Consider the following 54,751-nt stretch of genomic DNA (forward strand, 5'->3'; position numbering starts at 1 on the left):
TCGGCGATCATGGCGTCGCCATCCTCTCGAAACGAGAAAATCTGGGATTCGCAACCGAAATCCACTCCGACACGGCCGCCCTGCACGATCTGGTCGCGGCCATGGTCGGCAGCGTGCCCGAGATCCACTGTTTGCGCGACCCGACTCGCGGAGGGCTGGCAACCACCTTGAACGAACTGGCGTTCCAGTCCGGCGTAGGCATGCAGATCCGCGAGACGTGCATACCGATCAAGTCAGAGGTGTCTGCGGCCTGCGAGCTGCTGGGACTCGACCCGCTTTACGTCGCCAACGAGGGCAAGCTGATCGCCATCTGTCCCGCCGACCACGCCGAGCGTCTGTTGGCGACGATGCGCGCCCACCCCTTGGGTTCGGAGTCCGCGATCATCGGCGCGGTCGTCGAGGACGACCTGCATTTCGTGCAGATGGAGACAGGATTCGGCGGAAGCAGAATCGTCGACTGGCTCGCGGGCGAGCAGCTGCCGCGCATCTGCTGAGTCCCATTTCGCGGAAGGCGGCTCGTACAGACCACGCCGCCGAAGGATGCGCCCCGGACACGGAGCGCTCCAAACGGGCTAGATATAACCCAATTTTTATATTATGGTCGCTCTGCCTTCGGGCATCACAGAACTCACATAAGAACGACGAGGAGAACCAGGAATGATCTCAAGATCGACCGCCATCGCGGCCGTCGCACTCCTGTGCGGCACCTTCAACCTCGCCCTGGCCGGAGAGATGGCGACCCCCGACGAGGCCAAAGCCCTGTCACAGAAGGCGCAAACCGCCGTCAACACGATGGGACAAGAAAAGGCGTTCGCCGCCTTCGCGGCGGAGGACGGAGGCTTCAAGGAGAAGGATCTCTACGTCTTCTGCATGGACATGGACGGCGTCATGCTCTCGCACGCCATGAAACCCGAACTGGTCGGCAAGAACCTGCTGGATTTCAACAAATACGGCGACACCTTGTTCAAGAACATGATCGAGGTTGCAAAGACCTCTGGCGAAGGTTGGGTCGACTACAAGTGGCCCTATCCGGGCTCGGATGAGATTCGCGAGAAGACCAGCTACGTCATGACCAACGACGGCGGCTTCTTCTGCGGTGTGGGCGCCTACAAATAACCGCCCTGACTGGAGAAAGGCCCAAAAAAACACCCGTCGAATCGACGGGTGTTTTCGAATGCAGGTCCCAGGCGCTCTCCCTCGGATGCGCCCGGAATCGCACGCTAGATCAAGACTCCGAAACCTCGAAGTCCTCGCTGACGGGCTCCTCCGACGCGACGCCGAGTGCGACCTCGGCCTCGGCAAGCTTGATGAGCGTCTCCCGTCCACGGTCGTCGGTCTGGCGGCAGAGTTCCACCAGCTGACGCTCCTGCGGCGACAGCGGATCCTTGTCGTCGAGGCACAACAGATAGGTTGGCGTTACAGTTCCGAGGGCGACCGACAACTCATGGGCCTCCTCTAGCCCCATCCGGCGAATTCCTTGCTCGTAGTTGCTGATGCGAGACTTGGAGAGGGAATTCGTACGACCGGAAAGGTCAGAGAGACTGAGCTTCTGCTCCTGCCGGGCCGCACGCAAACGTTGGCCAATTTGTTTTGTCAGGTCCATAGTAGGTAAGGTTTCAACAAGCCTTCTTTCGTTGGTTGTACACAGAGTTAGTACGATAGGCGACGGTTAAGTTCGCCCGCGCAAGCAGGCTACACACGTCCGATATGCGGGAACTTAGCCGTCGGTTTGCCGTCCGGCGTAAAACACGGAACGATGAATCCGTGTCCCCGGTGGTTGGCTTCAGAGATGACTTCCGAGATTCTCAGCCCAGAAAGGCATCTTCCCATTCGGCATCGCCGACGGTTTGGGGTTGCGGCTCCACGACCCGATCCGCAAAAGCCCGATCCAGCGTTTTGATAAAACACTTGGTCTGAGGTGACAGGAATTTCCCTCGGCGTTGCACGATGCCGTAGCTGCGTTTGGGGAAATACTGTCCGATGGGGATGACTCCCAGGTTTTCGTCACCTGTGAGACAGACGTCGGTCACGATCGAGATTCCTAGACCAAGCTCGACGTATTTCTTGATGACTTCCCAACCACCCGCCTCCATGGTGACTCGGTAGCCAAGATTGTGCTGCTTGAAGACGAGATCCACCATTCTCCAGGTGCTCAGGTGGCGTGGAGGCAGGATGAGCCCATAGGGCGTGATCTCATCGAGGGTAACGGACTTTTTTTCCGCGAGAGGATGGTTCTTGGGCGTGATCAGGGTCGGCTGATAGGTGACGAAGGGCCGATAGGTGATGTCGTCCGGGACCTCCAGCATGGAGCCCACAGCGAGATCCACCTCATCCGCCCGCAGCATCGCTAGACCATCGCGCCCGGTCACGTTGTGGAGCTTGAGTTCGATCCCCGGATACTGATCGACAAAGGCCTGCACGGGATCGGGCAGGATATAGAGAATGGTCGACTCACCGGCGGCGATGTTGAGCACCCCCTGATCCACGCGGCCACATTGGGTCGCGAAGGTCTCATGGAGCTTGTCCATACCCTCGACGAGCGGCTCCGCCATCTGGAACAGCAGATCGCCCTCCGGGGTCAGCTTGATCTTCGGTCCACGGCGCTCGAAGAGCACGGTTCCGAATTCACGCTCCAATGCCTGAATCTGCAGGGACACGGTCGGCTGACTGAGAAAGATCTTTTCCGCTGCGGCACTGACGCTGCCAGTACGCGCGGCATGACAGAACGCCCGCAGTTGTTTCAGGCGGTTCTGTTTGTAATGAATCTGAGATCCAGCTCCCACGGTCACACCCTACCCTTCGCCCAATAATGACGATTGATAGTATCCCAGCACAGACATTGATAACAGCAATACGCGCATAGATTCAAGAACAGGAGGCGAAAGTGCGACGTAGCGCACCGAAACGGCCATCAACGGAGCGGCTAACAGTCATCCAATCAGCCTTGATCCAACTGAAGCAGGATGTTGCGCGCAACCCGGCGTTGATCCGCATCCCCTTCCTCCAGGACCTCGTAGAGCACCTGACGGGCGGCAAACTCATTGTCCAGCTCCCTCAGCCGATTCGCGCGACGGATCTTCTCCTCGATCGAATTGACGGATCCGCCGGCGGACGGTGCGACAACGGGGGCGTTCTGGTCGCGGGACTCGCCTTCGGCGGCATCGATGAGGTCGAGCTCGGCCTCCATCTCATCCTCGCTCAGCGGATTCCAGCGCTCAGAGGACCCGGTCGCAACCGACTGAGCCGCAGCGCCAGCCGTCGACCCGGACGTCGTACCGGGCTTAGACGTGGGCACCGAGGGAGTCGTCAAGGCCCCACCCGAGTCCGGCCCTCTCCCCTCCTTCTCACGCTGACGCAACAGAATGCGCGAGGAGAAGACCCCGAGCTCGAACAGGAGCCACATGGGCACGGCCAGCAGGGTCTGGGAGATGATGTCGGGCGGCGTCAGTAGCATGCCGATGACGAAGACGCCGACGATCACGTAGGGCCGCTTGCTGGCAAGCGCATCGGGCGTCACGGCACCGATGGCCACCAAGAGGATGGTCGCGATGGGAATCTCGAACGCCAGACCGAAGGCGAAGAAGAGCGTCAGCACGAAATCCAGATAGGACGAGATGTCGGTCATCATCTCGACGCCGGCAGGCGTGGTCCCGGCCATGAAGGCGAAAACCAGCGGGAACACCACGAAATAGGCGAACGCCATGCCGACGTAGAAGAGCAGAATGCTCGAAATCAGCAGCGGTACGGCCAGACGCTTCTCGTGCTGATAGAGCCCGGGTGCGACAAAGGCCCAGAGCTGGTAGAGCAGATAGGGCATGGCGAGGAACACGGCCCCGACCAACGCCAGCTTGAACGGCGTGAGGAAGGGGGAGGCCACCTGAGTGGCGATCATGGTGTTTCCGACCGGAAGCTGCGCCAGCAGAGGAGCCGCGACGAAGGAATAAAGGTCGTTGGCGAAGGGGAACACCAACAGCACCACCAGACCGACCGCGATCGACATGCGGATCATGCGATCGCGCAATTCGACCAGATGGGAGAGGAAGGGCTGTTCAGCGCCCGGATCGTCGGGCTGCATCGCAGAGGGCATGGGTGTCGCTCTTTCGATTAGGAAACAGTGGACGCGAAACCGCCTGGAACGCGTTAGACGGAGGGCCGGGACAGCCGAAAGGAACGAACGGGGCGCCGTTCAGCAATCATCGCCGGATACGGCATTCCGTCGACCGCCGCCGGCAAGCCGCCTTCATCGCGGCACCGTAGGCATCGAAGGCGATACGCCGATCGATAACGCCGTGCTCCAAGACGCGCTCAGACGTGGGGTTTGTCCTCGGTCTTCGGCTTGGAGGAATCCGTCTGCGCCGAGGGCTCTGCACGCGGGGCGCTCTCTTCTGCGGATTCCTGCTGAGACATGGCGCTGCGGAAGCCCTTGACGGCACTGCCAAGATCCGAGCCGATGCCCTTCAATCGCTTGGTGCCGAACAGCAAGACCACGATCACCAGAATGATCAGAAGCTGCCAGATACTGATTCCACCCGCACCCATGCTTTATCTCCAGACCAGCCTGCAAACGGCTGGTCGATTGTCGTTCAGTGTAGATTGAGGCGGGTCGGTCGCGCCCGTCGGCGCATCCTGCGGGTTCGAGCACGCAGAGGCGACCCATACGCTCCGCAACCAATGCGTAATACTACTCTATTCGCGATTCGAACCGCCACAAGCATCCAAGTTTACTTGGTCCGGCTCGCCTTTTCCTCCAAGCCGGACAACCCGAAACGGCGATCCAACTCGGCCAGCACCGCTTCCGGCCTCAGTTGCTGGTGGGCCAAAAGTACCAAGGTGTGGAACCAGAGATCCGCGACCTCGTACACGATCTTATCCGGAACCCCATCCTTGGCCGCCATGACCGTTTCGGTCGCCTCCTCGCCCACCTTCTTGAGGATCGCGTCCAAGCCCTTGGCATAGAGCTTCGCGACATAGGATGAATCCGGGTCCGCAGCCTTGCGTTCTTCGAGGACCTCGGCCAGGCGCGTCAGGACATCTGTCATATCTGGGGATTCCGAATCAGGGATTGCGATAGATGGTATCCGGATCCTGGAGCACGGGCGAAATTTCTGCCCAGTCGCCGTTGGCATCCAGTTCGCGGAAAAAACAGTTATGGCGCCCGGTATGACAGGCGATCCCGCCTTTCTGTTCCACCTGCAGCAAAACGACGTCCCCGTCGCAATCGATACGAAGCGCGCGCACGCTCTGCTGGTGGCCGGATTCCTCTCCTTTGTGCCACAGACGCCCACGCGAGCGCGACCAATAGACCGCGTGACCGGTCTCGTGCGTCAGACGTAGCGCCTCGCGGTTCATCCAGGCCATCATCAGGATGACCCCGGTGCCCTCCTCCTGAGCGATGGCGGGAACCAGCCCGTCGGCGTCCCATTTGATGGCATCGAGCCAGGCATCAGTCATGGTCGTAGAAGCTCCTGATGGAATCGATCGCAGACGGGCTCAGCCGGCCTGACGGAGACGGTCGGCGAGCCGCTGACCCTCGGCGAAATCGAGCGTACCCTCGTAGATGGCACGCCCGGTGATGGCGGCGGTAATACCGCTCGATGCCGCCTCAGCGAGCGCTCGAATATCCTCGATGCCGGTGATGCCTCCCGAGGCGACCACCGGCGTCCGAATAGCCTCGGCCAGGGCGCGGGTCGCCTCGACATTGGGACCGCTCAGCATGCCGTCGCGCCCGATGTCCGTATAGACGATGGCCGAGACGCCGTCGTTCTCGAAACGTTTGGCCAATTCCTCGACCCGATAGGGCGTGATCTCGGCCCAGCCCTTGATGGCGACCTGACCGTCCTTGGCGTCCAGCCCGACCATCACATGCCCCGGGAAGGCGCGACAGGCGCGGGCGACGAACTCGGGCTCCTTCACCGCCTGGGTGCCGATGATGCAGAAAGACACGCCGGCACTGAGATAGGCCTCGATGGTCGCCTCGTCGCGAATGCCCCCGCCGACCTGGATCGGCAGATCCGGATAGGCGGCCGCGATGCCACGAATGGCCTCGCCGTTCACCGGTTCGCCGGCGAATGCGCCGTTGAGGTCGACCAGATGCAGCCGGCGCGCGCCCTCGCGCACCCAGCGCCCGGCCATCTCGACCGGATCGTCGGAAAAAATGGTCTCGTCGTCCATGCGGCCTTGGCGCAAGCGCACACAGCGCCCGTCCTTCAAATCGATAGCGGGGATCAACAGCACCGGATGGGTCTCTCGCGGTTCGTGAAAAAATCGGATCAGTATGGATGGGCCTACAAGGCCCCCTTGGTCGATGGGGTCATGCCCGCCATGCGCGGATCGGGCTCCACCGCCATGCGCAACGCGCGACCGAAGGCCTTGAAGATGGTCTCGGCCTGATGATGGGCGTTGGTCCCACGCAGATTGTCGACGTGCAACGTCATCCCAGCATGGTTGACCAGGCCGTGGAAAAACTCCCCGAAGAGATCGACATCGAAGGCACCGATCATGGCGCGACTGAAGTCGACCTCGTAGACCAGTCCGGGACGGCCCGAGAGATCGATCACCACGCGCGAGAGCGCCTCGTCCAGGGGCACGTAGGCATGACCGTAGCGACGGATCCCGCGCTTGTCGCCCAGCGCCTTGGCCAGGGCCTGACCGAGCGTGATGCCGATGTCCTCGACCGTATGATGCGCATCGATATGCAGATCGCCGACGGCCTGGATATCGAGATCGATCAGACCATGACGCGCGACCTGATCCAACATGTGGTCCAGGAAGGGAACCCCGGTCTGGAAACGCGAGCACCCGCTACCGTCGAGATCGATCTCGATCCGGATCTGGGTCTCCAAGGTATTGCGTTCGATCCGAGCCTGGCGGCTGGAGATTTCGGAAGCCATCGGTTGGTCGTCTGCGGCCTTAAAGCGGCATTAAACCACAGCCTGGCCGACGATCATAAGACCCGCGCCACCCAGACGCCCGTTTCGCGCGCCTATCCTCGCCAGACAGGGGCGGCTCAGGGCGAGATGAAATAGACATCGACCGAGACGCCGCGCGTCTGCCCTTCGGACACCGCGCCCCCGGCGAGCGGTCGGTCCTCGCCCAGCGTCTCCAGCTCGATCCGATCGGCCTCGCCCCCGAGGGCGACCAACTGATTGCGGACCGAGCGCACGGCGCTCTCCAGGGCGATCCGATCGCCCGATGCGGAACCAGCGCCATCGATTCGCCCCCGCAACGACAGCCGCAGACGCGGATTGCGGGCGAGGACATCCGCGAGCCGGGCGACGCGCTCGGAAACGCCGCTCGCCCGAATCGCTTCGAGATCGCCCCCCGACACAGTGACGAGCAGACCCTCCTCCGTGTAACGCGCCCGCAGGAAGGCAAGGTCCGCGTCCAATCGCGCCTGGTTCTCTTGGGTCTCGCTCAAGAGCGCGCGGGTCCGGTTCAGTCGATCCTGGTGGGCCTTGGCGATGGAGGTCAGTTCTTCGAGGATGAGTGCATGCTCGCGCTCGAAGGATTCGGCCTGCTGACGCCGCAGCGAAGCCACGTCCTCCTCCAGTCGCCGCAGTTTCCTCTGTATGTCGCCTGGAGCGACAAGCGTGCCATCCTCCGAGGGCGCAGCGGCGGACGTCGATGTCGCCTGCGCGACCGGCTCGGCGATCTCGGGCTGCGAGGACGCCTGGGGCCGAATCGCCTCGGCATCCATGCCAAGTCGGTCATCGACGCGATAGACGAGCAGCAATCCCGCAACGAAGGTCAGCAAGAGATAGCCGATCGCAAACAGGGTTCTCGATCTGGCCGGCCGATTGGTCATGGACATAGTGATTTCCGTCGACCCATGTGGGCGAATGGGGTTTCCACGCTGGCGCTCATTGGTCGGGGAGACAGACCCTGCCCTTGAGCACCGCGACACCGGTCGCAGTCAAAAGCCACAGCACGATGCCGGACAGCAGGGTGAGCATCCCGACCCCGAGATAGCGGTAAAAATCGACGCCAGTGCGCTCGAACATCACCAGACTGGCAACGCTGAAGGCCGCGAGCGGGAAGGAATAGGCCCACCAGGTCAGCGAGAAACTCAAGCGCAAAAAGCGCGGCGCCTGGGTGAACAGCAACAGGGTCAGAAAGAACGCCCCGAAATAGAGCACCCGAGCGAAGCTGTCCAGCCCCTCGACCAGTTGCATGTAGGCCACGAATCCAACCGATGGCGGCGCGATCAGGATGAACAGCGTCGGCATCAGACGCTCCTCGATCGGATGATGGAACAGCACCCGATTGAAGATGATGGTCAGCAAGACGATCCAGAACAGCATTCCGATGCTGAAGAAGAACCAGGAAACCTCGATGAATCCCAGGCCGACTCCGGCGATCGGAACCAGCGCATTTCCGACCACGGGGATGAACCAGGCTGGATTCATGTGGTGGACCTGAAAATGCTCGCGATGAATCCAAACGCTCATGATGTAGAGCGTGAAGGCCAGATGCAGCGAGGCGCCTGCCCCCCATAACGCGAAACTCACCGAGGGCTGACGGTCGAGAAAGGCCGCTGCGAGCAGCAGCAGGCTGATGGAGATGGTTGGAAAAAAATTGAGCTTGATGGGATGCCGCAACTCCTGGACGACGGCCTGGCTGCGCAGCAGCAGCTTGCCCAGATAGAAGGTCCCGAGCAGGACAAAGGCACTCGCGGCCAGGACGAGCAGTCCGTCGGCGAGCGGCCATTCGAGTCCCAGTATGACCTGGGCCTTCTCCCAACCGATGGTGAGCCCGGTCAATCCCATCACCATTGCGAAGAAGGCAATGGGGAAATGCTCCAGCCTCGAACGGCTGGCAATCTGCGCTGCCATGCTGACTCCGATGCGGCCGCCCTCCGCCTGAACGGCGCTCGATAGAGCCGACGCCGCCAGCGGTCCGAAACGGCTGGATGATGGACGAGAGTGTAATCCCGAGCAGGCGCGGCTTGCATGCGAATTCGAGGCCCCGGATCGGATCGCCAGAACCGACCCCAAGGATCGCGTCGAGGACTGGACGACCGAACGTTCCGTCTTTTAGGCTGCCCGTTTTCAAACCAGACACAGACACCCAGCCGGCTCGAATGCGGCCTTAAGCAGTCATTCGATCCAAGGAGCGGTTATGTTACTCAGCGTCATTCTACCACTGCTCTTCGTCCTCACCTTCGTCCCGGTCGTGGTCCTGCTCTACGGGATCACACGCTGGCAATCGGAAACAAACCTGTTGCGCAACCGTCTCGAAGGCACGCGATCCCAACTGCCCAGCAGGGTCTTCAACCCCGACGAACTGGAGGGCCTACCGCCACCCGTGCAGCGTTTCTTCGATACGGTGCTCATGCCCGGACAACCCTTGATCGCGGTCGCCGAGCTCGGCCACGCCGGCCAATTCAACATGGCCGAGCATGGCGAACGCTGGGCGCCATTCAGATCCAATCAGGTCGTCAGCACCCACCGTCCCGGATTCGACTGGGACGCCCGTATTCGCCGCGCACCCGGCGTCCAGGTCTTCGCGCACGACGCCTACATCGCTGGCGAGGGACTCGCGAAGGCCGCCGTCCTTGGACTGTTCAAGGTCAGCGAGCAAGGCGGCAGCGCTCGACTGGCTCAGGGCGAGCTCATGCGCTTCCTGGCCGAGGCGGCCTGGTACCCGACCAAGCTGCTGCCCAGTCAAGGCGTCACCTGGGAACCGATCGACGACGAATCGGCTCAGGCGACCCTGTCCGACGGCGACACCTGCGTGTCGCTCGTCTTCGAATTCGACGAAAACGGAATGATCCGTAGCGTGCGGGCCAAGGCACGTCATCGTTTCGCCCATGGAGACATGATCGAGACGCCCTGGGAAGGCCGCTTCTGGGACTATGAGACCCGCACCGGGATCCGTGTGCCGACACGTGCCGAGGCGGCCTGGATACTGCCCGAAGGTCGCCACGCCTACTGGCGCGGACAACTCACCGACGTTCTCTACAAGTTCGCACCCTAAACGCTCGCGACCGGGATGCCGCAGACGAAATCGCTGCGGCATCCCGGTCCGCGCTCACCCCTGCAGCTTGCGCTTGAGGATCTCGTTGACCTGGGCCGGATTGGCCTTGCCGCCGCTCTGCTTCATCGCCTGACCGACGAAGAAACCGAAGATCTTGTCCTTGCCCGAACGATACTGCTCCACCTGGGCCGGATTCGCCGCGATGATGGCATCGATCATGGCCTCGATGGCCCCCGTGTCCGTGATCTGTTTGAGGCCCTGGGCCTCGATCACCTGATCGGCGTCGCCGCCGCCGTTCCACATTCCCTCGAACACCTGCTTGGCCAGCTTGCCCGACACGGTACCGTCCTGGATGCGAGCGATCAGACCGGCCAGCATGGACGCGCTCACCGGGCTCGCGCCGAGCTCGACCTCGGTCTTGTTGAGGGCCGCCATCAGCTCCCCGCTGACCCAGTTCGCCGCCAGCTTGGGCTCGCCGCTGTCGCGCGCGACCGTCTCGAAATAGTCGGCCAGCTCGCGGCTCGCGGTCAGCAGATCCGCATCGTACTCGGACAGGCCATAGTCGGCCTGGAAACGTGCCCGCTTGGCGTCCGGCAGTTCTGGAAGATCCGCGATCGCCCGCGCCAAAAAGTCCGCGTCGATTTCGACCGGCAGCAGGTCCGGGTCGGGGAAATAGCGGTAATCGTTGGCCTCCTCCTTGGTCCGCATCGAGCGCGTCTCGTCCTTGGCCGCATCGTAGAGACGGGTCTCCTGGACCACGGTCCCACCCCCTTCGATCAGGTCGATCTGACGCTCGACCTCGAACTGGATCGCCTTCTCAAGGAAACGGAAGGAGTTGACGTTCTTGATCTCGGCACGGGTGCCGAATTCCTTCTGACCGACCGGACGCACCGAGACGTTGGCGTCCATGCGGAAGGAGCCTTCCTGCATGTTGCCGTCGCTGATGCCGATGTAACGCACGATCTGATGAATCTTCTTGGCGTAGGCCACCGCCTCCTGCGGCGAACGCATATCGGGCTCCGAGACGATCTCCAGCAGCGGCGTGCCGGCGCGGTTGAGATCGATGCCGGTGAAGCCCTGGAAATCCTCATGCAGCGACTTGCCCGCATCCTCTTCCAGATGGGCGCGGGTCACACCGATGGTCTTGACCGTGCCGTCGTCGAGGACGATCTCGACCTGCCCCTTGCCGACCACCGGCAACTCGTACTGACTGATCTGATAGCCCTTCGGCAGATCGGGATAGAAGTAATTCTTGCGCGCGAAGATGGAACGCGGCGCGATCTCGGCCTCGATCGACTTGCCGAAGCGCACGGCGAACGTCACCGCCTGCTCGTTGAGCACCGGCAGCACGCCCGGCAGCCCCAGATCGATGGCGCATGCCTGGGTGTTGGGTTCGGCACCGAAGGCGGTCGGCGCACCCGAAAAGATCTTGGATTGGGTCGCGAGCTGGGTATGGATCTCGAGACCGATGACGGTTTCCCATTGCATGGCTTGGCCTGCCTGAATATCAGAATTGAACCGCAAAGGCGCGAAGTGCGCCAAGACATGGAATCGAAAGGCCGAGAGGAAGCCGCCGGAGCGGCATTCATAGGGCGCGACAGGCTCGGCGATCGCACCCTACGCCAATTCGTCCTTACTCGAATCCTGTCGGCGCCGCCTGGTGCCAATGCGTCGCGTGCTGGTACTGGTGTGCGACGTTGAGCAACCGGGCCTCGTCGAAGTAGTTGCCGATGATCTGCAATCCGACCGGCATGCCGTCGACTGGCTCAACGGGAATGGACATCCCCGGCAGGCCCGCGAGGTTGGTGGCGATGGTGTAGATGTCGTTGAGATACATGGACACCGGATCGTCCATCTTGTCGCCGATGGGGAAGGCCGTGGTGGGGCTGGTGGGTCCCATGATGACATCGACCTGCTCGAAGGCGCGCTTGAAATCGTCGGCGATGAGATGACGGATCTTCTGGGCCTTGAGGTAATAGGCATCGTAGTAGCCGGCGGAGAGCACGTAGGCGCCGATCATGATGCGACGCTGAACCTCGGCCCCGAAGCCTTCGGCGCGACTGCGCTTGTAGAGGTCTTCGAGATCCTCCGGATTCTCGCAGCGGTGCCCGTAGCGAACCCCGTCGAAACGGGCCAGGTTGGACGAGCACTCGGCCGGCGCGACCACGTAATAGACCGGCACCGAGAGCGGGCTGTTGGGCAGGCTGATCTCGACGATCTCTGCACCGAGCCGCTCGTACTCCTTGATCGCATCCTGAATGGCCGCGCCGACGCGGGCGTCGAGTCCCTCGCCGAAGTATTCCTTGGGCAAGCCGATCCGCAACCCTTTGATGTCGTTGTCGAGCGCGTCGACATAGTCCGGCACCGGGACATCGGCGCTGGTGGAATCGCGGCTGTCGAAACCGGCCATCTCGTCGAGGATGAAGGCGGCGTCCGCAGCGGAGCGCGCCATGACGCCGGCCTGATCGAGCGAAGAGGCGAAGGCGATCATGCCCCAGCGCGAACAGCGCCCGTAGGTCGGCTTGATGCCGGTGATGCCGCACAGCGCCGCCGGCTGGCGGATGGAACCGCCGGTGTCGGTCCCGGTGGCAACGGCGCACAGACGCGCGGCGACGGCCGCCGCCGAGCCGCCCGAGGAGCCGCCGGGCACCTTGGTCTCGTCCCAGGGATTCTTGACCGGTCCGTAGAAGCTGGTCTCGTTGCTCGACCCCATGGCGAATTCGTCCATGTTGGTCTTGCCGAGCACCACGGCGCCGGCCGCCGCCAGCTTCTCGACGACGGTCGCGTCGTAGGGGGCGACGAAGTTGTCGAGCATGCGCGAGCCGCAGCTGGTCTTGATGCCCTGGGTGCAGAAAATGTCCTTGTGGGCGATCGGGATGCCGGTGAGCGGGCCGGCATCGCCGGCCTTCAGCATCTGGTCGGCGCGCTCGGCGGCGGCCAGGGCCGAGTCGGCCGCAACCGTCACATAGCTGTTCAGACGCGGATCGAGCCGTTCGATACGCTCCAGATAGTGCTTGGTCAGTTCGACGCTGGAGTAGGTGCGCAGCCGCAGGTCGGCGGCCAATTGGGCGATCGATTTGTTCTGCATTATTCGATGACCTTCGGAACCAGATAGAGTCCGTCTTCGGTGAGCGGCGCGATGGACTGGAAGTGATCGCGCTGGTTCGATTCGGTGGGTTGATCGGGCCGCAGCCGCTGTGCCATGTGCAATGGATGCGCCATGGGCTCGACATGGCTGGTGTCGATGGCGTCCATCTGGGCGACCAGATCCAGGATGTTGCTCAGATCCGATGCATAACGCTCGGTCTGCTCGGGCGCGATCGCCAGACGTGCCAGATGGGCGATCTTCTCGATGTCGGAACGGTCCAATGCCATTGCGATCCTGCCGTGTGCTGAAATCCGGTCAAAATAGCATAGGGTCGAGGAAGGCGAAAACTCACGCACTCACGCGCCGCACGCCACCAGCCATTCGGCATGGCGCGCGCCATCCTCCTTGCCGATCCTCAGCCGCGTTGTTAGATTAACGGCCCAATTGTCTTGCCGTTCCTGCATCTCGACTCCCAAGCTGGTCCCGGACGCCACCGTGGGCCTGGCGTCCGCCTCCAACTGGAAGGTTACTACCAGATGTTTTTCCGAAGCATTCGCGGAATGTTTGCCAACGATCTGTCGATCGACCTTGGAACCGCCAACACGCTCATCTATGTCCGAGGACAAGGGATCGTGCTGAACGAACCCTCGGTTGTCGCGGTTCGTCATGACAAGACCGGCGGCGGCAAGACCGTGCTGGCGGTCGGCGAGGAAGCCAAGCAGATGCTCGGCCGCACACCGCAGAACGTCACCGCGATCCGGCCCATGAAGGACGGCGTCATCGCCGACTTCACGGTCACCGAGAAGATGCTCCAATACTTCATTCACAAGGTCCACGAGTCGCGCATGCTCCAGCCGCGACCACGCGTACTCATCTGCGTACCTTGCGGATCGACCCAGGTGGAGCGACGCGCCATCAAGGAATCCGCCGCTGGAGCCGGCGCCCGCGAGGTCTATATCATCGAGGAGCCCATCTCGGCGGCGATCGGCGCCGGGCTGGCGGTTCACGAACCGCGCGGCTGCATGGTGATCGATATCGGCGGCGGTACCTCAGAGGTCGCGATCATCTCGCTCAACGGCATCGTCTATTCGGAATCGGTGCGCGTGGGCGGCGATACCTTCGATGACGCCATCATCAATTACGTCCGGCGCAACTACGGCACCCAGATCGGCGAGGTGACGGCGGAGCGCATCAAACACAGCATCGGCTCCGCCTTCCCCGGCAGCGAGGTGCTGGAGATCGACGTCAAGGGACGCAGCCTCGCCGAAGGGGTTCCGCGCAGCTTCACCCTCAACAGCAACGAGATCCTAGAGTCGCTCCAAGAACCCCTGTCGGTGGTGGTCGAGGCGGTGAAGATGGCGCTGGAACAGACGCCTCCAGAGCTCGGCGCAGACGTGGCGGAACGCGGCATCGTGCTCACCGGCGGCGGGGCACTGCTGCGCGATTTCGACCGACTCATCGAGGCAGAGACCGGACTGCCGGTCGTGGTGGCCGATGATCCCTTGACCTGTGTCGCGCGAGGCGGCGGACGGGCACTGGAACTGCTCGACTCCCAGGAAACCGGCCTATTCGCCACCGAGTGAGGACATGAGGGAGCCGGCACGGCCACCTAGAGCCAACCGTCGGCAGTCTCGCAAAATCCTTTACGCTCCGAGACCGAGTCGAGGAAGACCGTCATCAAACCCCTGTTCGCCAAAGGACCCTCTCCCACCTTCCGCGTCATCGCGGCAGTGCTGCTCGCCTTTGGACTGATCATTGCCGACCACCGCTATCACCGTCTCGACCAGATCCGCTCCACCGTCTCGGTCGCCATCCATCCGATGCTGATCGCAGCCAGCGAGCCGGCCAAACTGATCGAAACGGTCAAGGCTCTCCTGACGAGTGGCGGCGAGCTGCGCGGCATCATCGATGAACTGCATCGCGAGAATCTGGTGCTCAAGGCCCGGCTGCAGCAATTCGAGGCGCTGGAGGCCGAGAACTCGCGTCTGCGCGATCTGCTCGGTTCCTCGCTCGATGTCGGAGAGCGGGTACTGATTGCCGAAATCCGCTCGGTCGAACTGGCGCCCTACCGCCAGCAGGTCGTCGTCAACAAGGGCACCAGATCCGGGGTCTTCGTCGGACAACCGGTGCTGGATGCCAACGCCGTCATGGGCCAGGTCATCCAGGCCACGCCCTTCTCCTCGATCGTGCTCCTCATCACCGACGTGGACCACGCGCTCCCGGTAGAGATCAATCGCAACGGCCTGCGCACCATCGCGGCAGGCACCGGGCTGAGCGATGAGCTGGAACTGCTCTACATTCCCAAGAACGCCGACGTCAGAGTCGGCGATCTGCTCGTCACATCCGGCCTCGACGGCCGCTTCCCCGCCGGCTATCCGGTCGCGCGCGTCACCAAGGTCCGCCAGGATCCAGCGAACCCCTTCACGACCGTGATCGCCGCACCGACGGCCAAGATCGACCGCAGCCGCGAGGTCCTGCTGGTATGGACCCTCGACGACCGGACCCAGCCCAAGGCGCTGGCCGGCGAGCCGCCCAAGACACGAGGCGCCGAGTGACGCGCGCGAGGCGACCGCTCAGGCTCTGGCCCGTGGTCCTGAGCCTAGTTTTGGCCATGCTGCTGACCATCCTGCCGCTGCCCGAGTCGATCGGAGATTACCGCCCTCAATGGGTCACGCTGGCGATCATCTTCTGGTGCCTGAGCATGCCGCAACGCATCGGCGTCTTCTGGGCCTTCTCCGCCGGATTGACGCTGGATGTCCTCACCGGATCCCTGCTGGGCGAGCACGCCCTCGGTCTGTCCGTGGTCGCCTATCTCACCGGCATGCTGCGCTCGGGCATCCTGCTGTTTCCGCTCTGGCAGCAGGCATTCTTCATCTGGATTCTGCTGCTGGTCGAACGCCTGTTGTCGCTCTGGGTGATCGGCGCCACCGGCCAACCCATGCCGCCACTGAGCTATTGGAGCGCAACCTTCGGCAGTCTGCTGGTGTGGCCCTGGCTGTTCCTGGTGCTGCGCGTCACCGGGCGGCGCATCGGGTCGGATTGAGCCATGCTCGAAAGCAGCCTGGAGGACCGCAAGCGCGATCAGCGCATCGTCAAGGTACGGGCCATCGTCGCCGGGGCGCTGGTGATCCTCGGACTCGGAGTGACGCTGCTACGCCTGGCCCATCTACAGATCCAGCAGTACGAACACTTCTCGGTGCTGTCCAAAGGCAACCGGGTGAAGATCCTCCCGGTCCCACCGACGCGCGGCTTCATCTACGACGCCAAGGGGCTGCTGCTGGCCGACAACCACCCGAGCTTCTCGCTTGAGATCACGATCGAGAAGGTTCCCAACCTCCAGGAAACCATCGACGCGCTCGCGGAACTCATGCCCATCGACGCCAAGGATCGCGCCCGTTTCGAGCGCCTCAAGCGCCAACGGATGCGGTTTCAGGGCGTACCCATTCGACTCAACCTGAGTCCAGCCGAGGTCGCGCGCTTCGCCGTCGACGCCCACCGCTTCCCAGGCGTCGAGGTCCATGCGGAGCTGATACGCACCTACCCGCTCGCCGACCTGACGGCGCATCCGCTCGGCTATGTCGGGCGTATCAACGAGCGCGACCTGACCAGCATCGACGCTGGCAACTACGCCGGCACCAATTTCATCGGCAAGGGTGGGGTCGAGAAGGCGCACGAGGACGTGCTGCACGGACGCGTCGGTTATCAGCAGGTCGAGGTCAATGCGCGTGGACGTATCCTGCGCACGCTCGAAAGTACCCCGCCGGTACCCGGACAAGACCTGCTGCTCTATCTCGACATGGACCTGCAGCGGGCGGCAACCGAAGCGCTCGGCGCCTTCAAAGGCTCGGTGGTGGCCATCGATCCGCGCAACGGCGGCGTGCTGGCGTTGGTCAGCAACCCGAGCTACGACCCCAACCTCTTCGTGCAGGGAATCAGCCAGAAGGATTACGACGCACTGCTCTACGCCCCGGACAAGCCGCTCTACAATCGCGCGGTACGCGGTCAGTATCCACCCGGCTCGACGGTCAAGCCCTTCATTGGGCTCGGAGGGCTGGCGACCGGCATGACCTCGCCCGAAAAGACGACCTTTTGCCCCGGCTATTTCTCGCTCCCAGGTCAGAGCCACAAGTTTCGCTGCTGGCGACGTGGCGGGCACGGAAGCACCAACCTGCAGCTGGCGATCGTGCAATCCTGCGACGTCTATTTTTATGCGCTCGCCAACCATATGGGAATCCGACGACTGCACGATTTCCTGAGCGAGTTCGGCTTCGGGCAGCGCAGCGGCATCGACATCTCGGGCGAATTGCCCGGACTGCTGCCCTCGCCCGAGTGGAAGCAGCGGGTGCGCCAGAAGCCCTGGTATCCGGGCGAAACGCTCATCGTCGGCATCGGCCAGGGCGCCTTCCTGGCGACACCGGTTCAGCTTGCCGTCGCCACGGCCACCATGGCCAATCGCGGCCACTACATCGAGCCGCGTATGGCACGTGCCAAGCGTCTGCCAGGAGAGACGCGCGAGGATGAGTTTCCAGTGGTGTCGCGGCAGATCGATGCCGGAAAACCCAGCAACTGGGACGAACTCATCCAGGACATGAGCCTGGTGGTCGAGAGCGCCCGCGGCACAGCCAAACGCATCCGATCGAAGGATTACCGGATCGCGGGCAAAACCGGCACCGCGCAGGTCTTCAGCATCGGACAGAAGGAAACCTACCAGGGCTCGAAGGTGCCGGAGCACATGCGCGACCACGCTCTCTTCATCGCCTTCGCCCCGGTCGAGGATCCGCGCATCGCGGTGGCGGTGATGGTCGAGAACGGCGGACACGGGGGCTCCGTCGCCGGCCCCATCGCACGGCAGGTCATCGACGTTCTCTTAGGCGGCTCGCGCCTCACAGCCCCCGGAGGCGCCGAAGATGGGGATTAAACCCGTTTCGTCGCGACTGGGCGCCAATACCTCAACGCCAGACGCCCGGCTTTTCCAACGTCTGCACATCGATCTCACCCTATTGGTCGCCCTGCTGGCGCTCTGCGGCTTCGGCCTGGTCGTGCTCTACAGCGCCGGAGAGCAGAACGCAGGCATCATCGAGCGCCAGCTCGCCCGACTGGGGCTCGCCTTCGGCATCATGGTCGCCATCGCCCAGATCTCACCGCAGACACTGCGCCGCTGGTCGCCCGGACTCTACGTAATCGGCGTCCTCATGCTGCTGGCCGTCCTCGTCGTCGGCGAGATCGGCAAGGGCGCGCAACGCTGGCTCGATCTCGGGGTGTTCCGCTTCCAGCCCTCGGAGGTGCTCAAGCTCGCCGTTCCCATGACCCTGGCCTGGCTGCTCTCCTCGCGGCCCCTGCCGCCGCGACCGACGAGCGTCCTCCTGGCGCTCACCCTGACCCTGGTCCCGGTCGTACTGATCGCCAAACAGCCCGACCTGGGCACCTCGCTGCTGGTCGCCAGCGCCGGAATCCTGGTGCTCTTCATGGCCGGACTGAGCTGGCGCATGATCCTGGGATTCGCGCTCCTGGCCGCCGCCATCGCCCCCCTGGTGTGGTTCGGGATGCACGACTACCAGCGGGCACGCGTGCTGACCTTCCTTGATCCTCAGTCCGATCCCCTGGGTACCGGCTACCACATCATCCAATCGCAGATCGCCATCGGCTCCGGGGGCATCTCGGGCAAGGGCTGGCTCAACGGCACCCAGTCCCATCTCGAATTCCTGCCCGAACGCCATACCGACTTCATCTTCGCCGTCATCGGCGAAGAGTTCGGCTTCTCCGGCATCCTGGCCCTTTTGGCGCTCTATCTCTTCATCGTCCTGCGCGGCCTCTTCATCGCAGTCCAGGCTCAGGACAACTTCGGCCGACTTCTGGCTGGCGGACTGACGCTCGTCTTTTTCGTCTATGTCTTCGTCAACACCGGAATGGTCTCGGGTCTATTGCCGGTGGTCGGGGTGCCTCTGCCCCTCATCAGCTATGGCGGGACCTCGATGGTGACGCTGCTGGCCGGATTCGGGATACTCATGTCGATCGAGACCCATAAACAGACGAAATCGCGCTGAATTTGAATTGTCTTGCACATATACTGCGAGTGAATTCTAGAATCGCGCCTTGCCTGGAGTTCTCATGACCCCGCTTTGCAAGACAGTCGCTGGAATGGCACTCGCCGCCGGATTTTCGATCGCCGCGAGCGCCGAGCCCCCCGACGACACCTACCGGACGGGCATCGAGCGCTTCGTCGCCGACATGGGCGGCGTACAGGGATTCGACGCCGAGACACTCCGGGGCCTGCTGTCCCGGGCCAGCTACCGCCAGTCCATCATCGACGCCATCCAACGCCCCTACGAGGCCAAGCCCTGGCGCGACTACCGCAAGATATTCCTCACCCCCGAACGCATTCGCGGGGGCGTGCGCTTCTGGAGCGAGAACGCCGCGACACTGGAGCGCGCCGAGGCCACCTTCGGGGTCAAGCAGGAGATCATCGTCGCCATCATCGGGGTCGAGACCAACTATGGCGCCAATGTGGGCACCTATCCGGTGCTCGACGCCCTGAGCACACTCGGATTCGCCTATCCGCCGCGTGCGGACTTCTTCCGTGGAGAACTGGATGAATTTCTGCGGCTGACGCGAGAGGAAGGGATCGATCCAACCCGGGCGGTCGGATCCTATGCCGGCGCCATGGGCAAGCCCCAGTTCATCGCATCGAGCTACCGCGCCTACGCCGTCGATTTCGATGGGGATGGACGGCGCGATCTCTGGAACAGCGACGCCGACGTCATCGGCAGCGTCGCCAACTATTTCAACCGACATGGCTGGCGCTCCGACGAGGCCGTCGCCTATCGGACCCGAGCGCCTCAAGATCCGCCGCAGACGCTCGCGATCGCCGAGAAGACCCCGCTCGCCCCCAACCTGACCGCCGGAGCGCTCAGCGACGCCGGATTCGAATGGGGCACCCCATTGCCAGCGGAGACACCGCTAACCCTGTTGCGACTCGATGGGGACGCGCTGAATGGCGGGGATGGCGATGAATACTGGATCGGACTCACCAATTTCTACGTCATCACGCGCTACAACCACAGCAATCTGTACGCAATGGCTGTACACCAACTGAGCGAGTCGATCCGCGCCCGCCATCTCGCCGGATCCTGATCGTGCCACGACCGAGAGAGACCAGGATGCAAGACATCGCAATCGCCATGCAGCGAAACCCGATGGGGAACGGCGCCCCCAGCCGACTCGGATCGGGACTCCCGATCTGGCTACTCTGCCTCACGCTCCTTGCCACCCTCGGCGGATGCGCCAGCAAGGGCGAACTGGTCGACGGCGACGAGATCCCTCCAGAGATCGCCCGTATCCCTGACGCCGTCCCCAAGGTCGAACCGCTCGCCAAATCCGGCAACCCGGACTCCTATGTGGTCCATGGCAAGCGCTTCTTCACACTCCGCAACAGCCGTGGTCACGTCGAGCGCGGCCTCGCCTCCTGGTACGGCGAGCCCTTCCACGGGCGCAAGACCAGCTCGGGCGAGATCTACGACATGCACGCCATGACCGCCGCCCACAAGACGCTGCCGCTTCCGACCTATGCCCGTGTCACCAACACGGAGAACGGACGTAGCGTCGTGGTCCGCATCAACGACCGAGGCCCCTTTCATGGGTCACGCATCATCGATCTCTCCTACACGGCGGCGGTCAAGCTAGGCGTGGCGAAGAAGGGGACCGCGATGGTCGAGGTGCGTGCCATCGACCCGAGACATCCGAAATCCGACCGCGAGTTCGACCGTGGTCCCTTCCTTGCCGAGCAGGCCGCAGCACCCGAGACCCCGAAGGTCACGACGACACGCCGGCCACCGACGACCCAGACCAAGGCAACCGCGCCGCGCAGCGTCTCTCACAGCACGACGACCGTCGCGCAATCCTCGGCCGCGCCGACACGCGACACCAGTCAACCGCTCTATCTGCAGATCGGCGCCTTCGGCGATCCAAAGAACGCCGAGAAGTTGCGCGCACGTCTCACCACACAGTTGTTCACCGAGCAGGTCCGCATACTGAGCCCACAATCGGACGGCCCCCCTTTGTACCGCGTGCGTATCGGTCCCATCCCTTCCGCGAGGGATGCGAACCGGCTGACTCAGCAGATCGCCGATCTCGGGCTCGAATCGCCGCGCTGGGTCCGCAACTGAGGCCGCGCCGGATGCCAAACCACGAGTCGGAGCGTTAGAATAGCCCCGTATTTTCCCGCCATACCAACCCCCGGATCCCCCATGAAATCAGCATTGAAGCTTAAGCTGTTGTCGTTATTCATTTGCCTGTTACCGCTCTCGGTCATGGCAGCGACACCAACTCCTACGGCACCCGAAGTGCCTGCGAAGGGCTACATCCTGCTCGATTTCAACAGTGGCAAGGTGCTGGCCGAGCGTAACGCCGACGAGGTGCTCGAACCCGCCAGCCTGACCAAAATCATGACCGCCTACGTGGTCTTCCGCGAGATCGAGGCCGGACGCATCAACCTCACCGATCAGGTCATGGTCAGCGAGAAGGCGTGGCGAACCGGCGGCTCGCGCATGTTCATCGAGGTCGGCACACTGGTGAGCGTCGAGGATCTGCTCAAGGGCATGATCATCCAGTCCGGCAACGACGCCAGCGTCGCCCTCGCCGAGCATGTCTCGGGCACGACCGAGTCCTTCGCCAAACTGATGAACGCGAACGCCAAACGGCTGGGCATGACGAACAGTCACTTCACCAACCCCAACGGTCTGCCGGATCCCGACCTGCACACCACCGCGCGCGACCTGGCTACGGTCACCATCGCCCTGATCCGTGAGTTTCCCCAATACTACCCGTGGTACGGAACCAGCGAGTTCACCTACAACGACATCACCCAGCCCAACCGCAACCCCCTGCTGAAGCGCGATCCCTCTGCCGACGGTGTCAAAACCGGGCATACCAATGCGGCCGGCTACTGCTTGGTCGGCTCGGCCAAGCGCGATGACATGCGGCTGGTATCGGTGGTGATGGGAACCGCGAGCCCCAACGCGCGCGCCCAGGCGAGTCTGGCGCTCCTGAACTACGGCTTCCGCTATTTCGAGAGCCATCAACTCTACCCGGCCGACCAGCCGATCGAGAACCTGCGCGTCTGGTTCGGACAAGAGGAGATGCTGCCGGTCGGACCCGAAACGGATGTCGTCGCGACCATTCCGCGCGGCGCCTATGACAAGCTGAGCGCCCACCTGGAGAAATCCACCGAGCTGAAGGCACCCATCGCCCTGGGCGCACGGATCGGCGATGTAGTGGTCACGCTGGGCGAGAAGGAGATCGTCAGGGTGCCTCTGGTCGCGCTCCAGGAGATGCCCGAGGGCGGTCTCTGGCGCAAGGCCAAGGACAGCGTCTTGCAGATGTTCTGAGATCGACGGACGCCAATCGCACCCATTCGGTATCCCCAGTGAACGAAATCTATCTCAACGGTCAATTCCTGCCCCCCGACCAGGCCAAGGTCTCGGTCATGGACCGGGGCTTTCTCTTCGGAGACGGCGTCTACGAGGTGATCCCGAGCTACGGCGGTCACTATCTGCGACTCGAACCCCATCTCGACCGACTGGACGCGAGTCTCGCCGCCGTCGGGATGTCGAACCCGCTCACCCGCGAGGAATGGCGCTCCGTATTAGAACGGCTCATCGGTACGCCGCCCGCGCCGGATCAGTCGGTCTATCTTCAGGTGACGCGCGGCGTCGCGCCCGAGCGCGACCATCTCTGCCCCGACGGAGTGGAACCGACGGTCATGGCCATCGCCAAGCCGCTCGCAGCGCGCAAGCCCGAAATCGCGACCCATGGGGTCGCCTGCATCACGCGCCCTGACATCCGCTGGCTGCGCGGCGAAATCAAATCCATCTCGTTGATCGCCGCAGTCATGATGCGCCGCGAGGCCGAGGAGGCCGGCGCGCTGGAAACCATCATGGTGCGCGACGGCATGGTGACCGAGGGCGCGGTCTCCAACGTTTTCATGGTGCGCAATGGCGATCTGGTCACGCCACCCAAGGGGCATCTGTTGCTGCCTGGGATCACGCGCGAGCTGGCGCTGGTGCTGGCCGAAGGGCACGGCATGCGCTTCCGCGAGGAGCCCTTCCCGGTCGAGGAGCTGAGACAGGCGGACGAGATCTGGCTGAGCAGCTCGACCCGCGAGGTCCTTCCGGTCACTCGGCTGGACGGTCAGGCGGTTGGTAGCGGGCGCCCTGGGCCGATGTGGCAACGCATGGATGCCCTCTATCAAAACTACAAGACGCAGGTGCGCAATGGCCGAATCTGAAACCGAGGAAACCCTGCTCGAATTCCCCTGCCGCTTCCCGATCAAGGCGATGGGCAAGGCCGAGAGCGGACTGGAGTCGGCGGTGGCCGAGATCCTGAGCCGGCACGCGCCGGACTTCGAGGCCGAACACATGAGCACCCGCCCCAGCCGGGGCGGCAAGTGGATCGCGGTCACGGTGGTGATCGAGGCCCGCAGCAAGCCCCAGCTCGACGCCATCTACGGCGAGCTCACGGCCCACGAACTGGTGGTGTGGGCGCTGTGACCGACGTCCAGGCCATCGCACCGCATCCGTTCCTGCTCCGACGGCTACCCGGCCTCCAGGATTACAGCGCAACGCTGGAGGCGATGCGCCGCTTCACCGACGATCGCGACCGTGAAACGCTCGACGAAATCTGGCTGCTCGAACATCCGCCGGTCTTCACGCTGGGCCAGGCCGGACGACGCGAGCACCTGCTCGATCCAGGCGATATCCCCGTCATCCAGGTCGATCGCGGCGGACAGGTCACCTACCATGGCCCGGGACAGCTGGTCGCCTATCTGCTGCTCGACCTTCGACGCATCGGGTTCGGCGTCAAGCGATTGGTGAATCTGCTGGAAGAGTCGGTCATCGATCTGCTCGATACCTACGGGATCCATGCCGCTCGGCGCCAGGATGCGCCGGGGGTCTACGTAGCGGGCGCCAAGATCGCCTCGCTGGGACTGAGAGTCCGCAACGGATGCAGCTATCACGGACTCGCGCTGAACGTAGCCATGGACCTGGAGCCCTTTCGGCGCATCAATCCCTGCGGCTATGCCGGGCTGGCGATGACCCAGGTCTCGGACCTGGTGTCAGGGGTCTCGGTCGCAGACGCCGGCAACACACTGATCGGAACCCTCGGAAAGGTCTTCAACCTGCGTATGCTGAGCCAGGTCCGCATGAAGTGAGTGCGCTCAGCAGCACTCGTCCTCGATCTTGTCGAGCAGGGCCAAACCATCGGCATGTTCGTGATGCTCGAACAGCTCGCGGATATAGTTGACCTGACTGCCGACGAAGAAGAGCTCGTCCTGACCGATCCCGGCGATCTCGACCAGTTTCCGCTCGAAATAGGCTTGCCATTCCGAGGGGTTCTGCCCCTCGGCGATACAGTCGCGGATGTAGCTCACGACCTGACGGGCGAAATCGTCACACTCGATCCCCTCGAAGCTGATATAGCGATCGACTTTTGCGGCAGTGGGTTGCACTTCGGATACCTCTCCTTTGGAAGCTGTCATGTCAGAGACCCGACAAAGGCCCCCGCGACGCGTCCATTTCGATCGACGGGCAGACAATTCAAACAGCTGATTTACATGTAATTTATGGATGACGCCGAACCGGTAAGGCCCGACCCAGAATCAGCATGCAGGATGTTTGCCAAAAAGAAACGGCAGCAATAGGGCGGCGCCCGCTCCGCTGACGCCGCCCACGACGCCATCGCTCAGGTCGGACGGCGCGAACCCACGAATTCCGGATAGGCCTCCAGCCCGCATTCGGAGAGATCCACCCCCGCGTATTCCTCGTCCTCTGTGACCCGCAGCCCGAAGGTCAGCCGGATGATGAGCCAGACAATCAGCGAGGTCGTGAAGACCCACCCCAGGATGGCGCCGAGTCCGATGGCCTGAGCGGCGAAGCTCGCCTCGTCATTGGTGAGCGGAACGGCCATCAACCCCCACATGCCTACGACACCGTGGACCGAAATGGCCCCAACCGGATCGTCGATGCGCAGCTTGTCGAGCGCGACGGTGGCGAAGACGACCAGGAGCCCGCCGATTGCGCCGATAGTGGTGGCAAGCAGCGGCGACGGGGTGAGCGGCTCCGCCGTGATGGCGACCAAACCGGCCAGCGCCCCGTTGAGCGCCATGGTCAGGTCCGCCTTGCCGAACAGCATCCGGGCCGTGACGAGGCCCAGCAAGGTTCCGCCGGCTGCGGCCATGTTGGTGTTGACGAACACCGCCGCCACGGCGTTGGTATTCTCGAATCCGGTCAACGCCAGCTGAGAGCCGCCATTGAAGCCGAACCAGCCGAGCCAGAGCACGAAGGTTCCGAGCGTCGCCAGCGGCAGATTGGCGCCTGGAATCGCGTTGATGGAACCGTCCTTGCCGTATTTGCCCTTGCGGGCGCCCAGCAGCAGAACACCGGCCAGGGCGGCTGAAGCGCCGCACAGATGGACCACGCCGGATCCGGCGAAGTCGTTGAAGCCCAACTCCTGCAGCCAGCCGCCACCCCATTTCCAATAGCCCTGGATTGGGTAGATGAAGGCGGTCAAGACCACGGCGAAGAGCAGAAAGGACCAGAGCTTCATCCGCTCTGCCACGGCACCCGAGACGATGGACATGGCGGTCGCGACGAAAACGACCTGGAAGAAGAAATCGGACATTCTGGAGTGATTGATGCCCCCGGCCGCGACATCCGCCTCGGCATGATCGCCGCCGAACATGAATCCCAGATCGAGCGAGGGAAGAAACCCGTTCCCCTCCGCCGGATACATGAGCCCGTAGCCGACCAGCATGTACATGACGCTGGCGACCGCGAAGAGCGCCATGTTCTTGGTGAGGATCTCGGCGGTGTTCTTGGCCCGGACCAGCCCCGCTTCGAGCATAGCGAAGCCGGCGGCCATCCACATGACCAAGGCCCCAGTGACCAGGAAATAGAAGGTGTCGAGGGCGTAGGTGAGCTGAACGGTCGCTTCCACGGATGATCTCCTGTCGGTGTCATCGACGCGGCCGTCCAGGAAATGGAGAAGATCGCGAGCAGGCTCGGGAAACCGCGTGCCTCGCCCCTCTCGATGACGGCCACAAAAAAAGTGGCGATCGAGGATACTCGATCGCCACTCGGGTCACACAGCGGACGCGTGCGTTACATCAAAGAATGTAGCCGCGCTCGTCGTGCTGCGAGAGGTCGAGACCCTCGGTCTCCTGCTCCTCGGTCACGCGCAGACCGATGGTGGCCTTGAGGATCAGCAGGATCACAAGGCTGACGCCACCGCCGTAGATCAGGGTTGCCATGACCGACAGGAACTGAACCCAGACCTGACTGCCGATGGTCACGCCATCGGCGAGGCCCGAGCCGCCCAGACTGGCGTCGGCGAAGACACCGGTCAGGATGGCGCCGACGACACCGGCGACACCGTGCACGCCCCAGACGTCGAGCGAGTCGTCATAGCCCAGCCAGTGCTTGACCTTGGTCGAGGCGATGAAGGCGAAGAGCGCGCCGGCGAAGCCGATGACGATCGCACCCATGGGACCGGCGGTGCCGGAGGCCGGGGTGATGGCGACCAGACCGGCGACGGCGCCGGTGGCGATGCCCAGGACCGAAGGCTTACCGTGGCTGATCCACTCGGCGAACATCCAGGTCAGGGCCGCAGCGGCGGTGGCGAGCTGGGTGACCGCCATGGCCATGCCGGCGGTGCCGTCGGCGGCCAGCTCGGAACCCGCGTTGAAGCCGAACCAGCCGACCCACAGCATGGAGGCGCCCATCACGGTCAGACCCAGGTTGTGCGGAGGCATAGCGGTGGTCGGATAACCCTTACGCTTGCCGAGCACTAGCGCGGCCATCAGCGCGGCGATGCCCGCGTTGATGTGAACGACGGTACCACCGGCGAAGTCCAGGGCACCCATCTCGCCGACCCAGCCGCCGCCCCAGACCCAGTGGGCGATGGGGGCGTAGACCAGGGTCACCCAGAGCGCCATGAAGATCAGCATGGCGGAGAACTTCATGCGCTCGGCGAAGGCGCCGACGATGAGGGCGGGCGTGAGGACCGCGAAGGTCATCTGAAAGGTCATGAAGACCGACTCGGGGATGGTCCCGGACATGGCGTCGACCGTGACGCCGGAGAGGAACATCTTCTCCAGACTGCCGACCCAGGCGTTCATGGAACCGCCGTCGGTGAAGGCCATGCTATAGGCGTAGACCGCCCAGAGGATGCTCATCATGCAGGTGATGGCGAAGCACTGCATGAGCACGGACAGCACGTTCTTGGAGCGCACCAGACCGGCGTAGAAGAGCGAAAGACCCGGGATGGTCATGAAGAGCACCAGGGCGGTCGCGGTCAACATCCATGCGGTGTCGCCACTGCTCAGCGCCGGCTCGTCCTGGGCGAAGGCCAACAGTGGCATGAAGGTCAGCAAAACGGCGGACAGCGGCTTTGCGAGGCTCAGGTTGCGATTCGATTTCACCGTTACGTCTCCCAATCCGTATCAGAGCGCATCGGAGCCGGTCTCGCCGGTCCGAATGCGGATGACCTGATTCAGGTCGAACACGAAGATCTTGCCGTCACCGATCTTGCCGGTACGGGCAGCGGTGCTAATGGCCTCGATGACCTTGTCGACCATGGAATCGTCGACAGCGATCTCGACCTTGATCTTCGGAAGGAAATCCACGACATATTCGGCGCCGCGATAGAGTTCGGTATGACCTTTCTGTCGACCGAAACCTTTGACCTCGATGACGGTGATGCCGGAGACGCCGATATCTCCGAGCGCCTCTCGCACGTCGTCGAGCTTGAAGGGTTTGATGACGGCTGCAACCAATTTCATTGCGTGTTAGCTCCTAGTTGGACCAGGATCGAGCATCCCCCTGGCCTGATTTCGAATCGCGCGGGTGCGCCCTGATCAGAATTCCTTGTTCCAGCCAACCCAGAACTTCGGATCCTCGTCGTAGGTGTCACGGCCGATCTGGTCGTAGTTCAGGCTGAAGGTGCCGAAATCGCCAGCGTCACGGCTGATGGAAGCACCCCAGTGGGCGTAGTCGTTGCCACCGTCGTTGTACTTGAAGTCGTAGTAGCCGCCGCGAACGTTGAGGGCAAGCTGATACGGCAGTTCCACATCAGCGCTGATGTGGTAGTAGAGGTCGCCTTCGATATAGTTGGCCTCGTCGTCGCGCACGCCGCTGGCGTCGTCGGCCTGGCCGTAGAAGGTGTACGAGAGACCCGCAGTGATCCACTTGAAGGTGCCGCTGGCACCGACTTCGGCGAAGTCGGAATCGCGAGCGTCCGGATAGGCGTAGTAGATGAGATTGAGCGCATAGCTCAGGTCATCGTTGATGGCGCCGCCGAAGCCGGTGTACAGATCGAGCTCGTAGTTGGTCTCATCGCCGTCGCCGAAATCGACGTTGGACACCCAGGTCCCGGCCGAGAAACCGCTGACATGCGCATAGTCGAGCCCGCCCTGGACCGCCGCCTGATTGTCGGTCTGGGTCTGGCCACGCCAGATGTAGTTGCTGACCACGCCGATGTTTGCGCTGACCGAGTTGGGATCCTCGGCCTGAGCGACCTGGAAAGCGCCGGCGCTCATGGCCAACGCACCGATGACAGCGGTGGCGCGGATACGATTTGCGTTCATGGAGTCTACCTCTATCGATGATCCGGGCAGCGTTCGAGGATGTCGGGAAGGCAAGCCAGAGCCCGGAAAATACCCGGCTGCCCCTGATGTCGTAATGCCGTCGATTGCAGGTAACATGCCAGAAGCATCTTGTTGGTGGAGACGCGACGTTTTCGACCTCCTGTACCAAAGTCACAACAGTCGAACGCACCAAAACAATGCATCGAGGCATAACCAGCCTCAACCGAGCACCAAAAAGAGGCGAATCTCTAGGCGCAGACGCCGCAACCTCGGGTCCCTATAATGGACGCCATCCCCTCGCACAGGGCGACGAGCGCTCAGGCAGTCCCGATCGCACGCGCCCTGGACGGAAATCACTCAGAATCCATTCACGGGCCTTATCGGCCCCCGGAGAGGTCATTCCCATGTTGGATCCAAAACACATCGAGGACCTGGTCCAGCGCCTGTCCTCGGCCATGCCGAAAGGGCTACAGATGTTGCACGAAGATATCAATCGCAACGTCCGCACCTCGGTCGAGTCAGGACTCGCACGACTGGACCTGGTGACGCGCGAGGAATTCGACGTCCAGACCGCCGTGCTGGCCCGGTCGCGCGCCAAGATCTCCAAGCTGGAGGCCCAGGTGGCCGCGCTCGAGCAAACGCTCGCGGCCAACCGGCCGGACAGCCACTGACGGCACGCCGGGCGACTTGGCCCTCTGCGTCCTCCATAGCCGCGCGCGGGTCGGCATCCACGCGCCCCAGGTAACGGTCGAGGTCCACCTCACGCACGGCCTGCCGTCGCTGTCGATGGTCGGCCTGCCCGAGCTGGCGGTGAAGGAGAGCAAGGACCGCGTGCGCGGCGCGCTGCTCAACGGACGGTTCCAGTTTCCCGATGGTCGCGTGACCATCAATCTGGCCCCAGCCGATCTGCCGAAGGAGGGGGGACGGTTCGATCTGCCGATCGCGCTTGGCATCCTCGGCGCATCGGGACAGATCGCCGCGAACGCGCTCGACCGACATGAGTTCGTCGGCGAGTTGGCCCTCTCGGGCGAGCTGCGCCCCATCGCGGGTGTACTCCCGGCCGCCCTCGCGGCACGGGATGCGGGACGCGAACTCGTCCTGCCGCTCGCCAACGCGGCCGAGGCGGCGCTCGTCGACGGACTGACCCTGCGTCCGGCACGCCATCTGCTGGAGGTCTGCGAACATCTCAACAATGGCCAGCTGCTCGCAACCTATCGATCCGAGACCGCACCCAGCGGCGGCCCAGGCTATCCGGATCTCGCCGAGGTGCGCGGACAGGAACAGGCCAAACGCGCCCTGGAGGTCGCAGCGGCAGGACAGCATCACCTACTGATGCTGGGACCGCCGGGATCGGGCAAGTCGATGCTGGCCAACCGATTGCCGGGGCTGTTACCGCCGCTCACCGAGTCCGAGGCGCTGGAAACGGCCGCCATCCGCTCGGTCAGCGACCGCGCGCCGTTCGACCCGGTCGACTGGAATCGGCGACCCTTTCGATCGCCGCACCACACGGCATCCGGCGTCGCTCTGGTCGGTGGAGGCAGCAATCCGCGTCCGGGCGAGATATCGCTTGCGCATCATGGCGTGCTCTTTCTCGACGAGCTGCCCGAGTTCGACCGCAAGGTGCTGGAGGTGCTTCGCCAACCGCTGGAGTCGGGGTCGATCGACATCGCGCGCGCGGCACGCCAGGCGCGCTTTCCAGCCCAGTTCCAACTGGTGGCCGCCATGAATCCCTGTCCGTGCGGCTATCTCGGGGATCGGACCGGACGCTGTCGCTGCTCGAAGGAACAGATCGCGCGCTATCGGGCGCGTATCTCTGGCCCCTTGCTCGACCGGATCGACATGCATGTGGAAGTCCCGCGCCTGGAGATTTCCCATCTGACCGGATCGGCTCCGGTCGAACCGGAGGACTCGGCCCTCGTGCGCCGGCGTGTCGCCGCCGCACGCGCGCGTCAGATCGCCCGCGCGGGCCGATCGAACGCACTGCTGACACCGCGCGAGATCGAGCGCGACTGCGTCTTGGACGACACCTGCCAACGACTGATGGAACAGGCGCTGACGCGTCTCGCGCTATCCGCGCGGGCTTATCATCGAATCCTCAAGGTCGCGCGCACCATTGCCGACCTGCAGGGTGCACCGGCCATCACGTCAGTGCACCTCGGCGAGGCAATCGGCTATCGAAGGCTGGATCGCGGTGCATCCACCGACTGAGGAACCGCTCCACGCGCGCAACACCTCAGCCCCCGGTACCCCAACCCTTTTCGTGCAAACGTTGCGGTTCAGCACCGCACCACCCAGCAGATCATCATGCTTCAACTCCAAGATCTGAGCTTCCGTCGCGGCCCCAATCTCCTGCTGGAGAGTGCCTCGGTCACCATCTATCCCGGCCAAAAGGTCGGTCTGGTGGGATCGAACGGCTGCGGCAAATCGAGCCTCTTCGCCCTACTCCTCGGCAACCTGCACGCGGATACCGGTGAGGTTTCCATCCCTGCGGGCTGGGAGATCGCTCACGTCGCCCAGCACACACCAGACACCGATCGCTCGGCGATCGATTTCGTGCTGGACGGCGATCGCGAGCTACGTGAGATCGAGCGCGACCTGGCGGCGGCCGATGCCGCCGGGGACGGACTCCGTCACGGCGAGCTGCTCGGCCGCTTCGAGTCCATCGGCGGCTACGATGCCGAAAGCCGCGCCGCCCGCCTGCTGCACGGACTGGGCTTCGCGCCGGGCGACGAACGTCGGGCGGTCAACAGCTACTCGGGCGGATGGCGGATGCGCCTAGCACTGGCGCGCACCCTCATGTGTCGCTCCGATCTGCTGCTGCTCGACGAGCCGACCAACCATCTGGACCTGGACGCGGTCATCTGGCTCGAAGGCTGGCTCAAGTCCTACCCAGGCACGCTCGTGCTCATCTCGCACGACCGCGACTTCCTGGACGCCGTCGCCAGCCACATCCTCCATCTGGAGCATCAAAGGCTGAACCATTACCCCGGCAACTATTCGGCCTTCGAGCGCCAACGGGCCGAGCGACTGTCCCAGCAACAGTCGGCCTACGCACGCCAGCAGCGCGAAATCGCCCACATGCACAGCTTCGTCGAACGCTTCCGCGCCAAGGCGAGCAAGGCGCGCCAGGCCCAGAGCCGACTCAAGGCGCTGGAGCGCATGGAGCTGATCGCCCCGGCACACGTCGACTCGCCGTTCCGTTTCGGATTCGAGCCCGCACTCAACCTGCCGCGCCCGCTGATGCGGCTCGACCAGGCGGCGGTCGGTTACGGCGATCGTCCCATCATCTCCGGGGTTCGACTGAGCCTGGAACCTGGAGACCGCATCGGACTGCTGGGACGCAACGGTGCCGGCAAGTCGACCTTCATCAAGGTCCTAGCCGGCGAACTGGCGCTCCAATCCGGTCGTTGCGAGTGTGCCCAGGACCTGAAGATCGGCTATTTCGCCCAACACCAGCTCGACCAGCTACGCCCGCAAGACACCCCGCTCGACCATCTGCGGCGGCTGGATCCCGAGGCGACCGAGCAGACGCTACGCAACTATCTGGGCGGATTCGGCTTCGCCGGCGACCGCGCGCTGGAGCCCGTCGCACCACTCTCGGGCGGCGAGAAGGCACGGCTGGTGCTCGCGCTCATCATCCGTCAGCGCCCCAATCTGCTGCTGCTCGACGAGCCGACCAATCACCTCGATCTGGAGATGCGTCAGGCGCTGAGCGAGGCGCTTCAGGATTTCGATGGTGCACTGGTCCTGGTCTCGCACGACCGGCATCTGCTGCGGGTCACCAGCGACACCCTGCTGCTGGTGGACGGCGGCCAGGTGGCCCCATTCGACGGCGATCTGGACGACTACCCCGCCTGGTTGGCCGGACATGATACGACCAGCCGCCAATCGGACGCGGAGGCACAGACCCGTGATGGCAATGAGCGCAAGCAACAGCGACGCCAGGCCGCCGAGGTCCGCAAGACGCTGCAACCGCTGCGCAACCGCGAGCGCGAGCTGGACCGCCGCATGAGCGAGCTGCAATCGCGTCGCGACGCGCTCGAACAGTCGCTGAGCGCGCCCGAGCTCTACGAGGCCGAGAACAAGGATCGACTGCTGCGGATGCTGGCCGAACAGCGCCAGATCGCGGCTGACCTGGAGGCCGCCGAAGAGGAATGGCTGGAGGTCGGCGAATCGATCGAGCGGCTACAGCACGAGCTTGGCTGAGGAGACACCGTCGGTGAAACTGATCATGCGACGCGCACGCCCCACACCACTCATGCCCCGCGCCAACTGGCCACAGGCCTGGAGGCGCTGGAAGCGCCCACTGGTGCGCTGGTCGCTGGCCGCCCTGACGCTGTTGCTCATATTCGCCGCCTGGCCCTACGCCACGCTGTGGCAACTGGACCGGACGCTCATCGACGGAGACCGCCGGGCATTCTCCGAGCTGGTCGACCTGGAGGCCGTGCGCGAACAGATCGGACACCGTTTGAACAGGGATCGAGAAAGCGACATCGGCCCCCTGTCCGACAGCTTCATCGCCTGGCTCGAATCAGGGCTGCGCCAGAGCGGCCCGGACCTGTTCCTCGACGAACGGGTCACACTCGACTGGATGCGCAACCAGATCAACGCAAGATCACCGGCAAACCACGATATTCTATCCGCGCTGAGCTACGCCTTCTTTCGGGGTCCACGCGACTTCGAGGTCCACATCGGAGCAAAGGATGCCGACCCCGTGATCATACGAATGCACCTTCAGGGGCTTGGCTGGCGAGTCGTCATGCTTTATTACTGACAGCGAAGCCCATCGGGCGACACACGGACCCTGGAAGCCTCGCATGCCCGCCACCAAGCTCACCGCCTCGCCCCGCGCGCGACAGCTCATCGCCCCGCTGCTCGTACCGAGCGACGCCCCCTTCAAGGACTATTTGAGGGCCGCCGACTATTGCACGGCGGTCATGAATTACACCGAATCACACGAGGATCGCGAATATCTGGCCCAATGGCGGGCGGCCTTCACCGCACTCATGGTTTCGCCGCAGGAGAAGCAAATCGAGCTGCTCAAGCAGTTGCGCCAGGTCTTCCAGGTCGAGCGCTCCCCCATGGCTACCTTGAGGTCGGTGAAAAGAAGAACAAAATAAAGGATGAAGTCGCCGCTGGCGGCATACCCTCTCCTGTCACCCGAAACGCGTATCATCGGCTGACGTTCCCCACGAACACAGAAGGATTCCCGGCGCATGTCTTCACTGACCAATTCACCCCAGAACCCCTCAAACGCTCACCTCGACCTTCCGCCGCTACCGATGGACGCCGACGGCATCGCGGAGGGTTTCAGTCGTTACTACGCCTATACCTTCGGACGCGACCAAGACTGCCAGTCGGCCTACTACCCCTACAAGGCGCTGACGATGACGCTGCGCGACCGTCTGATGGAGCGTTGGAATCAGACGCGCCGGGCCTACGACGACTCCAAGTGCAAGCGCACCTATTACCTGTCCCTGGAGTTCCTGATGGGGCGCGCCCTGTCGAACGCCATGCTCAACCTGAACCTGAACCAGGCTGCCGAGCAGGGGCTTTACCAATTGGGCCGAGTTCTTGAGGAAATCGCATCGAACGAACCCGACCCCGGGCTCGGAAACGGTGGCCTCGGTCGGCTCGCGGCCTGTTTCCTCGACTCCTGCGCAACCCTGCAACTGCCGGTGCGAGGCTACGGGCTGCGCTACGAATACGGCATGTTCCGTCAGCAGATCGAGAATGGCGCGCAAATCGAGGAACCGGACCACTGGCTGCGCGATGGAAACCCCTGGGAGCAAGAACGCCCGGAATTCACCCAACGCATCCAGTTCTACGGCCGGACCGAGTCCTATAAGGACCATAGCGGACGGCTCGCGGTACGCTGGGTGGACACCCACGACGTGCTGGCAGTCCCCTACGACATCCCGGTGCCGGGCTATCGCAACAATACGGTCAACACCCTGCGCTTGTGGAAGGCGGCGGCTACCGACGAGTTCGATCTGGGTGAATTCAACGCCGGCAGCTATCCAGAATCGGTCGCCCAGAAGAACGACGCCGAGCACATCACCATGGTGCTCTATCCCAACGACGCGAGCGAGAACGGCAAGGAGTTGCGTCTGCGCCAGCAGTTCTTCCTCGCCAGCGCCAGCATCAAGGACGTTCTGCGCGACTGGATCCGACTGCACGGGCGCGATTTCAGCCGTTTCGCCGAACTGAACAGCTTCCAGCTCAACGACACCCATCCGGCGGTCTCGGTGGCGGAACTGATGCGCCAGCTGATCGACGAACAGCATCTTGAGTGGGACGAGGCCTGGGCGATCACCAGCCAAACCATGGCCTACACCAACCACACCCTGCTGCCAGAGGCGCTCGAACGCTGGCCGGTGCGGCTGTTCCAGCTGCTCCTACCGCGCATCCTGGAGATCATCTACGAGATCAACGCCCGCTTCCTGGACGAGGTCTCGCAGCACTGGCCGGGCGACATCGACCGTCTGCGGCGCATGTCGCTGATAGAGGAGGGAGACGATCCCCAGGTCCGCATGGCCTATCTGGCCATCGTCGGCAGCTATTCGGTCAACGGTGTCGCCGCGCTGCACTCGCAGCTCCTGGTCGAGGGCCTCTTCAGGGACTTCCACGAACTTTGGCCGCACAAATTCAACAACAAGACCAACGGGGTCACGCCACGCCGCTGGCTCGCACAATGCAACCCGGGACTGCGCGGCCTCCTCGACGAGACCATCGGCAGCGACTGGGTGTGCAACCTCGACCAGTTGTCGCGTCTCGTGCCCCACGCCGACGACCCGGCCTTCCGCGAGCGCTGGCACGCGATCAAGCAGGAGAACAAGCAGCGCCTCGCCGATCAGGTCGCCGAGATCTGCCGGGTCGACCTCCCAGTGGATGCCCTGTTCGACGTCCAGGTCAAGCGCATCCACGAATACAAGCGTCAGCTGCTCAACATCCTGCACGTCATCCATCTCTACAGCCGAATCAAGCAGGGTGACACCCAGAACTGGACCCCCCGTTGCGTCCTCTTCGGCGGCAAGGCCGCGCCCGGCTATGTGATGGCCAAGCAGATCATCAAGCTCATCAACAACGTGGCGAAGGTGGTCAACAAGGATCCGGCCACCGAGGGTCTGCTGCGGGTCGCCTTCATCCCAGACTATCGCGTCTCGCTGATGGAGGTGATCGCGCCCGGAACCGATCTGTCAGAACAGATCTCGACCGCCGGCAAGGAGGCGTCCGGCACCGGAAACATGAAGTTCATGATGAACGGGGCCGTCACCATCGGCACCCTGGACGGCGCCAACATCGAGATCCGCGAACAGGTGGGCGAGGAAAACTTCTTCCTGTTCGGCTTGACGGCGGCCGGGGTCGAATCCTTGCGCAACCACTATGACCCCAACGGCATCATCGCCTCGGATCCGGTTCTACGCAACGTGATCAATCTGCTGGAATGCGGGCACTTCAATCAGTTCGAGCCCGGCATCTTCGACGCCATCATCCACTCGATCCGCAACCCGCACGACCCCTGGATGACGGCAGCAGACTTCGACAGCTATGTCGAGGCGCAGGAACAGGCCGCCGCAACCTATCGGGATCGCGAACGCTGGCTGCGCATGAGCATCCTCAACGCGGCCAGCAGCGGCTATTTCTCCTCCGACCGCACCATCGCCGAATACAACCAGGACATCTGGAAACTGCCGACCATCCAACCCAGCCGCTGACGCGACCCGGTCCCCGCGACCCCAAGCTCAGAGCTTGGGGTCGCGGGGAAAGGAGACTCTAGGCGACGACCGAAGGGGACGGCTTGGGCTCTCTGAAACGCCCGTAGCTCCAATAGGCAGCGCAGGCCCCCTCGGACGAGACCATGCAGGAGCCCATTGGATTATCCGGGGTGCAGATGGTGCCGAACAGACGGCAGTCGGTCGGCTCCTTGACCCCGCGCAGGATCGCCGGGCATTCGCAGCCTCGCGCCTCCTTGGACTCGGGGAGCTCCACCGGAAAGCGCCGCTCGGCGTCGAGATCGGCATAGTCCTCGGACAATGCCAGGGCGCTGTCGGGCAGTTCGCCCAGCCCTCGCCACTCGAAGCGGTCGCGGACCCGGAACACCTCGTCCATCAGAGCCAATGCCTTGGGATTGCCGTCCTCGGTGACGGCGCGCGCATACTGGTTCTCGACCTCGCAGCGCCCATCGTTGATCTGATCGATCAGCATCAGGGTGGACTGCATCACGTCCAGCGGCTCGAAGCCCGCGATCACCACCGGCACGCCGAATTCGCGCGGCACGAAGGTATAGGGCCGGCTCCCGATCAGGGTGCTCACATGCGACGGACCCAGGATGCCATCGAGACGCACGCCATCCGGTCCGGCCGTCGCCAGAATGGTCCGCAGCGCGGGCGGGGTCAGGACGTGATTGCAGAAGACCGAGAAATTCGCGAGCCCCTCGGCGCGCGCGACCTTGATTGCGACCGCCGTCGGCGGCGTGGTGGTCTCGAAACCGATAGCGAAAAGCACGACCTGGCGCGCAGGGTTATCGCGGGCGATGCGCAGCGCGTCCTGGGTGGAATAGATCATGCGGACATCCGCACCCTCGGCCTTGGCCTTGAGCAGGCTCTTGCGCTCGCTCGCCGGAACGCGCATCAGATCGCCATAGGTGCAGAGGGTCACGCCATGCTCGGTGGCGAGCGCGATCGCCTGGTCGATGCGCGCCATGGGCAGGACGCAGACCGGACAGCCCGGACCATGGATGAAGCGGACGTTGGACGGCATCAGATGCTGGACGCCGTAGCGGAAGATGGCGTGGGTGTGGCCGCCGCAGAACTCCATCAGCCGATATTCGCGGTCCGGGCTGGCCGCCGAAGCGATGGCGCTCGCCAACTGGCGGGCCAAGCGCTGATCGCGGAATTCGTCGACGTACTTCATGCCGAACGCCCCGCGCCCGCCTCTGTCGCATCGGAGGTGCTCGGCTCCTCCTGCAACATGCCGATCTCGCGAATCAGCGCCAAGGTGTGCTCGGCCTCGGCCTGGCTGATCTTGTTCAGCGCATAGCCCACATGCACCAGGACATAGTCACCGACGGTCACGTCCGTGACCAGTGCAAGCGAGATCTCCTTGACCACGCCTCCGAGCGCGACCCGAGCGGTGTCGCTGTCCGGGTCGACCTGAATGACTTCGGCTGGGATGGCTAGACACATGGGGATGCCTCGGCTGGGAATCGTGAATGAAAAGGAATGACGGCACGCACCTACGGAATCACGAGATCGAAGGCGACGCAAGGATCGATTGCCATGACCAGGAGCTGAACACGCCGTCGCAGGATAGTCTCCTCAGCGTCCGGCAGCGTCGCGAGCGCAGATGCCAGGACGCCATCGGGGTGAAAATTCCACTCGGTCGGGGCCAGGATACGGTATTCGACGACCCGTCCACGATCCACCTCGGCGAGATGCACGAGCAGACCGCGCGCCGCCTCGGCGCGTCCAAGCCCAACCCCAGCGGGAAGCACCGCGTCGGACGGCGCCGTCGAGTCCCCGTCCAGTTCCCCCGTCCGTATCGCGCGAAGCAGCGACACCGTCTCCAGGATCTGCGCTCCGAGCCGCGCCAGGATTCCCCGTCCCTGATCGGCGACCAGGGCGCTCACCAAGGCGCTGTCGGCATGTCGCGTCAGCGGGGTGGTTTCGCGCGGAGCGCCGCCCCAGCAGGGTCGGGCGACGAAGGTCGCTGCGTCAGTACCGCGCAGCTCGGCCGCGAGCGTCCCATCGTCGAGATCGGGCAGCGGGGATGCCTCCGTATGTCCGAGCCGACCATCGCCCGAATCGCGCAGACCGACCAATAGCCGTGCAGCCGGGGTCTCGACCGAACGGCACCAATCGTCGAACGCGTCTATCGTCTCGACACGCTCCATCCAGGCGTCCGGGGCCAGACCCAGGACTCGCTCGGCCATCAGATCCGCGAGTGTGGAGGCCGCCTCTTCCAAGACGGACCGAAACGAGGTCGGTTTTTCGCATCCGGGCGACAGCAACACGCCATTCGGATCCGCCGCGCCGAAGATCCGCTTGACCAGGGACTGCGCGCCGATCATGGCTTGACGGTCGGGCTCCTCGCCCGACAGCACCGGCCAATCGAGCAGGATCCGCCACAGATGCTCGCGCACCGTCTCGGCGGCCACCTGGACCTGACGCAGACGTCTCGCCTCGGGATCCGAATCCATGCCACAGGCGCGCTCCAACGCGCCGACACAGGCCGACGCCTGCGCCTTGGCGCAGATGGAATAGAGCAGCGGGAGCAGAGAGGCGGTCTCGGCCGGAGACCGACCGCAAAAGAGCCCGGATGCAGCGACCGGACGGGTCGAGCCGATGTCGCATGCGAACCCATGCGGGGTTCGCCTTAACTGGATGTTGAGCCTTCCGGCCGGATCGGACATGCTTGTCTAGCTAACGCTCGCTGGATCGAATTCAAGGCTTCGCGCCGCGACCAGGCCATGTCGACGTTTCAATCATCCCTTCCGATTCTCCAACCCCGAATAACCCATTCGCCGCCTCATCATGCTGACACCCGAACAACTCGACAGCCTGCGTCGAGACATCCATTTTTCCGCCGAACTCGGCGGACGCACCCTGAAATTCCAGAGCACCTGGGGCATCTTCTCTCCACGCGAGATCGACGAGGGAACCCGGCTCCTGCTCAGCTACATCGAGGTCGCGTCCGACGCCGACTGTCTGGACCTGGGGTGCGGATACGGTCCGGTCGGCCTGACCCTGGCGGCCATGGCCCCTCAGGGTCGAACCCTGATGGTCGACAAGGACTTCGTCGCGGTCGACTACGCCAACCGCAACGCACGACTCAACCGGCTCGACCATGCCGAGGCCCAGCTCAGCAACGGGTTCGATCAGATCGAACCCGGACGCACATTCGATCTGATCGCGAGCAACATCCCGGCCAAGGTCGGCAAGGAACTCCTGTCACTGCTGCTGCACGACGCCCATGCGCGCCTCAAGCCGGGCGGCCGGCTTTACCTGGTGACCGTCAACGGACTGCGGCAGTACATGAAGCGCAACCTGACCGAGGTCTTCGGCAACTACGACAAGCTCAAGCAGGGGCCGCACTACACGGTAGCCCTGGCGCTACGCTGAGAAGACGCGCGCAGTCCGGTTCAGGAGCCCTGCAGAACCCCGAGCAGGCGCTGCGCCTCCTTGCCGATGTCGCTGTCGGGATCCAGGTCGCGGGCCTGCTCAAGCGCCTTCTGGGCCTCGTCCCGATTGCCGGCCTGCAGATTGACGAACCCCAGGGTCAGCCAAGGGCGTTGAAGCTGTGGCCCCTTGGCGACGGCCGCCTTGAGATGGGCGATGGCTCCGGCCGTATCGCCGGTGTAGTGAAGCGCCAACCCAAGATCGTTGTGGGCCTCGGCGTCGTCCGGATTCAGTTCGAGGATCCGCTGGTAGACACGCGCCGCCTCGGCATAGTGCCGCTGCATGAAGAGCTCGTCGGCACGCTGATGCAGTAGCTCGGGATTGGTCTCGGTGATGCGCTCGGGAATGGCGCTGGTCTCGACCTTGGGCATGGAGCCAGACGTGGCGGTGACGCCTTGGGCCAGCGGCCGAGAGGGATGGCGCAGATAATAGTCGCGGGTCAGCGCAAAGACGGTGAAGCCGTAGAAGAAGAGGAAGACGACAAGCGCAATCCAGTGCAGCGGCGAAAGTCTGGGCATGATCGGATGTCACAAGAAGGCATGAGGATCGGGCGATCCTAGGAATCCGATCGACGCCTGTCAAACCATCGGTCGCTCGCGCAAAAAAAGGCCGCAACGGCAGGGTGTGCAACTGCCGTGACGACCCAACTGCTTGCTGCCAGACGGCTTGCTGCTCGGATTGCCGACTCCCGTCACGAACGGGATTCGACTGGACTCCCGTCTTTCGAATCGGACAAACGCTGGGCGGAGCGCGCACCGGAGTCGTTGCGGTTCACCAATGCGACCAGAAAACCACCGCAGAGGATGGCGGACAAGATTCCCAAGATGGTCAAGGCATCGAAGCTCATGCGTTCGTCTCCATAATCCGTGGGTGGAAAAAACAACTCCCTGACCCTCCGAACACGAACCTGTGCAGCAAATCAGGCCATCTGGGACGACCATGGTTTCATGGGTCTATGCCTATCATGGAGAAAGAGCATTAACAGAGTATTTCGGTATCTGCTAATGTTGTAACAAGTTGTATCCAAGACTCCCCCTCCCTCTCCGCCTCTCTGGAACGCACTCACGACATGTCCGACACGCCCCTGCGAATCCTCGTTGTCGACGACGACCCTGGCTTACGCGCCCTATTGAGCGATTACCTGGCGCAAGAAGGGTTCGCCGTCGCGTCCGCAGAGGACGGGCACGCTATGGACGCCTGGCTCGCCCTGCATGAGACCGACCTCATCATTCTAGACCTCATGCTTCCCGGCGAGGACGGACTGACCCTGACCCGGCGACTGCGCGCCAAGACCGACCTGCCGATCATCATGCTGTCGGCGCGCGGCGACGACGTCGACCGCATCGTCGGGCTCGAGGTCGGCGCCGACGACTATCTGCCCAAGCCATTCAATCCACGCGAACTGCTCGCCCGCATCCGTGCCGTCATGCGCCGCAACCGCCCGAGCGAGCGCGCCGAACGGACGCCGGACCACGAGATCATTCAATTCGGCCCCTATCGGCTCGACCCGGACCAATACGAACTGCGCCGCGACGACCAGCCGGTCGGACTGACCAGCGGCGAATTCGAGTTGCTGCGCGTACTCGCCGAACACCCCGACCGGGTCCTGGATCGCGATCGCCTACTCGACCTGCTCAAGGGCTACGAACGCTCGCCGTTCGACCGCAGCATCGACGTCCAGATCGCTCGGCTGCGGGCCAAGATCGAACCCGAGACCAAGCACCCTCGCTACATCCGCACCATCTGGGGCAAGGGTTATATGTTCACGCCCACGGGAGACGCATGAGCCGTCGCCGACGACTGGTTCCCGGCACCCTGTTCGGCCGCGCGCTGCTGACGCTCATTGTCACCTTCGGGCTCTACGCCATCATCACCTTCGGCGTCATCGCCACCTATGCCCTGGTCCCGGTGGCACAACGCTCGGCCACCGATCTGGCGAGCATCATGGTCCTGGCGGCACGCACACTACAGCAGCTCCCACCCCATCTGCGCGAGGACTATCGGGCCAAACTGGCTGGCGAATATCAGATCCGGCTCGCCGAAGAGCGACCCGTCGCGGATCTCCATCGCTATTTCTTCCCCTATCGGTCATTTGTGGAGGAGGCGCTCTCGGACCGACTCGGTCATCCGGCGAAGATGATCACCAGCCTGGCCAACGGCGACCGCTGGTTTTGGGTCGAGATCGACGTCGAGGGACAGATCCTCTGGACCGGTTTTCCGCGCGGCCGGCTCGAAACCCGGCCGCTTCAGGGCCTGATGGTCATCGTCGCGATCGCCGTGCTGCTGATTCTAGGCACGGCGATCGTTTTGGCCGGACGTCTTGCCTCACCGCTCAAGCGACTCTCCGAAGCGGCCGAGCAGGTCGCCCTGGGCCTATCGCCGCATCCGCTTCCGGAGACCGGTCCGGCCGAACTCGCCAACCTCGCCCGCCAGCTCAACGAGACCGGCCGTCAGATCCGCGAACTGCTCGCCAACCGAACCCTGTTGCTCACCGGGATCTCGCACGACCTTCGAACCCCTTTGACGCGTCTGCGACTTGCGGTCGCCATGCTTCCGGAGGACAGACCGCCCTCGCTGGCCGCGCGCATGGAACGCGACATCGAGGAGATGAACGCCCTCATCACCCACGCGATCGAGTTCGGCAAGAGCCTCGGCGCCGGACGCCGCGAAGAGGTCGATCTGAACGCCATCGTCGAGGACGTGACCGCCGGCCGCCCACGCGTCCTCTGGCGCAGAGGGAGCCCCTGTCCATGTCGGGTCGATACCCTGGCGATGCGACGCATTCTGGGCAATCTGGTCGAGAACGCACTGACCTACAGCTCGGGTCTGGTCGAGGTCAGACTCGACCGAGGACCGCCATCCCCCAGGGTATCGGTTCTGGATCGCGGCCCCGGTATCCCCCTGGCCGAGCGGGAGGCGATACGAAGCTCCTATTACCGGCTGGAGCTCTCGCGCAGCCGGCGCGCGGGCGGCAGCGGGCTGGGGCTCGCCGTCGCCTATCAGCTGGCCCTAGCCAATCAGATGGAGTTGCGGCTGGGACTGCGCCCCGGAGGCGGCACCATCGCAAGCATCCGGGTGCTTGGTGGAGGCGTCACCGATGGGTCGTCTGGCACAACAGTTGACGGCTAGCCAGGCGATGCCTACATTCCCGCTCGACATCCACCAATGACGGGAGCCCTCCTCGATGCTTCAACCAGGCGATCAAGCCCCCCTCTTTTCATTGCCCAACGCAGACATGGAGCGGGTGAGCCTGGAAGACCTCACGCATCGCCGCCATTGCGTCATTTACTTCTATCCGAAGGACGACACCCCCGGTTGCACCATGGAAGCGATCGAGTTCTCCGACCTGCAGGACGACTTCGAAGCCGCCGACACCGAGATCATCGGTATCAGCAAGGACTCCTGCGCCAGCCACGGCGCCTTCCGCGACAAGCACGGTCTGAGCGTGCAGCTGTTGGCCGACACCGACGGGGAGACCTGCGAGGCTTACGGCGTTTGGCGCGAAAAGGAGGCGCACGGCGAAAAACGCATGGGCATCATGCGCTCGACCTTCGTGGTGGATAAGAACGGACTGATCCGCCATGCCCTCTACGACGTCAAACCGAAGGGGCATGCAGCGCAGATCCTCGATCTGATCCGCACCCTGTGAGGACGCGGCGACGGCGCCCAGGTCTGGCGTGAAGCTGCGCGCCTACATCCTGGTCTTCCTGCTGGTCTTCGGCCTAACGCCGCTGATCCTGGCCGTCGTCATCAATCTGCCGCTGGTGCTGGAGCGCACGACGCTCTTCTACCAGCGGGCCTATCTGCAGAACCTGCGAGCCGACTTCCGCGACCTCGACCAGCACCTGGCCAGCCGTCACGAGATGATCCGCCTGCTGGCCAAGCTGCCCGAACCTGGACTCATCCTCGGTGCACAGGGCGAGTCGGACCAGATCGAGGCCGCGCGTCTGCGCTACACGACCTGGATCAATCAGATCCTGGCCGGCCAGCGCGACCTCATCCAGATCCTCTTCATCAGCGCGGACGGCAAGGAACGTTTCTGGCTGGAAAGCGACCCTCACACCGACCGGTGGCGCGCGACCGAGCACCTGGGCCATACGCCCAATCGCCAGTTCCTCGCCGCCGGCCTGGAGTTGCAGCCAGGCGCGGTCATCGTCAGCCCCATCCGCATCGACCCGGGCACGGAGGATCCGCGCCAACTGATGACGCTGAATCTGGTGAGCCCCATCGGTAACGAAAAGGCCCCCACGAACGCGCGCGGAACCGTCGCCCTCACCATCGATGTCGGCGGTCTGGCCCAGTTCTATCGCGACACGCTCTGGGTCGATCAGAGCGGAAGCTATCTGCGTCCCGGTCAACCGGCGAGCGGCGAACCCGAGGCGTTCGAGAACTTCCCCGGACTGGCCGAGATCTTCGCCGAGGGCAAGCTGGCGCTCTGGAAGGGTCCGCAGGGGCGCCAGATGCTCTGGGTGCCCATGTTCATGACCGAGGACGGTGTCCCGCTCTGGGTCGGACGCCCGGTGGATCCCTCGCCGATCGACGCCTTTCGCAACGCGCTCATGCTGCGCGTGCTCTCCATCATCTTCGTGCTGGTCGTGGTGGTGATGGTCCTGGCACGCTGGATCGCCACGCGGCTGGAGCACTTCGGACAGGAGCTCACCGGAGGCATCGGCCTCATTCTGCGCGAGGGCCGTCCACTGCATTTCAGCTGGCACGGACCGCGCGAGATCCGCGAGCTGGCCAGACAGCTCACCGCATTGGCCGAAACCCACGCCGAGCATCTCCAGGCCGCCCAGGCGCACACCCGCGAGCTGGAACGTTCCAACCGCTACAAGTCCCAGTTCCTGGCCAACGTCAGCCACGAGCTGCGCACGCCGCTCAACTCCATCCTGCTGCTCTCCAAGATGCTGGGCTCGGAGACGGGCGGACTGAATCCGACCCAGCGGCGCCAGGCGCAGGTGATCCACGAGGCCAGCCGGGATCTACGCACCATGATCGACAACATCCTCGACATCTCGCGCATCGAGGCCGGGCATGTCAGCATCAAGCGCGACTGGGTCGATGTCCGGCCCATGCTCGAAGAACTGATCGAGATGGTCGCCCCCCAGCTGACCGGCAAGCCCGTGGAACTGACGCTCGCCATCGACCCGAGCGCGCCGACCCGGCTCTACACCGATCGCGACAAACTGCGCCAAATCATCAAGAATTTCCTGTCCAACGCGGTCAAGTTCACCGACCGGGGCCAGGTCGGTGTCAGCGTCGAGGCCCGTGAGGACGCGACCCGACCGCTGGCGCTGTGCGTCACCGACACCGGCATCGGCATTCCCGCAGACAAACAGGAGATCATCTTCGAGGCCTTCCAGCAGGCAGACGGATCCACGCGCCGTCGCTATGGCGGCACCGGGCTGGGGCTCTCCATCAGTCGCGAGCTGGCAGGGCTCCTCGGCGGTGTCATCGAGGTCGAGAGCACCCAGGGGGCCGGCGCGCGCTTCACCCTGGCGATGCCGCTCTACCCCGAGACGACACCGGCCAAGTCGACCGAGGTCTGCAGCAGTCACCACACGATCCCCGCTTCAGCCAACGCCAACGACATGGGCACGGAGGACAGCCCGTCGATCGACACCCAAACCGCAACGGATCCGCGACAAGGCTGGGTCCTGGTCATCGAGCGCGACGTCAAGACGCTGGTGCAACTCACCTCCGAACTCACCCACCGAGGCTTGCGCGTCCTGACCGCCGTCGATCTGGACGAGGCACTGGAAACACTGCAGGAGGAGCCGGAAGGCTGCCGACTGGTGCTGCTGGCGGCCCAGATGTCCGCCGAGATGACCTGTGATACGATCCGCGCTTTGCTGGATCAGACCGAGGGGACTCCGCCTTCCTTGGCCGTCCTTCGCGATCCCGGATCGGATCTCCAGCTCGATGGCTGCCCGGACATCGGCGCGGTCGACCTCATCTCCAAACCCATCGATCCGGCCCAGCTTGCGGTCCTGCTGAACGACCTGACGAAGGCGTCCGAACCGGCCGAGGAGCCTGACCGGCCCACCGGGTAACGCGGACCGGAGGTATGGAATCGAGCGCTCACAAGAAGCGGAACAGGGGGACGAAATGAGTCGCTATGCCGGATTCAAGCTCCTGATCGTCGACGATCACGCCAACAACCTCTTCACCCTACGCACCCTGATCGAGACCCACATGGACGTTCAGGTGCTGGAGGCGATCTCGGGCCAGGATGCGATCGACCTGACCCATCAGCACCCGGACATCGACCTCATCATCCTCGACGTCCAGATGCCGGAGATGGACGGCTTCCAGACCGCCTCCCTGCTCAAGCTGCGTAAGCGCACCCGCGACATCCCCATCATCTTCCTCACGGCCGCCTTCAAGTCGGAGGAGTTCCAGCAGCGCGGATTCGCAGTGGGCGCAGCGGACTATCTGCTCAAGCCGATCGAAGACAATCAGCTGATCAACAAGATCAGCACCTACTTCAGACTGATCGCCAAGGAGCGCGACCTGAATCGCGTCCTGGAGCGCAAGGTCGAGGAGCGCACCCGGGAACTCGCCGAGGCGCGCCAGTATCTGGAGAACATCGTCTCCCACATGGGCGAGGCGCTGCTGGTCCTGGATCCAGCGGGCGTCATCACGCTGACCAACCCGGCGGCCTCACGCATGCTGGGCTACAGCGCGGAGGATCTGCGCGGTATGTCGATCGGCGACGTCTTCGAGGAGGAGGGCGACGAACAGGCCGGCGCCTTCATGGGGATCTGGCTGGAGGCGCTGATCCGCACCGGCGCGCTGAACAAGATCGAGGCGCGCTTCATCGCCCGCGATGGCCGGCGCGTACCGATCCTCTTCTCCCGAACCGCCATCAAGGACGCCGAGGGCAACATCAGCGATATCATTTGCATCGCAAAAGACATGACGGGTTACGTCAGAATCGAACGAGACGCGGACCCGACCCCTCAGCGGACCGCGCACGAAGCTTCACAGGAGAATGGATGATGACCGAGGAACGCCAACAGGACCTCTCGGACGAGGAAGACACGACACTGACCGCCAACGCCCTCAAGGCGATGGCGCATCCGCTGCGCTGGAAGATCCTCTGCTCGCTCGGCAAGAACGAATTGTCGGTCGGCGAAATCGTCGAGCGCACGGGGACCTCGCAGAGCAACATCTCTCAGCATCTGGAACAGCTGCGAAACAAGAACATCGTCGTCGCACGCAAGGAGGCGAATCGCATCTACTACCGAATCCGCAACCCCCAGTTGCTGGAGCTGATCGGCATCATGCGCGAGGTGCTCTGCCCCGCCAACCTCGACGACCGGATCTGAAACAGCCGATCCGTACTACCGGAAACGGCGAACCGCAAAGAACGCAAAGAACGCGCGTCACGCCATGACTCGCGAAGCCTGACGCTCCTTCGCGTCCTTTGCGCCTTTGCGGTTCCCATCAGGCGTCCAGCCTCAACGCACCCCGGTCACCGGGCGCATCTCCTTGTCGCAGGTCCCGCCAACCGAAACGCTGGTTTGCTTGCCGCCACCACGACAGGAGTCGCCCCGATCGGACAGTCGGCAGCTGATCTCGATCGGACGACCATCGTGCAGCCAGTTCGGGACCTTACGATAGCGTCCGACCGAGCCAAAGCGGCAACCCGGTGGAATGCCATAGGCCGGACAGGAACTGGGCGTTCGCAGCGACACCTTGCGGGCGTCCACGACGAATCCCGGATAGCGGTTCTCGACGTGCACCACATCGCGATCGGGCGTCTCGTCGAAGAAGAACTCCTTGAACAGATAGCCGCCGTCGCGCTTGGCGCCAACCTGGATCCGAGTGTTGGCGATGAGGGCGAAATCGCGACCCTTGCGCGCCACGGCGCCGGACATGTACTCGACGCGGTCGTGGTTCGGGAAGCACTTGCCCATGGCCGGGGCATGGTAGTAGTGCCGCATCTCCTTCAGGTCCGCGAGGCCGTTGCCCGGGAAGATCTCGCGCAGATCGGCGTCGTTCCCATAGAGAATCCGCTCGGCGTCCGGAACCGTCTGGGCATACATGGCCTGCATCTTGGCGTAAGAGTCCTTGTCGGCCAGGTCGGGGCGGAGGTAGCAGGATGTCAGGCCGGAGATCTGGGTCAGGTACTCGTCCCAGATGTTGTACTGCGAAGGCGCGGAGGAAACCCCCTGGAAATCGCCAGGGAAATCGCAACCCCGCCCCGAGTAGCACTGACCGACCGCGCGGTTGCGGATGGACAGAACGATGATGTTGCGCTCGCAGGCGCCGTAGGCACTGCATCCACGACCGATGTGCCCCTCGTAGAGCGCCGTGCGCATGGCGTAGTCCAAATGCTTGGCGCGCGCGAGGGTGGTCAGGGATCCAAGCTCCGAGTGCTTGCCGATGAAGGCGTTCCAGGCCCGTTCCAGCGCCTCGCGCCGATGAGTCAGACGGGTATTGACGTCCTCGCAGTCGCTGGAGGCATGAAAGGCGCGCACGATCCGGTCCAGCTCGCTGACTCCGCGCTCGCTACGCCCCTGCCCCGAACGCGGAGGATCGAAGAAGGGCGCCTTTTCCAGCGCATAGAGGCTGCGGACGCTGATGACGTTCTTGACCCGAGACGAACAATGATGGTTCTCGACCTTGAGCGATTGACGTTTTGCAACCGTCCGCTTGAAGAGGTCGGTCGCCGAGCGCGTGGCCCGACGCGGATCCACAACGACCTCGAAGCCGACATAGGGCGTGCCGCTCGTGTCGGTCAGGGGCTCGCCGTCGCGGATCATGAGACAGGGGATGACCGAGGTCCCTTGGAATAGGGTCCCTGCGGGCGTGGAGGTGCCAGAACGGGCGAAACGGTCGGCATCGTAATAGGGCAGCCCGTCCGGACCGTTGAACTGGTAGACCGTCATCACTGGAGTCGCGGGGATTGCGGCCTGGAGATTGGCGGACGCGAGGAGCGCGACCGCTCCCAATAGCTTACGCATGAGAGAAATCCTTGTTGGCTGGCGTTGCTCTAGCCGCGCTAGGCTAGGGCATGTCGGGAGAGGAATCCAGCGGCTGCCGAACCCGAAAATCAGAGCGCTCCGGAACGCTTGATGGCGAGATAGCGATTGACGAGCGCAATGGGCAACTGAGACGGAAGAAGATCCAGCGCCTGAACCCCGATGTGCCGCAGCCGCTCCTGATGGCGGCTGCGCTCACCGAGCCAATCCTGGACCGAATGGAATCGCAACGCGTCCTTCAGATCCCGAATCGGCCGCTCCAAGGAGCGATCCAGAACGGACTCGCGCAAATCGGCGACCACCACCAGATGACGTCGGCGCAACAATGCGGCCGCCTGCTCCAGTTCCCCCTGATCCTCGTCGCGACTGTTGGTGACGATGACGACCAGAGCGCGGCGCGGAACCGCCTGGAACAACTCGCGCGCGGCCGAATACGGATCGGACGCCTCCAGGGTCGGCTGCAGATCGTAGACCGCTTCGAGCAGACGGTTGACGGTAGAGGGTTCCTTGCGCGGCGCGAACCAGCGCCGCACGCCGCCGTAGGTCATGAGACCGACCGCGTCGCCCTGCCGCACCGCGACATAGGCCAACAGGAGCAGCGCATTCAGCGCCTCGTCGAGATGACCGCGTCCGGCGTCCTGGTGACGCATGCGACGACCGCAGTCGAGCAGGAAGACCAGCCGCTGATCGCGCGCGTCCTCATATTCGCGCGAGATCAGCTTGCGCATTCGCGAGGTCGCCTTCCAGTCGACCTGGCGCAAACCATCACCCTGGCGGTACTCGCGCAACTGATGGAACTCGGCGCCGACACCGCGCCGCTGTACCCGTCTCACCCCGAGCTGGGCCAGCTGGTCATGCGTGGCCAGCAGGGTGTAGCGGCTGATCTCGGAGAAGTTGGGGAAGACACGCAATCGATCCGGGAGCGCCAAAGTGCGTCGCTGACGCCAGAGTCCGAGCGGCGACCAGAGCGCCAGATCGCAACCCGGCATGGGGAAGTCGCCACGTCGATGCGGCCGCAACCGATATTCCAGAGTCGCCCGTGCGCTCGGTTGCAGACGCAGATTCCTAGGCAATCCCTGGACGGCGAACTCGGAGGGATGCAGATCGTGAAGCCGGAGCCGGAGAACCGCCTTTCCACCGTTCTCGACCTGGAGCCGAACCGGGCTCCAGACACCCTGCGGCAAGGCGCGCCCCACGCGACGCGACAGGCCGGGCGAGGGGATCGCCCGCAGCAGGAGCAGATCTCCCCCGGCAAGCACCAGCAGCGCCAGCCCGACGAACTGCCAAACGGTCTCCAGCACAGGCAGCCAGGCCACGGCGACGCCAAGCCCGGTCCAGATCGCAAGGACCGAGGCTGCACGGCCGGTCGGGCTCAATCCCTCGGCCCCCGTCCGCATCCAGGAAGGGATGGAGAAAGACGCCAGCAAGGCGGCGGGAATTCGAATCGCGGCATCGCGGTCACTCCGGAGGGGCGGAAAGGGATGTGGGACAGAACCGGGAACCGCGTGCGGGAATATCCCCTCAGCGTTCGGCGCCCAGATAGCGCATCCCGCTCGATACCTCGCTCCCCGGCCAGCCGGGTTGAGGCAGCTCGCCCTCGGTCATGATCGGGCGGATCGCGTGCAGGATGCTGGCGAAAAGATGCGAGTGACCGGCCTCCTCGCGCGCCAGCAGTGCCTTCATGTGCTCGCGGCGACTCGGCATGGTGAAGCAGGCGGGACAGGAGTCCGGCACCACGGGCAGACCCGCCTTGGTCGCGAAATCCGCCGTCTGGCGTTCGCGGCAATAGACCAGCGGGCGGATGATGCGCACGTCGCCTTCCTGGTTCAGGTAGTGCGCCTTCATGGTCCGCAGTTGACCGCCATGGAAGAGGGACATCAGCAGGCTCTCGGCGAGATCGTCCAGGTGTTGCCCGAGCGCGAGCACGTTATAGCCCTGCTCGCGACAGATGCGGTACATGATGCCGCGCTTCATGCGCGAGCAGTAGGCGCAGAACGAATCGCCATCCATGTGGACCTTGGCCTGCTCCATCAGCGGTTGCTGCTCATAATGCCAGGGCACGCCCAGGGCATCGTAATAGTCCTTGAGCGACTGGGGATCGAAGCCGGGCACCTCCGGATCCACGGTCAGGACGGCAAGGTCGAAACGGACCGGGGCATAGGTGCGCAGATGACTCAGAACCTGCAGCAGCGAGAGCGAATCCTTGCCGCCGGAGACACCGAGCAGGATGCGGTCGCCGTCTCCGATCATGCGGAAATCAGCGATCGCGCGTCCGACCTGGCGTAACAGCGACTTGGGCGGTTTGATTGGGGAGTGATTGAGCGTCGTCATGAGTGCCAGTGTATCTCAGGCCCCGCTTCGACACCGAGAGCGGAAAGCGATACGACTCGACCCGCCACTCGGCCGGAGTCGCGATCAACACCTGACAGGATGGTCCGCCATGGGTGCGCGAACGCCCTGCAGCGCCAGGATTCAGCACCCAGGGCTCGTGCTCGTCGTCGAACACCATATAGTGGCTATGGCCGTAAACGATGGCGCGGGCCTGAGGAAAACGCGCTCGCAGCACCCGATGACGATCGCGAGCGGCGGTCTGATGCCCGTGGATCAGAACGAGGGTGCCCCCTGGCAGGGGCTGCTCCAGCCACTCGGGCAGATGGACCAGCAGACGGCGATCCGCCTCGGGCCACTTGCGCGCGACATCGTTGTTGCCGAACACGGCCAACACCCGCCCGAGGCGCGGCTGGAGCTGGGCCAGCACCGAAGCCCCACCGATGTCGCCACCGTGAACGGCCAGATCGCAGGAGGCCACCACCTCCTGCACGCGGGCATCGATCGCCCCATGGGTGTCGGACAGAACGGCGATACGAACCAGATCCATGCTTGCAACTTCGTCCACGATAGCCTCGAGCCCGCGCACCGATCAGGCCGGTATCAGGGCCAGTTTCCCTGTTAAATGGCCCTGCTCAAGCAGGGTGTGCGCATCGGCGGCCTGTTCGAGCGGAAAGGTCTTGGAGACATGAATGCGCAGATCGCCACGATCGATGAGCTTGGCGCAACGGCGCAGGATCTCGCCCTGCTGCACCCTCGCCCGAGGCACGTCTCTGAGCATCGGCGTCAGCATCAGCTCCAGACTGATACGCAGATTGCGCATGCGGGCCTCCTTGAGGTCGAGCTCCGGTCCCGGGTCCAGGATAGTGACCAGATCGCCATAGTGGGCCATGGCCGGAATGGTCTGCCGGAAGACGGCGGGGCCCACCGTGTCGAACGCGATGTCGACACCCTGGCCACCGGTCCATTCCATCACCGCCCCGACCAGATCCTCTTCCTGATAGTTGATGCAGTATTCGGCACCGAGATCGTGAGCGAAGGCGGCCTTCTCCGGGCTGCTCACGGTGGTGCAGACGCGCGCGCCCGCCGCCTTGGCCAACTGAATGGCGACATGCCCCACCCCGCCAGCGCCTGCATGGATCAGAACCCGGTGCCCCTCGTGGAGACGGGCACGATCGTGCAAGGCCTCCCAAGCGGTGAGCAGCACCAGCGGCGCGGCGGCAGCCTCGACCATATCGATGGAGCGCGGCTTGGCCTGGGCCAGTTGATTGTCGAGCACCATGTACTCGGCATAGGTGCCAACCGGACCGCCGAGCCCGCCGAAGCAGAACCAAACCTCGTCGCCCGGCTTGAAGCGGGTGACGGCCTCGCCGACGGCCTCGACCACGCCGGCACCATCGCACCCCAGGACGGCCGGGAACCCGGCCGGCAGCATAGGCCCGTTCGACCGGATCTTGGTATCGATCGGATTCACTCCGGCCGCCGCGAGCTTGACCAGAATATCGTCCGGACCGGTCAGCTCCGGACAGGGGCGCTCAGCCAATTGGAGGACGGATGGACCTCCGGTCTCCCGTATTTCAATTGATTTCATCGGTTGCTCCGCATGTAATCGCCAGATGAGATGCCCGGCATGCGCCGGGCGATCGGACCGAACGAGTGGAAAGGGTTCGAGCGCAACGCCAATGCTTTAGCATGTGGGGGCATGGCCGCTAGCGACACAAGCCGCAAGTCTTCAGACTGTCCTTCAACCGCCCTTCCCCACAGGCCGCGCTCGACCGAACGCCGAATGCGACCGGCCAAACAGCAACCTCGAATCCCGGAGTTTTCCAGCATGGCTTCAGACCAAAAGATCACCCCCAGCAAACCGCATTTGCTGGTACGCAATGCACGCATCAAGGATATCCCCGCCATCCGTGCGCTGGTGTCGAAAGTCTACCTGCCAACAGGAATGGGTACCTATTCCCCTGCAATGCTACGGGGTCAGATCAACAACTTCTCCGAAGGCCAATTCGTCGCCGAATACCAGGGAAACATCGTCGGGTACTGCGCCACCTTTCTCATCGCCGGCCAGCATGCGCTCAAATCCCACACCTGGCGAGAGATCACAGGCGGCGGCTACGCCTCTCGGCACGACCCGGACGGCGACTATCTCTACGGCATGGAGGTCGTCGTCGATCCGGACTATCGCGGGCTGAGAATCGGCCAGCGGCTCTATGACGAGCGCAAGAAACTCGCGCGTTCCTGGGGCGCCAAGGGCATCGTCTTCGGTGGCCGTCTGCCGACGCTCGCCAAGCGCCTGCGCCGCTTCGACGGACCGGAGGAGTATCTTACAGAGGTCCGCGCCAACCGCCAGCGCGATCCGGTGTTGACCTTCCAGATGCGCAATGGTTTCGAGGTGTTGGGCCTTCTTGCGGATTATCTGCCCGAGGACAAGGAATCGCTCGGCTACGGCGTGCACCTTCTATGGCGCAACCCGAACGCACCGGACGAGCAGGAGGAGAAGCGCGCCAAGACCTATGGTGCCAGACTGCCCGACACCGTCCGAGTCGCGACCGTGCAATACATGCAGCGGCGCGTGAGCTCGTTCGAGGAGTTCATCGACCTGGTCCGCTATTTCGTCGACGTGACCGCCGACTACCGGGCCGACTTCGTCGTCTTTCCCGAACTCTTCTCGCTGCAGCTCCTGTCCATGGAGGGCGAGGAACTCTCGCCGGCCGAATCCATCGAGGCGCTCACCAAACACACCGAGCCGCTCAAGAAGGCGCTGAGCGACATGGCCGTGCGCTACAACATCAACATCATCGGCGGATCGCACCCCACGCGCATGCCCAACGGACGGGTCGAGAACATCTGCTACGTCTGTCTGCGCAGCGGCGAGGTCTACGAACAGGCCAAAATCCACCCGACGCCGAACGAGGTCTACTGGTGGAACATCGAGGGGGGGCAGTCGCTCAACGCCATCAACACCGACTGCGGCCCCATCGGCGTGCTCATCTGCTACGACTCCGAGTTCCCCGAGCTGGGCCGTCATCTGGTCGACCAGGGCGCCAACATCATCTTCGTCCCCTTTTGCACCGACGAGCGCCAGTCCTATCTACGCGTGCGTTACTGCAGCCAGGCCAGGGCGGTCGAAAATCAGTGCTATGTCGTCATGTCGGGCAACGTCGGCAACCTGCCGAACGTGCACAACATGGACATTCAGTATGCCCAGAGCTGCGTCCTGACGCCCTGCGACTTCCCATTCGCCCGCGACGGCATCGCCGCAGACACCACACCCAACGTCGAGACGGTCGCCTTCGCCGACCTGCGTCTGGAGGCGCTGCGCGCCGCCCGCAACGGCGGCACGGTACAGAACCTCAAGGACCGCCGACACGATCTCTACACCACCATCTGGCGCGAGAAATGAGGCGCGTTGAGGGCCGCCGTCAGTTGGGTCGAGCGGAGTCGACCAGCAATCTGCGCTCGGCGTTCATCGCCACCAACTGAGAGGGTGTTTACAAAATAGGGTAAGCTGTCGCCTTCCTGCCCCGAATAGGAGCCGGCCCGATGGCCA

Annotated in this window: 56 protein-coding genes (1 of these 56 only partly in view); 28 read left to right on the top strand and 28 right to left on the bottom strand. The window is 63.6% G+C overall.

Annotated features, from left to right (window positions below; translation table 11 throughout):
- Together hypE and ACFSJC_RS10860 are read left to right on the top strand one after the other, a co-directional pair.
- A protein-coding gene (gene hypE, locus ACFSJC_RS10855; protein WP_386026532.1) for a hydrogenase expression/formation protein HypE crosses the window boundary here: on the top strand, window positions 1-494 show its end. It extends 550 nt beyond the left edge of the window; the window shows 494 of its 1,044 coding nt (coding positions 551-1,044); its start codon lies off the left edge, out of view; it ends in the stop codon at window positions 492-494.
- A gap of 163 nt (window positions 495-657) precedes the next feature.
- Complete coding sequence (locus ACFSJC_RS10860) at window positions 658-1,116, top strand: cache domain-containing protein (RefSeq protein ID WP_386026534.1); 459 nt, start codon at window positions 658-660, stop codon at window positions 1,114-1,116.
- A gap of 109 nt (window positions 1,117-1,225) precedes the next feature.
- On the opposite strand, the gene ACFSJC_RS10865 is transcribed toward ACFSJC_RS10860, so the two are convergent.
- The 10 genes from ACFSJC_RS10865 to ACFSJC_RS10910 form a co-directional block, all read right to left on the bottom strand.
- Window positions 1,226-1,603 (bottom strand): helix-turn-helix domain-containing protein, encoded by a 378-nt coding sequence (locus ACFSJC_RS10865; protein WP_386026536.1) that lies wholly within the window; start codon window positions 1,601-1,603, stop codon window positions 1,226-1,228.
- Window positions 1,604-1,805: 202 nt separating this feature from the next.
- Entirely contained in the window at window positions 1,806-2,783 is a 978-nt protein-coding gene (locus tag ACFSJC_RS10870; protein ID WP_386026633.1) for a LysR family transcriptional regulator, read from the bottom strand.
- Window positions 2,784-2,938: 155 nt separating this feature from the next.
- Entirely contained in the window at window positions 2,939-4,087 is a 1,149-nt protein-coding gene (gene tatC, locus ACFSJC_RS10875) for a twin-arginine translocase subunit TatC (RefSeq protein WP_386026538.1), read from the bottom strand.
- A 218-nt stretch (window positions 4,088-4,305) separates the two neighbouring features.
- Window positions 4,306-4,539, bottom strand: a complete 234-nt coding sequence (gene tatA, locus ACFSJC_RS10880; RefSeq protein ID WP_386026540.1) for a twin-arginine translocase TatA/TatE family subunit — start codon at window positions 4,537-4,539, stop codon at window positions 4,306-4,308.
- A 182-nt stretch (window positions 4,540-4,721) separates the two neighbouring features.
- Entirely contained in the window at window positions 4,722-5,039 is a 318-nt protein-coding gene (locus ACFSJC_RS10885) for a phosphoribosyl-ATP diphosphatase (protein ID WP_386026542.1), read from the bottom strand.
- A gap of 16 nt (window positions 5,040-5,055) precedes the next feature.
- On the bottom strand, window positions 5,056-5,451 hold the full coding sequence (hisI, locus tag ACFSJC_RS10890) for a phosphoribosyl-AMP cyclohydrolase (protein ID WP_386026544.1): 396 nt from the start codon (window positions 5,449-5,451) through the stop codon (window positions 5,056-5,058).
- Between the two features lie 39 nt (window positions 5,452-5,490).
- The gene (hisA, locus tag ACFSJC_RS10895) at window positions 5,491-6,234 is read right to left on the bottom strand and encodes a 1-(5-phosphoribosyl)-5-[(5-phosphoribosylamino)methylideneamino]imidazole-4-carboxamide isomerase (protein ID WP_386026546.1); all 744 of its coding nucleotides are present in this window, start codon (window positions 6,232-6,234) and stop codon (window positions 5,491-5,493) included.
- Between the two features lie 50 nt (window positions 6,235-6,284).
- Window positions 6,285-6,890, bottom strand: coding sequence for an imidazoleglycerol-phosphate dehydratase HisB (hisB, locus tag ACFSJC_RS10900; RefSeq protein ID WP_386026548.1), 606 nt, complete (start codon window positions 6,888-6,890; stop codon window positions 6,285-6,287).
- A gap of 116 nt (window positions 6,891-7,006) precedes the next feature.
- The gene (locus tag ACFSJC_RS10905; RefSeq protein WP_386026550.1) at window positions 7,007-7,810 is read right to left on the bottom strand and encodes an OmpA family protein; all 804 of its coding nucleotides are present in this window, start codon (window positions 7,808-7,810) and stop codon (window positions 7,007-7,009) included.
- A 49-nt stretch (window positions 7,811-7,859) separates the two neighbouring features.
- Entirely contained in the window at window positions 7,860-8,831 is a 972-nt protein-coding gene (locus tag ACFSJC_RS10910) for an SLAC1 anion channel family protein (protein WP_386026552.1), read from the bottom strand.
- Window positions 8,832-9,117: 286 nt separating this feature from the next.
- On the opposite strand from ACFSJC_RS10910, the gene ACFSJC_RS10915 reads away from it, so the two are divergent.
- The gene (locus ACFSJC_RS10915; RefSeq protein WP_386026554.1) at window positions 9,118-9,975 is read left to right on the top strand and encodes a DUF6920 family protein; all 858 of its coding nucleotides are present in this window, start codon (window positions 9,118-9,120) and stop codon (window positions 9,973-9,975) included.
- 54 nt (window positions 9,976-10,029) lie between these two features.
- On the opposite strand, the gene gatB is transcribed toward ACFSJC_RS10915, so the two are convergent.
- From gatB to gatC, 3 genes are all read right to left on the bottom strand, one after another.
- Entirely contained in the window at window positions 10,030-11,481 is a 1,452-nt protein-coding gene (gatB, locus tag ACFSJC_RS10920; RefSeq protein WP_386026635.1) for an Asp-tRNA(Asn)/Glu-tRNA(Gln) amidotransferase subunit GatB, read from the bottom strand.
- 127 nt (window positions 11,482-11,608) lie between these two features.
- Window positions 11,609-13,063: an Asp-tRNA(Asn)/Glu-tRNA(Gln) amidotransferase subunit GatA gene (gene gatA / locus ACFSJC_RS10925; RefSeq protein ID WP_386026556.1), complete on the bottom strand. Its 1,455-nt coding sequence runs from the start codon at window positions 13,061-13,063 to the stop codon at window positions 11,609-11,611.
- Window positions 13,063-13,350 carry an Asp-tRNA(Asn)/Glu-tRNA(Gln) amidotransferase subunit GatC gene (gene gatC, locus ACFSJC_RS10930; RefSeq protein ID WP_386026558.1) on the bottom strand — a complete coding sequence of 96 codons (288 nt, stop codon included), beginning with the start codon at window positions 13,348-13,350 and terminating at the stop codon, window positions 13,063-13,065. The genes gatA and gatC overlap by 1 nt, the downstream gene beginning before the upstream one ends.
- 249 nt (window positions 13,351-13,599) lie before the next feature.
- On the opposite strand from gatC, the gene ACFSJC_RS10935 reads away from it, so the two are divergent.
- The 11 genes from ACFSJC_RS10935 to lipB all read left to right on the top strand — a co-directional run bounded on the left by ACFSJC_RS10935 (window position 13,600) and on the right by lipB (window position 24,269).
- Window positions 13,600-14,646 (top strand): rod shape-determining protein, encoded by a 1,047-nt coding sequence (locus tag ACFSJC_RS10935; protein ID WP_386026560.1) that lies wholly within the window; start codon window positions 13,600-13,602, stop codon window positions 14,644-14,646.
- Between the two features lie 102 nt (window positions 14,647-14,748).
- Complete coding sequence (gene mreC / locus ACFSJC_RS10940; protein ID WP_386026637.1) at window positions 14,749-15,618, top strand: rod shape-determining protein MreC; 870 nt, start codon at window positions 14,749-14,751, stop codon at window positions 15,616-15,618.
- Window positions 15,615-16,106: a rod shape-determining protein MreD gene (gene mreD / locus ACFSJC_RS10945; protein ID WP_386026562.1), complete on the top strand. Its 492-nt coding sequence runs from the start codon at window positions 15,615-15,617 to the stop codon at window positions 16,104-16,106. The genes mreC and mreD overlap by 4 nt, the downstream gene beginning before the upstream one ends.
- Window positions 16,107-16,109: 3 nt before the next feature.
- A complete protein-coding gene (gene mrdA, locus ACFSJC_RS10950) occupies window positions 16,110-17,981 on the top strand; it encodes a penicillin-binding protein 2 (RefSeq protein ID WP_386026564.1) in 1,872 nt (623 codons plus the stop codon).
- Entirely contained in the window at window positions 17,971-19,107 is a 1,137-nt protein-coding gene (gene rodA / locus ACFSJC_RS10955) for a rod shape-determining protein RodA (RefSeq protein WP_386026566.1), read from the top strand. Before mrdA ends, rodA begins: the two co-directional genes overlap by 11 nt.
- A 64-nt stretch (window positions 19,108-19,171) precedes the next feature.
- A complete protein-coding gene (mltB, locus tag ACFSJC_RS10960; protein ID WP_386026568.1) occupies window positions 19,172-20,194 on the top strand; it encodes a lytic murein transglycosylase B in 1,023 nt (340 codons plus the stop codon).
- A gap of 26 nt (window positions 20,195-20,220) precedes the next feature.
- On the top strand, window positions 20,221-21,225 hold the full coding sequence (locus tag ACFSJC_RS10965; protein WP_386026570.1) for a septal ring lytic transglycosylase RlpA family protein: 1,005 nt from the start codon (window positions 20,221-20,223) through the stop codon (window positions 21,223-21,225).
- Between the two features lie 81 nt (window positions 21,226-21,306).
- Entirely contained in the window at window positions 21,307-22,446 is a 1,140-nt protein-coding gene (locus tag ACFSJC_RS10970; RefSeq protein ID WP_386026573.1) for a D-alanyl-D-alanine carboxypeptidase family protein, read from the top strand.
- Window positions 22,447-22,484: 38 nt separating this feature from the next.
- Complete coding sequence (locus ACFSJC_RS10975) at window positions 22,485-23,345, top strand: D-amino acid aminotransferase (RefSeq protein WP_386026575.1); 861 nt, start codon at window positions 22,485-22,487, stop codon at window positions 23,343-23,345.
- Window positions 23,332-23,607: a YbeD family protein gene (locus tag ACFSJC_RS10980; protein ID WP_386026577.1), complete on the top strand. Its 276-nt coding sequence runs from the start codon at window positions 23,332-23,334 to the stop codon at window positions 23,605-23,607. The genes ACFSJC_RS10975 and ACFSJC_RS10980 overlap by 14 nt, the downstream gene beginning before the upstream one ends.
- An 83-nt stretch (window positions 23,608-23,690) precedes the next feature.
- Entirely contained in the window at window positions 23,691-24,269 is a 579-nt protein-coding gene (gene lipB, locus ACFSJC_RS10985; protein ID WP_386026639.1) for a lipoyl(octanoyl) transferase LipB, read from the top strand.
- Window positions 24,270-24,275: 6 nt separating this feature from the next.
- Here the strand turns inward: lipB and cowN are convergent, their stop codons facing one another.
- The 5 genes from cowN to ACFSJC_RS11010 form a co-directional block, all read right to left on the bottom strand.
- Window positions 24,276-24,566 carry a N(2)-fixation sustaining protein CowN gene (gene cowN, locus ACFSJC_RS10990; protein ID WP_386026579.1) on the bottom strand — a complete coding sequence of 97 codons (291 nt, stop codon included), beginning with the start codon at window positions 24,564-24,566 and terminating at the stop codon, window positions 24,276-24,278.
- A 233-nt stretch (window positions 24,567-24,799) separates the two neighbouring features.
- Entirely contained in the window at window positions 24,800-26,053 is a 1,254-nt protein-coding gene (locus ACFSJC_RS10995; RefSeq protein ID WP_386026581.1) for an ammonium transporter, read from the bottom strand.
- Between the two features lie 169 nt (window positions 26,054-26,222).
- Window positions 26,223-27,476, bottom strand: a complete 1,254-nt coding sequence (locus ACFSJC_RS11000) for an ammonium transporter (protein ID WP_386026641.1) — start codon at window positions 27,474-27,476, stop codon at window positions 26,223-26,225.
- Window positions 27,477-27,557: 81 nt separating this feature from the next.
- Complete coding sequence (locus tag ACFSJC_RS11005) at window positions 27,558-27,896, bottom strand: P-II family nitrogen regulator (protein ID WP_007038895.1); 339 nt, start codon at window positions 27,894-27,896, stop codon at window positions 27,558-27,560.
- Between the two features lie 75 nt (window positions 27,897-27,971).
- Window positions 27,972-28,700 carry a TorF family putative porin gene (locus tag ACFSJC_RS11010; RefSeq protein WP_386026583.1) on the bottom strand — a complete coding sequence of 243 codons (729 nt, stop codon included), beginning with the start codon at window positions 28,698-28,700 and terminating at the stop codon, window positions 27,972-27,974.
- A gap of 404 nt (window positions 28,701-29,104) precedes the next feature.
- Here ACFSJC_RS11010 and ubiK point away from each other — a divergent pair, with 404 nt between their 5' ends.
- The 6 genes from ubiK (at window position 29,105) to ACFSJC_RS11040 (ending at window position 36,418) form a co-directional block, all read left to right on the top strand.
- A complete protein-coding gene (ubiK, locus tag ACFSJC_RS11015; RefSeq protein WP_386026585.1) occupies window positions 29,105-29,371 on the top strand; it encodes a ubiquinone biosynthesis accessory factor UbiK in 267 nt (88 codons plus the stop codon).
- Window positions 29,372-29,387: 16 nt separating this feature from the next.
- Window positions 29,388-30,908, top strand: coding sequence for a YifB family Mg chelatase-like AAA ATPase (locus ACFSJC_RS11020; RefSeq protein ID WP_386026587.1), 1,521 nt, complete (start codon window positions 29,388-29,390; stop codon window positions 30,906-30,908).
- A gap of 96 nt (window positions 30,909-31,004) precedes the next feature.
- Window positions 31,005-32,906, top strand: a complete 1,902-nt coding sequence (locus ACFSJC_RS11025; protein ID WP_386026589.1) for an ATP-binding cassette domain-containing protein — start codon at window positions 31,005-31,007, stop codon at window positions 32,904-32,906.
- A 13-nt stretch (window positions 32,907-32,919) separates the two neighbouring features.
- On the top strand, window positions 32,920-33,474 hold the full coding sequence (locus tag ACFSJC_RS11030; RefSeq protein ID WP_386026591.1) for a DUF2939 domain-containing protein: 555 nt from the start codon (window positions 32,920-32,922) through the stop codon (window positions 33,472-33,474).
- Between the two features lie 43 nt (window positions 33,475-33,517).
- Window positions 33,518-33,820, top strand: a complete 303-nt coding sequence (locus tag ACFSJC_RS11035; RefSeq protein ID WP_386026593.1) for a hypothetical protein — start codon at window positions 33,518-33,520, stop codon at window positions 33,818-33,820.
- A 96-nt stretch (window positions 33,821-33,916) separates the two neighbouring features.
- Window positions 33,917-36,418, top strand: a complete 2,502-nt coding sequence (locus ACFSJC_RS11040; protein WP_386026595.1) for a glycogen/starch/alpha-glucan phosphorylase — start codon at window positions 33,917-33,919, stop codon at window positions 36,416-36,418.
- Between the two features lie 58 nt (window positions 36,419-36,476).
- Here ACFSJC_RS11040 and hypD read toward each other — a convergent pair whose 3' ends face one another.
- Genes hypD through ACFSJC_RS11055 form a run of 3 tightly spaced genes read right to left on the bottom strand, consistent with a single transcriptional unit; the run spans window position 36,477 to window position 39,114 of the window.
- A complete protein-coding gene (gene hypD, locus ACFSJC_RS11045) occupies window positions 36,477-37,616 on the bottom strand; it encodes a hydrogenase formation protein HypD (RefSeq protein ID WP_386026597.1) in 1,140 nt (379 codons plus the stop codon).
- Complete coding sequence (locus ACFSJC_RS11050) at window positions 37,613-37,888, bottom strand: HypC/HybG/HupF family hydrogenase formation chaperone (RefSeq protein ID WP_386026599.1); 276 nt, start codon at window positions 37,886-37,888, stop codon at window positions 37,613-37,615. The genes hypD and ACFSJC_RS11050 overlap by 4 nt, the downstream gene beginning before the upstream one ends.
- Window positions 37,889-37,938: 50 nt before the next feature.
- A complete protein-coding gene (locus ACFSJC_RS11055; protein WP_386026601.1) occupies window positions 37,939-39,114 on the bottom strand; it encodes a nickel-dependent hydrogenase large subunit in 1,176 nt (391 codons plus the stop codon).
- 121 nt (window positions 39,115-39,235) lie between these two features.
- Between ACFSJC_RS11055 and ACFSJC_RS11060 the strand changes: the two genes are divergently transcribed.
- Entirely contained in the window at window positions 39,236-39,823 is a 588-nt protein-coding gene (locus tag ACFSJC_RS11060; protein WP_386026603.1) for a class I SAM-dependent methyltransferase, read from the top strand.
- 20 nt (window positions 39,824-39,843) lie between these two features.
- On the opposite strand, the gene ACFSJC_RS11065 is transcribed toward ACFSJC_RS11060, so the two are convergent.
- Entirely contained in the window at window positions 39,844-40,398 is a 555-nt protein-coding gene (locus ACFSJC_RS11065; protein ID WP_386026605.1) for a tetratricopeptide repeat protein, read from the bottom strand.
- A 173-nt stretch (window positions 40,399-40,571) separates the two neighbouring features.
- Window positions 40,572-40,727, bottom strand: a complete 156-nt coding sequence (locus ACFSJC_RS11070) for a hypothetical protein (RefSeq protein ID WP_386026607.1) — start codon at window positions 40,725-40,727, stop codon at window positions 40,572-40,574.
- 222 nt (window positions 40,728-40,949) lie between these two features.
- Between ACFSJC_RS11070 and ACFSJC_RS11075 the strand changes: the two genes are divergently transcribed.
- The 6 genes from ACFSJC_RS11075 to ACFSJC_RS11100 are packed head-to-tail and all read left to right on the top strand — an operon-like array spanning window position 40,950 to window position 47,211.
- Entirely contained in the window at window positions 40,950-41,666 is a 717-nt protein-coding gene (locus ACFSJC_RS11075; protein WP_386026609.1) for a response regulator, read from the top strand.
- A complete protein-coding gene (locus ACFSJC_RS11080) occupies window positions 41,663-43,009 on the top strand; it encodes an ATP-binding protein (RefSeq protein ID WP_386026611.1) in 1,347 nt (448 codons plus the stop codon). The genes ACFSJC_RS11075 and ACFSJC_RS11080 overlap by 4 nt, the downstream gene beginning before the upstream one ends.
- 55 nt (window positions 43,010-43,064) lie before the next feature.
- Entirely contained in the window at window positions 43,065-43,529 is a 465-nt protein-coding gene (locus tag ACFSJC_RS11085; protein WP_386026613.1) for a peroxiredoxin, read from the top strand.
- A gap of 28 nt (window positions 43,530-43,557) precedes the next feature.
- Entirely contained in the window at window positions 43,558-45,933 is a 2,376-nt protein-coding gene (locus ACFSJC_RS11090; protein WP_386026615.1) for an ATP-binding response regulator, read from the top strand.
- A 55-nt stretch (window positions 45,934-45,988) separates the two neighbouring features.
- Entirely contained in the window at window positions 45,989-46,882 is an 894-nt protein-coding gene (locus tag ACFSJC_RS11095) for an ATP-binding response regulator (protein ID WP_386026617.1), read from the top strand.
- Entirely contained in the window at window positions 46,879-47,211 is a 333-nt protein-coding gene (locus tag ACFSJC_RS11100) for an ArsR/SmtB family transcription factor (protein WP_007038876.1), read from the top strand. The genes ACFSJC_RS11095 and ACFSJC_RS11100 overlap by 4 nt, the downstream gene beginning before the upstream one ends.
- 132 nt (window positions 47,212-47,343) lie before the next feature.
- On the opposite strand, the gene ACFSJC_RS11105 is transcribed toward ACFSJC_RS11100, so the two are convergent.
- The 5 genes from ACFSJC_RS11105 to ACFSJC_RS11125 all read right to left on the bottom strand — a co-directional run bounded on the left by ACFSJC_RS11105 (window position 47,344) and on the right by ACFSJC_RS11125 (window position 52,789).
- Entirely contained in the window at window positions 47,344-48,852 is a 1,509-nt protein-coding gene (locus ACFSJC_RS11105; protein ID WP_386026620.1) for a hypothetical protein, read from the bottom strand.
- An 89-nt stretch (window positions 48,853-48,941) separates the two neighbouring features.
- On the bottom strand, window positions 48,942-50,297 hold the full coding sequence (locus ACFSJC_RS11110) for a DUF58 domain-containing protein (protein WP_386026622.1): 1,356 nt from the start codon (window positions 50,295-50,297) through the stop codon (window positions 48,942-48,944).
- A 94-nt stretch (window positions 50,298-50,391) separates the two neighbouring features.
- Entirely contained in the window at window positions 50,392-51,201 is an 810-nt protein-coding gene (locus tag ACFSJC_RS11115) for a PP-loop family protein (RefSeq protein WP_386026624.1), read from the bottom strand.
- Window positions 51,128-51,766, bottom strand: coding sequence for a metallophosphoesterase family protein (locus tag ACFSJC_RS11120; protein WP_386026626.1), 639 nt, complete (start codon window positions 51,764-51,766; stop codon window positions 51,128-51,130). The genes ACFSJC_RS11115 and ACFSJC_RS11120 overlap by 74 nt, the downstream gene beginning before the upstream one ends.
- A gap of 24 nt (window positions 51,767-51,790) precedes the next feature.
- Window positions 51,791-52,789: a zinc-dependent alcohol dehydrogenase family protein gene (locus tag ACFSJC_RS11125; RefSeq protein WP_386026628.1), complete on the bottom strand. Its 999-nt coding sequence runs from the start codon at window positions 52,787-52,789 to the stop codon at window positions 51,791-51,793.
- Window positions 52,790-53,029: 240 nt separating this feature from the next.
- Here ACFSJC_RS11125 and ACFSJC_RS11130 point away from each other — a divergent pair, with 240 nt between their 5' ends.
- Window positions 53,030-54,604 (top strand): GNAT family N-acetyltransferase, encoded by a 1,575-nt coding sequence (locus ACFSJC_RS11130; RefSeq protein WP_386026630.1) that lies wholly within the window; start codon window positions 53,030-53,032, stop codon window positions 54,602-54,604.
- Window positions 54,605-54,751 lie beyond the last annotated feature (147 nt).

Origin of the sequence: Thiorhodococcus fuscus, assembly GCF_042682685.1 — a bacterium.
Classification (GTDB): domain Bacteria; phylum Pseudomonadota; class Gammaproteobacteria; order Chromatiales; family Chromatiaceae; genus Imhoffiella; species Imhoffiella fuscus.

Excerpts from the sequence above, each read along its gene's own strand:
- ACFSJC_RS10860 (WP_386026534.1), top strand. The coding sequence starts at position 658 with ATGATCTCAAGATCGACCGCCATCGCGGCCGTCGCACTCCTGTGCGGC.
- ACFSJC_RS10865 (WP_386026536.1), bottom strand. The coding sequence starts at position 1,603 with ATGGACCTGACAAAACAAATTGGCCAACGTTTGCGTGCGGCCCGGCAG.
- tatC (WP_386026538.1), bottom strand. The coding sequence starts at position 4,087 with ATGCCCTCTGCGATGCAGCCCGACGATCCGGGCGCTGAACAGCCCTTC.
- tatA (WP_386026540.1), bottom strand. The coding sequence starts at position 4,539 with ATGGGTGCGGGTGGAATCAGTATCTGGCAGCTTCTGATCATTCTGGTG.
- ACFSJC_RS10885 (WP_386026542.1), bottom strand. The coding sequence starts at position 5,039 with ATGACAGATGTCCTGACGCGCCTGGCCGAGGTCCTCGAAGAACGCAAG.
- hisI (WP_386026544.1), bottom strand. The coding sequence starts at position 5,451 with ATGACTGATGCCTGGCTCGATGCCATCAAATGGGACGCCGACGGGCTG.
- hisB (WP_386026548.1), bottom strand. The coding sequence starts at position 6,890 with ATGGCTTCCGAAATCTCCAGCCGCCAGGCTCGGATCGAACGCAATACC.
- ACFSJC_RS10905 (WP_386026550.1), bottom strand. The coding sequence starts at position 7,810 with ATGTCCATGACCAATCGGCCGGCCAGATCGAGAACCCTGTTTGCGATC.
- ACFSJC_RS10910 (WP_386026552.1), bottom strand. The coding sequence starts at position 8,831 with ATGGCAGCGCAGATTGCCAGCCGTTCGAGGCTGGAGCATTTCCCCATT.
- ACFSJC_RS10915 (WP_386026554.1), top strand. The coding sequence starts at position 9,118 with ATGTTACTCAGCGTCATTCTACCACTGCTCTTCGTCCTCACCTTCGTC.
- gatA (WP_386026556.1), bottom strand. The coding sequence starts at position 13,063 with ATGCAGAACAAATCGATCGCCCAATTGGCCGCCGACCTGCGGCTGCGC.
- gatC (WP_386026558.1), bottom strand. The coding sequence starts at position 13,350 with ATGGCATTGGACCGTTCCGACATCGAGAAGATCGCCCATCTGGCACGT.
- ACFSJC_RS10935 (WP_386026560.1), top strand. The coding sequence starts at position 13,600 with ATGTTTTTCCGAAGCATTCGCGGAATGTTTGCCAACGATCTGTCGATC.
- mrdA (WP_386026564.1), top strand. The coding sequence starts at position 16,110 with ATGCTCGAAAGCAGCCTGGAGGACCGCAAGCGCGATCAGCGCATCGTC.
- rodA (WP_386026566.1), top strand. The coding sequence starts at position 17,971 with ATGGGGATTAAACCCGTTTCGTCGCGACTGGGCGCCAATACCTCAACG.
- mltB (WP_386026568.1), top strand. The coding sequence starts at position 19,172 with ATGACCCCGCTTTGCAAGACAGTCGCTGGAATGGCACTCGCCGCCGGA.
- ACFSJC_RS10965 (WP_386026570.1), top strand. The coding sequence starts at position 20,221 with ATGCAAGACATCGCAATCGCCATGCAGCGAAACCCGATGGGGAACGGC.
- ACFSJC_RS10970 (WP_386026573.1), top strand. The coding sequence starts at position 21,307 with ATGAAATCAGCATTGAAGCTTAAGCTGTTGTCGTTATTCATTTGCCTG.
- ACFSJC_RS10980 (WP_386026577.1), top strand. The coding sequence starts at position 23,332 with ATGGCCGAATCTGAAACCGAGGAAACCCTGCTCGAATTCCCCTGCCGC.
- lipB (WP_386026639.1), top strand. The coding sequence starts at position 23,691 with ATGCGCCGCTTCACCGACGATCGCGACCGTGAAACGCTCGACGAAATC.
- ACFSJC_RS11000 (WP_386026641.1), bottom strand. The coding sequence starts at position 27,476 with ATGCCACTGTTGGCCTTCGCCCAGGACGAGCCGGCGCTGAGCAGTGGC.
- ACFSJC_RS11005 (WP_007038895.1), bottom strand. The coding sequence starts at position 27,896 with ATGAAATTGGTTGCAGCCGTCATCAAACCCTTCAAGCTCGACGACGTG.
- ACFSJC_RS11010 (WP_386026583.1), bottom strand. The coding sequence starts at position 28,700 with ATGAACGCAAATCGTATCCGCGCCACCGCTGTCATCGGTGCGTTGGCC.
- ubiK (WP_386026585.1), top strand. The coding sequence starts at position 29,105 with ATGTTGGATCCAAAACACATCGAGGACCTGGTCCAGCGCCTGTCCTCG.
- ACFSJC_RS11025 (WP_386026589.1), top strand. The coding sequence starts at position 31,005 with ATGCTTCAACTCCAAGATCTGAGCTTCCGTCGCGGCCCCAATCTCCTG.
- ACFSJC_RS11035 (WP_386026593.1), top strand. The coding sequence starts at position 33,518 with ATGCCCGCCACCAAGCTCACCGCCTCGCCCCGCGCGCGACAGCTCATC.
- ACFSJC_RS11040 (WP_386026595.1), top strand. The coding sequence starts at position 33,917 with ATGTCTTCACTGACCAATTCACCCCAGAACCCCTCAAACGCTCACCTC.
- hypD (WP_386026597.1), bottom strand. The coding sequence starts at position 37,616 with ATGAAGTACGTCGACGAATTCCGCGATCAGCGCTTGGCCCGCCAGTTG.
- ACFSJC_RS11050 (WP_386026599.1), bottom strand. The coding sequence starts at position 37,888 with ATGTGTCTAGCCATCCCAGCCGAAGTCATTCAGGTCGACCCGGACAGC.
- ACFSJC_RS11055 (WP_386026601.1), bottom strand. The coding sequence starts at position 39,114 with ATGTCCGATCCGGCCGGAAGGCTCAACATCCAGTTAAGGCGAACCCCG.
- ACFSJC_RS11060 (WP_386026603.1), top strand. The coding sequence starts at position 39,236 with ATGCTGACACCCGAACAACTCGACAGCCTGCGTCGAGACATCCATTTT.
- ACFSJC_RS11065 (WP_386026605.1), bottom strand. The coding sequence starts at position 40,398 with ATGCCCAGACTTTCGCCGCTGCACTGGATTGCGCTTGTCGTCTTCCTC.
- ACFSJC_RS11070 (WP_386026607.1), bottom strand. The coding sequence starts at position 40,727 with ATGAGCTTCGATGCCTTGACCATCTTGGGAATCTTGTCCGCCATCCTC.
- ACFSJC_RS11075 (WP_386026609.1), top strand. The coding sequence starts at position 40,950 with ATGTCCGACACGCCCCTGCGAATCCTCGTTGTCGACGACGACCCTGGC.
- ACFSJC_RS11080 (WP_386026611.1), top strand. The coding sequence starts at position 41,663 with ATGAGCCGTCGCCGACGACTGGTTCCCGGCACCCTGTTCGGCCGCGCG.
- ACFSJC_RS11085 (WP_386026613.1), top strand. The coding sequence starts at position 43,065 with ATGCTTCAACCAGGCGATCAAGCCCCCCTCTTTTCATTGCCCAACGCA.
- ACFSJC_RS11095 (WP_386026617.1), top strand. The coding sequence starts at position 45,989 with ATGAGTCGCTATGCCGGATTCAAGCTCCTGATCGTCGACGATCACGCC.
- ACFSJC_RS11100 (WP_007038876.1), top strand. The coding sequence starts at position 46,879 with ATGATGACCGAGGAACGCCAACAGGACCTCTCGGACGAGGAAGACACG.
- ACFSJC_RS11105 (WP_386026620.1), bottom strand. The coding sequence starts at position 48,852 with ATGCGTAAGCTATTGGGAGCGGTCGCGCTCCTCGCGTCCGCCAATCTC.
- ACFSJC_RS11115 (WP_386026624.1), bottom strand. The coding sequence starts at position 51,201 with ATGACGACGCTCAATCACTCCCCAATCAAACCGCCCAAGTCGCTGTTA.
- ACFSJC_RS11125 (WP_386026628.1), bottom strand. The coding sequence starts at position 52,789 with ATGAAATCAATTGAAATACGGGAGACCGGAGGTCCATCCGTCCTCCAA.
- ACFSJC_RS11130 (WP_386026630.1), top strand. The coding sequence starts at position 53,030 with ATGGCTTCAGACCAAAAGATCACCCCCAGCAAACCGCATTTGCTGGTA.